This is a genomic window from Gemmatimonadota bacterium, assembly GCA_021295815.1.
Lineage (GTDB): Bacteria > Gemmatimonadota > Gemmatimonadetes > Longimicrobiales > Gaopeijiaceae > JAGWBQ01.
On the sequence record JAGWBQ010000013.1, the window covers coordinates 1 to 54,436 of the forward strand.

Annotated in this window: 66 protein-coding genes (1 of these 66 cut by a window edge); 63 read left to right on the forward strand and 3 right to left on the reverse strand. The window is 65.4% G+C overall.

Annotation, left to right across the window (positions count from 1 at the left end; all coding sequences use genetic code 11):
* The 33 genes from J4G12_06685 to rpmB all read left to right on the forward strand — a co-directional run.
* The coding region (locus tag J4G12_06685; GenBank protein ID MCE2455493.1) for a hypothetical protein at window positions 1-78 on the forward strand (78 nt) is incomplete at its 5' end.
* 13 nt (window positions 79-91) lie between these two features.
* Window positions 92-406, forward strand: coding sequence for a 30S ribosomal protein S10 (rpsJ, locus tag J4G12_06690; protein ID MCE2455494.1), 315 nt, complete (start codon window positions 92-94; stop codon window positions 404-406).
* A 9-nt stretch (window positions 407-415) separates the two neighbouring features.
* Window positions 416-1,036, forward strand: a complete 621-nt coding sequence (gene rplC, locus J4G12_06695; protein ID MCE2455495.1) for a 50S ribosomal protein L3 — start codon at window positions 416-418, stop codon at window positions 1,034-1,036.
* Window position 1,037: 1 nt separating this feature from the next.
* Window positions 1,038-1,718 (forward strand): 50S ribosomal protein L4, encoded by a 681-nt coding sequence (rplD, locus tag J4G12_06700; protein MCE2455496.1) that lies wholly within the window; start codon window positions 1,038-1,040, stop codon window positions 1,716-1,718.
* On the forward strand, window positions 1,711-2,022 hold the full coding sequence (rplW, locus tag J4G12_06705; GenBank protein ID MCE2455497.1) for a 50S ribosomal protein L23: 312 nt from the start codon (window positions 1,711-1,713) through the stop codon (window positions 2,020-2,022). The genes rplD and rplW overlap by 8 nt, the downstream gene beginning before the upstream one ends.
* Before the next feature lie 3 nt (window positions 2,023-2,025).
* Entirely contained in the window at window positions 2,026-2,865 is an 840-nt protein-coding gene (gene rplB, locus J4G12_06710; protein MCE2455498.1) for a 50S ribosomal protein L2, read from the forward strand.
* 17 nt (window positions 2,866-2,882) lie between these two features.
* Window positions 2,883-3,164, forward strand: coding sequence for a 30S ribosomal protein S19 (gene rpsS / locus J4G12_06715; protein ID MCE2455499.1), 282 nt, complete (start codon window positions 2,883-2,885; stop codon window positions 3,162-3,164).
* Window positions 3,165-3,168: 4 nt separating this feature from the next.
* The gene (gene rplV / locus J4G12_06720; GenBank protein ID MCE2455500.1) at window positions 3,169-3,525 is read left to right on the forward strand and encodes a 50S ribosomal protein L22; all 357 of its coding nucleotides are present in this window, start codon (window positions 3,169-3,171) and stop codon (window positions 3,523-3,525) included.
* The gene (gene rpsC / locus J4G12_06725) at window positions 3,525-4,184 is read left to right on the forward strand and encodes a 30S ribosomal protein S3 (protein ID MCE2455501.1); all 660 of its coding nucleotides are present in this window, start codon (window positions 3,525-3,527) and stop codon (window positions 4,182-4,184) included. Before rplV ends, rpsC begins: the two co-directional genes overlap by 1 nt.
* Before the next feature lie 12 nt (window positions 4,185-4,196).
* The gene (rplP, locus tag J4G12_06730; protein MCE2455502.1) at window positions 4,197-4,613 is read left to right on the forward strand and encodes a 50S ribosomal protein L16; all 417 of its coding nucleotides are present in this window, start codon (window positions 4,197-4,199) and stop codon (window positions 4,611-4,613) included.
* A 19-nt stretch (window positions 4,614-4,632) separates the two neighbouring features.
* Entirely contained in the window at window positions 4,633-4,845 is a 213-nt protein-coding gene (rpmC, locus tag J4G12_06735) for a 50S ribosomal protein L29 (GenBank protein MCE2455503.1), read from the forward strand.
* Between the two features lie 14 nt (window positions 4,846-4,859).
* Complete coding sequence (gene rpsQ / locus J4G12_06740; GenBank protein MCE2455504.1) at window positions 4,860-5,120, forward strand: 30S ribosomal protein S17; 261 nt, start codon at window positions 4,860-4,862, stop codon at window positions 5,118-5,120.
* Window positions 5,121-5,154: 34 nt separating this feature from the next.
* A complete protein-coding gene (gene rplN / locus J4G12_06745) occupies window positions 5,155-5,523 on the forward strand; it encodes a 50S ribosomal protein L14 (protein MCE2455505.1) in 369 nt (122 codons plus the stop codon).
* Window positions 5,523-5,855, forward strand: a complete 333-nt coding sequence (gene rplX / locus J4G12_06750) for a 50S ribosomal protein L24 (GenBank protein ID MCE2455506.1) — start codon at window positions 5,523-5,525, stop codon at window positions 5,853-5,855. Before rplN ends, rplX begins: the two co-directional genes overlap by 1 nt.
* A 10-nt stretch (window positions 5,856-5,865) precedes the next feature.
* The gene (gene rplE, locus J4G12_06755; GenBank protein ID MCE2455507.1) at window positions 5,866-6,438 is read left to right on the forward strand and encodes a 50S ribosomal protein L5; all 573 of its coding nucleotides are present in this window, start codon (window positions 5,866-5,868) and stop codon (window positions 6,436-6,438) included.
* Between the two features lie 9 nt (window positions 6,439-6,447).
* Window positions 6,448-6,633 carry a type Z 30S ribosomal protein S14 gene (locus J4G12_06760; protein MCE2455508.1) on the forward strand — a complete coding sequence of 62 codons (186 nt, stop codon included), beginning with the start codon at window positions 6,448-6,450 and terminating at the stop codon, window positions 6,631-6,633.
* Window positions 6,634-6,649: 16 nt separating this feature from the next.
* Window positions 6,650-7,042: a 30S ribosomal protein S8 gene (rpsH, locus tag J4G12_06765; GenBank protein MCE2455509.1), complete on the forward strand. Its 393-nt coding sequence runs from the start codon at window positions 6,650-6,652 to the stop codon at window positions 7,040-7,042.
* An 11-nt stretch (window positions 7,043-7,053) separates the two neighbouring features.
* Window positions 7,054-7,596: a 50S ribosomal protein L6 gene (gene rplF, locus J4G12_06770; protein MCE2455510.1), complete on the forward strand. Its 543-nt coding sequence runs from the start codon at window positions 7,054-7,056 to the stop codon at window positions 7,594-7,596.
* An 8-nt stretch (window positions 7,597-7,604) separates the two neighbouring features.
* A complete protein-coding gene (gene rplR, locus J4G12_06775; GenBank protein ID MCE2455511.1) occupies window positions 7,605-7,991 on the forward strand; it encodes a 50S ribosomal protein L18 in 387 nt (128 codons plus the stop codon).
* Window positions 7,991-8,515, forward strand: coding sequence for a 30S ribosomal protein S5 (rpsE, locus tag J4G12_06780; GenBank protein ID MCE2455512.1), 525 nt, complete (start codon window positions 7,991-7,993; stop codon window positions 8,513-8,515). Before rplR ends, rpsE begins: the two co-directional genes overlap by 1 nt.
* A gap of 16 nt (window positions 8,516-8,531) precedes the next feature.
* Window positions 8,532-8,744 carry a 50S ribosomal protein L30 gene (rpmD, locus tag J4G12_06785; GenBank protein ID MCE2455513.1) on the forward strand — a complete coding sequence of 71 codons (213 nt, stop codon included), beginning with the start codon at window positions 8,532-8,534 and terminating at the stop codon, window positions 8,742-8,744.
* A gap of 3 nt (window positions 8,745-8,747) precedes the next feature.
* Window positions 8,748-9,215, forward strand: coding sequence for a 50S ribosomal protein L15 (gene rplO / locus J4G12_06790; GenBank protein MCE2455514.1), 468 nt, complete (start codon window positions 8,748-8,750; stop codon window positions 9,213-9,215).
* A gap of 3 nt (window positions 9,216-9,218) precedes the next feature.
* The gene (gene secY / locus J4G12_06795; GenBank protein ID MCE2455515.1) at window positions 9,219-10,535 is read left to right on the forward strand and encodes a preprotein translocase subunit SecY; all 1,317 of its coding nucleotides are present in this window, start codon (window positions 9,219-9,221) and stop codon (window positions 10,533-10,535) included.
* Complete coding sequence (locus J4G12_06800; GenBank protein MCE2455516.1) at window positions 10,535-11,221, forward strand: adenylate kinase; 687 nt, start codon at window positions 10,535-10,537, stop codon at window positions 11,219-11,221. The genes secY and J4G12_06800 overlap by 1 nt, the downstream gene beginning before the upstream one ends.
* Window positions 11,222-11,250: 29 nt before the next feature.
* Window positions 11,251-12,066: a type I methionyl aminopeptidase gene (map, locus tag J4G12_06805; GenBank protein ID MCE2455517.1), complete on the forward strand. Its 816-nt coding sequence runs from the start codon at window positions 11,251-11,253 to the stop codon at window positions 12,064-12,066.
* A complete protein-coding gene (rpmJ, locus tag J4G12_06810) occupies window positions 12,063-12,179 on the forward strand; it encodes a 50S ribosomal protein L36 (protein MCE2455518.1) in 117 nt (38 codons plus the stop codon). The genes map and rpmJ overlap by 4 nt, the downstream gene beginning before the upstream one ends.
* A gap of 6 nt (window positions 12,180-12,185) precedes the next feature.
* On the forward strand, window positions 12,186-12,563 hold the full coding sequence (gene rpsM / locus J4G12_06815; GenBank protein ID MCE2455519.1) for a 30S ribosomal protein S13: 378 nt from the start codon (window positions 12,186-12,188) through the stop codon (window positions 12,561-12,563).
* 115 nt (window positions 12,564-12,678) lie between these two features.
* Window positions 12,679-13,068, forward strand: a complete 390-nt coding sequence (gene rpsK, locus J4G12_06820) for a 30S ribosomal protein S11 (protein MCE2455520.1) — start codon at window positions 12,679-12,681, stop codon at window positions 13,066-13,068.
* Between the two features lie 3 nt (window positions 13,069-13,071).
* A complete protein-coding gene (gene rpsD / locus J4G12_06825) occupies window positions 13,072-13,707 on the forward strand; it encodes a 30S ribosomal protein S4 (GenBank protein MCE2455521.1) in 636 nt (211 codons plus the stop codon).
* 12 nt (window positions 13,708-13,719) lie between these two features.
* On the forward strand, window positions 13,720-14,817 hold the full coding sequence (locus tag J4G12_06830; GenBank protein ID MCE2455522.1) for a DNA-directed RNA polymerase subunit alpha: 1,098 nt from the start codon (window positions 13,720-13,722) through the stop codon (window positions 14,815-14,817).
* Window positions 14,818-14,820: 3 nt separating this feature from the next.
* A complete protein-coding gene (gene rplQ / locus J4G12_06835) occupies window positions 14,821-15,171 on the forward strand; it encodes a 50S ribosomal protein L17 (protein MCE2455523.1) in 351 nt (116 codons plus the stop codon).
* A gap of 143 nt (window positions 15,172-15,314) precedes the next feature.
* Window positions 15,315-15,911 (forward strand): hypothetical protein, encoded by a 597-nt coding sequence (locus tag J4G12_06840; GenBank protein ID MCE2455524.1) that lies wholly within the window; start codon window positions 15,315-15,317, stop codon window positions 15,909-15,911.
* An 8-nt stretch (window positions 15,912-15,919) separates the two neighbouring features.
* Window positions 15,920-16,117, forward strand: coding sequence for a 50S ribosomal protein L28 (rpmB, locus tag J4G12_06845; protein MCE2455525.1), 198 nt, complete (start codon window positions 15,920-15,922; stop codon window positions 16,115-16,117).
* 174 nt (window positions 16,118-16,291) lie between these two features.
* Here the strand turns inward: rpmB and J4G12_06850 are convergent, their stop codons facing one another.
* Both J4G12_06850 and secA read right to left on the reverse strand, forming a co-directional pair.
* On the reverse strand, window positions 16,292-18,526 hold the full coding sequence (locus J4G12_06850) for a bifunctional (p)ppGpp synthetase/guanosine-3',5'-bis(diphosphate) 3'-pyrophosphohydrolase (GenBank protein MCE2455526.1): 2,235 nt from the start codon (window positions 18,524-18,526) through the stop codon (window positions 16,292-16,294).
* 39 nt (window positions 18,527-18,565) lie between these two features.
* Complete coding sequence (gene secA, locus J4G12_06855; GenBank protein ID MCE2455527.1) at window positions 18,566-21,943, reverse strand: preprotein translocase subunit SecA; 3,378 nt, start codon at window positions 21,941-21,943, stop codon at window positions 18,566-18,568.
* Between the two features lie 272 nt (window positions 21,944-22,215).
* Between secA and J4G12_06860 the strand changes: the two genes are divergently transcribed.
* From J4G12_06860 to J4G12_06975, 24 genes are all read left to right on the forward strand, one after another.
* Window positions 22,216-22,518, forward strand: a complete 303-nt coding sequence (locus J4G12_06860; protein MCE2455528.1) for a DNA cytosine methyltransferase — start codon at window positions 22,216-22,218, stop codon at window positions 22,516-22,518.
* Window positions 22,427-24,517: an excinuclease ABC subunit UvrB gene (gene uvrB, locus J4G12_06865; GenBank protein MCE2455529.1), complete on the forward strand. Its 2,091-nt coding sequence runs from the start codon at window positions 22,427-22,429 to the stop codon at window positions 24,515-24,517. Before J4G12_06860 ends, uvrB begins: the two co-directional genes overlap by 92 nt.
* Window positions 24,514-25,842, forward strand: coding sequence for a UDP-glucose/GDP-mannose dehydrogenase family protein (locus J4G12_06870; GenBank protein MCE2455530.1), 1,329 nt, complete (start codon window positions 24,514-24,516; stop codon window positions 25,840-25,842). Before uvrB ends, J4G12_06870 begins: the two co-directional genes overlap by 4 nt.
* A 1-nt stretch (window position 25,843) precedes the next feature.
* Window positions 25,844-26,848, forward strand: a complete 1,005-nt coding sequence (locus J4G12_06875; protein ID MCE2455531.1) for an SDR family oxidoreductase — start codon at window positions 25,844-25,846, stop codon at window positions 26,846-26,848.
* Window positions 26,845-27,219 carry a cupin domain-containing protein gene (locus tag J4G12_06880; GenBank protein ID MCE2455532.1) on the forward strand — a complete coding sequence of 125 codons (375 nt, stop codon included), beginning with the start codon at window positions 26,845-26,847 and terminating at the stop codon, window positions 27,217-27,219. Before J4G12_06875 ends, J4G12_06880 begins: the two co-directional genes overlap by 4 nt.
* Entirely contained in the window at window positions 27,219-28,226 is a 1,008-nt protein-coding gene (locus J4G12_06885; GenBank protein MCE2455533.1) for a tetratricopeptide repeat protein, read from the forward strand. The genes J4G12_06880 and J4G12_06885 overlap by 1 nt, the downstream gene beginning before the upstream one ends.
* A 241-nt stretch (window positions 28,227-28,467) precedes the next feature.
* Window positions 28,468-29,229, forward strand: coding sequence for an outer membrane protein assembly factor BamD (bamD, locus tag J4G12_06890; protein MCE2455534.1), 762 nt, complete (start codon window positions 28,468-28,470; stop codon window positions 29,227-29,229).
* Between the two features lie 193 nt (window positions 29,230-29,422).
* A complete protein-coding gene (gene nadD / locus J4G12_06895) occupies window positions 29,423-30,481 on the forward strand; it encodes a nicotinate-nucleotide adenylyltransferase (protein ID MCE2455535.1) in 1,059 nt (352 codons plus the stop codon).
* Window positions 30,482-30,486: 5 nt separating this feature from the next.
* Complete coding sequence (tsaB, locus tag J4G12_06900; protein ID MCE2455536.1) at window positions 30,487-31,227, forward strand: tRNA (adenosine(37)-N6)-threonylcarbamoyltransferase complex dimerization subunit type 1 TsaB; 741 nt, start codon at window positions 30,487-30,489, stop codon at window positions 31,225-31,227.
* A 134-nt stretch (window positions 31,228-31,361) separates the two neighbouring features.
* Window positions 31,362-32,057, forward strand: a complete 696-nt coding sequence (radC, locus tag J4G12_06905) for a DNA repair protein RadC (GenBank protein ID MCE2455537.1) — start codon at window positions 31,362-31,364, stop codon at window positions 32,055-32,057.
* On the forward strand, window positions 32,054-33,070 hold the full coding sequence (locus tag J4G12_06910; protein ID MCE2455538.1) for an NAD-dependent epimerase/dehydratase family protein: 1,017 nt from the start codon (window positions 32,054-32,056) through the stop codon (window positions 33,068-33,070). Before radC ends, J4G12_06910 begins: the two co-directional genes overlap by 4 nt.
* Complete coding sequence (locus J4G12_06915) at window positions 33,067-33,777, forward strand: MotA/TolQ/ExbB proton channel family protein (GenBank protein ID MCE2455539.1); 711 nt, start codon at window positions 33,067-33,069, stop codon at window positions 33,775-33,777. Before J4G12_06910 ends, J4G12_06915 begins: the two co-directional genes overlap by 4 nt.
* A gap of 13 nt (window positions 33,778-33,790) precedes the next feature.
* Window positions 33,791-34,204: a biopolymer transporter ExbD gene (locus J4G12_06920; protein MCE2455540.1), complete on the forward strand. Its 414-nt coding sequence runs from the start codon at window positions 33,791-33,793 to the stop codon at window positions 34,202-34,204.
* Between the two features lie 3 nt (window positions 34,205-34,207).
* Window positions 34,208-35,053: a TonB C-terminal domain-containing protein gene (locus J4G12_06925; GenBank protein ID MCE2455541.1), complete on the forward strand. Its 846-nt coding sequence runs from the start codon at window positions 34,208-34,210 to the stop codon at window positions 35,051-35,053.
* Between the two features lie 31 nt (window positions 35,054-35,084).
* Window positions 35,085-36,455 (forward strand): PD40 domain-containing protein, encoded by a 1,371-nt coding sequence (locus J4G12_06930; protein MCE2455542.1) that lies wholly within the window; start codon window positions 35,085-35,087, stop codon window positions 36,453-36,455.
* A gap of 211 nt (window positions 36,456-36,666) precedes the next feature.
* Window positions 36,667-37,269, forward strand: a complete 603-nt coding sequence (locus J4G12_06935) for an OmpA family protein (protein ID MCE2455543.1) — start codon at window positions 36,667-36,669, stop codon at window positions 37,267-37,269.
* 143 nt (window positions 37,270-37,412) lie between these two features.
* Window positions 37,413-38,237, forward strand: a complete 825-nt coding sequence (locus J4G12_06940; protein ID MCE2455544.1) for a tetratricopeptide repeat protein — start codon at window positions 37,413-37,415, stop codon at window positions 38,235-38,237.
* Between the two features lie 14 nt (window positions 38,238-38,251).
* Complete coding sequence (gene nrdR, locus J4G12_06945) at window positions 38,252-38,791, forward strand: transcriptional regulator NrdR (protein MCE2455545.1); 540 nt, start codon at window positions 38,252-38,254, stop codon at window positions 38,789-38,791.
* A gap of 46 nt (window positions 38,792-38,837) precedes the next feature.
* Entirely contained in the window at window positions 38,838-39,647 is an 810-nt protein-coding gene (gene tatC / locus J4G12_06950; protein MCE2455546.1) for a twin-arginine translocase subunit TatC, read from the forward strand.
* 5 nt (window positions 39,648-39,652) lie between these two features.
* Window positions 39,653-42,694: an LPS-assembly protein LptD gene (locus J4G12_06955; protein ID MCE2455547.1), complete on the forward strand. Its 3,042-nt coding sequence runs from the start codon at window positions 39,653-39,655 to the stop codon at window positions 42,692-42,694.
* A 186-nt stretch (window positions 42,695-42,880) separates the two neighbouring features.
* Window positions 42,881-43,999 carry a hypothetical protein gene (locus tag J4G12_06960; GenBank protein MCE2455548.1) on the forward strand — a complete coding sequence of 373 codons (1,119 nt, stop codon included), beginning with the start codon at window positions 42,881-42,883 and terminating at the stop codon, window positions 43,997-43,999.
* Between the two features lie 5 nt (window positions 44,000-44,004).
* A complete protein-coding gene (locus J4G12_06965; GenBank protein MCE2455549.1) occupies window positions 44,005-45,027 on the forward strand; it encodes a glutamate formiminotransferase in 1,023 nt (340 codons plus the stop codon).
* Window positions 44,969-45,193 (forward strand): DUF4321 domain-containing protein, encoded by a 225-nt coding sequence (locus J4G12_06970; GenBank protein MCE2455550.1) that lies wholly within the window; start codon window positions 44,969-44,971, stop codon window positions 45,191-45,193. The genes J4G12_06965 and J4G12_06970 overlap by 59 nt, the downstream gene beginning before the upstream one ends.
* A gap of 33 nt (window positions 45,194-45,226) precedes the next feature.
* Window positions 45,227-45,505, forward strand: a complete 279-nt coding sequence (locus tag J4G12_06975) for a twin-arginine translocase TatA/TatE family subunit (protein MCE2455551.1) — start codon at window positions 45,227-45,229, stop codon at window positions 45,503-45,505.
* Between the two features lie 5 nt (window positions 45,506-45,510).
* Here J4G12_06975 and J4G12_06980 read toward each other — a convergent pair whose 3' ends face one another.
* Window positions 45,511-47,355, reverse strand: coding sequence for a peptidylprolyl isomerase (locus J4G12_06980; GenBank protein MCE2455552.1), 1,845 nt, complete (start codon window positions 47,353-47,355; stop codon window positions 45,511-45,513).
* A 466-nt stretch (window positions 47,356-47,821) separates the two neighbouring features.
* On the opposite strand from J4G12_06980, the gene aroQ reads away from it, so the two are divergent.
* From aroQ to J4G12_07010, 6 genes are all read left to right on the forward strand, one after another.
* Window positions 47,822-48,913: a type II 3-dehydroquinate dehydratase gene (aroQ, locus tag J4G12_06985; GenBank protein MCE2455553.1), complete on the forward strand. Its 1,092-nt coding sequence runs from the start codon at window positions 47,822-47,824 to the stop codon at window positions 48,911-48,913.
* A 3-nt stretch (window positions 48,914-48,916) separates the two neighbouring features.
* Entirely contained in the window at window positions 48,917-49,483 is a 567-nt protein-coding gene (gene efp, locus J4G12_06990; GenBank protein ID MCE2455554.1) for an elongation factor P, read from the forward strand.
* A gap of 4 nt (window positions 49,484-49,487) precedes the next feature.
* Window positions 49,488-49,967, forward strand: a complete 480-nt coding sequence (accB, locus tag J4G12_06995) for an acetyl-CoA carboxylase biotin carboxyl carrier protein (GenBank protein ID MCE2455555.1) — start codon at window positions 49,488-49,490, stop codon at window positions 49,965-49,967.
* An 11-nt stretch (window positions 49,968-49,978) separates the two neighbouring features.
* Window positions 49,979-51,325, forward strand: a complete 1,347-nt coding sequence (accC, locus tag J4G12_07000; GenBank protein MCE2455556.1) for an acetyl-CoA carboxylase biotin carboxylase subunit — start codon at window positions 49,979-49,981, stop codon at window positions 51,323-51,325.
* A 103-nt stretch (window positions 51,326-51,428) separates the two neighbouring features.
* Window positions 51,429-53,828 carry a DNA translocase FtsK gene (locus J4G12_07005; GenBank protein ID MCE2455557.1) on the forward strand — a complete coding sequence of 800 codons (2,400 nt, stop codon included), beginning with the start codon at window positions 51,429-51,431 and terminating at the stop codon, window positions 53,826-53,828.
* Window positions 53,829-53,833: 5 nt separating this feature from the next.
* Window positions 53,834-54,436: the 5' portion of an outer membrane lipoprotein carrier protein LolA gene (locus tag J4G12_07010; protein MCE2455558.1), read on the forward strand. 123 nt of this gene lie beyond the right edge of the window; 603 of the gene's 726 nt are visible here — the first part of the coding sequence; its start codon is at window positions 53,834-53,836; its stop codon lies off the right edge, out of view.

Genomic DNA, 54,436 nt, shown 5'->3' on the forward strand with positions numbered 1-54,436 from the left:
GATCCGGAGCTGCGCTTCGCGATCCGAGAGGGCGGACGCACCGTCGGTGCGGGCGTCGTCACCGAGATCCTCGAGTAGGGCCGGGGTTACCATGGCGACTGGCAGCAGAATCAGAATCAGGCTCAAGGCCTTCGATCACTGGCTGGTGGATCAGACCACCTCCGACATCGTGCGCACCGCTCAGATGACCGGCGCCAGGGTTCGTGGACCGATCCCGCTGCCTACTCGCCGGCAACGTTGGACCGTGTTGCGTTCTCCGCACATCGACAAGAAGAGCCGCGAGCAGTTCGAGCTCCTCACTCACAAGCGGCTAATAGACATCGTCGACAGCGGGCAGCGAACGATCGACGCTCTCACCAAGCTCGACATTCCTGCCGGAGTCGACGTGAATATCAAGGTTGACTAGGGGGTGCCCATGCCGGGATTGATCGGACGCAAGGTAGGCATGACCAGGCTCTTCAACGACCAGGGGCACCAGGTGCCCGTGACGGTCATCGAGGCCGGACCCTGTCCGGTGGTATCGGTGCGCACCGGCGACGAGGACGGCTACAGCGCGATTCAGCTCGGATTCGGCGCGAAGCGGGAGAAAAGGAGCAGCAGAGCCGAGCTCGGTCACGCCGCCGCCGCCGGTCTCGACGCCGCGCCGGTCCTGTTGCGCGAATTCCGCACCGGAGACGACGGAGGCTACGAGGTCGGGCAGGAGCTCACCGTCGGGCTCTTCACCGAAGGCGACAGGGTGAAGGTAACGGGCCGCTCCAAGGGGCGCGGCTTCCAGGGAGTCGTCAAGCGCCACGGCTTCGCCGGCAGGCCTGCGTCTCACGGACATCCCATGTCGAGGAATCCCGGTTCGCTGGGACCTGGCACCGACCCCTCCCGGGTCATCAAGGGTCGCAAGCTCCCCGGGCGAATGGGTGGAACCAGGACCACCGTCAGCAATCTCCAGGTGGTTCGCATAGACGGCGAACGCAACCTCATCTTCATTAAGGGTGGAGTGCCGGGCGCTCGCGGCGGCCACCTTCTGATCACCAAGTACTAGCATGTTCAGCGCACCCTACTTCAAAGCCGACGGCACCCGCGACGGGTCCCGGGAACTCCCGATCGAGCTCTTCGACGGCGCCTGCAACGAGTTCGCCGTGCACGCTGCGGTGAAGACGCATCTGAACAACCTGCGCCGAGGCACCGGATCCGCTAAGAACAGGAGCGCGGTGGCGGGCGGCTCCCGCAAGCCCTGGAGGCAGAAGGGCACCGGACGTGCCCGACAAGGAACGACGAGAGCCGCGCAGTGGCGCGGCGGCGGCGTCGCCTTTCCGCCGATTCCGCACTCGTGGAGGCAGCGCCTCCCGAAGAGAATACGGAGCCTGGCGCGTCGTTCGGCCCTTAACGACAGGGCAGAGCACGGCCGAGTGTTCGTGGGCGAGCTGCCTTCTCTCGAGGCGCCCCGCACCCGCGCGCTCGTCTCTTATCTGGGCATGATCGAAACTTGGGGCAAGGTCCTCGTCCTGACCGACTCGGTCAACCGGAGCGTCTACCTCTCCTGCCGCAACCTGCCGGGCGTGCTCGTGCGTCCCTTCGGCCACGAATCGGTCTACGATCTCGTCTGGGCGGGCACGGTTTTCATCGAGGCTGACGCGTTGGATCTCTCCACCGCGGCGGCCGATTCCAAGACGTCCGACTCCGAAACGTCCGACCCTCCAGTCGCCGAGGTGAACGATGCGTGATCCGCACGACCTGATCCTGCGGCCCGTCGTCACCGAAAAGACGGCGGCGCAGATGGAGGAAGGGCCGGTCTACACCTTCATCGTCGCCGGTGACGCCAACAAGTTGGAGATCGGCAAGGCCGTCACGGCGATCTTCGACGTGCAGGTCGCCCACGTGCGCACCATGCGCTATCCCGGCAAGCCGCGGCGCTCGATCATGGCGAGGCTCGCGCGCAACTATGCGAGGGGACGGAGAGCGGCCTTCAAGAAAGCCGTGGTCCGGTTGGCGGACGGCGAAAGCATCGAGCTTTACGAGGCGGGTTGAGACATGGCGATCAAGAAATTCAGACCGGTTACCGCAGGGCAGCGCACCCGCTCCGTGCTCTCCCGCGCCACCCACACCCGCAAGGGGCCCGAGCGTTCGCTGACCGAGCCGCTCAAGTCCAAGGGCGGGCGCAACCATCACGGACGCATCACCACACGCCGTCGGGGCGGCGGCCACAAGCGCCGTTACCGAATCATCGACTTCCGTCGCGACAAGATCGGCGTCTCGGGCGTGGTCGCACACATCGAGTACGACCCGAACCGCTCGGCCAACATCGCCCTGATCCACTACGAAGACGGCGAGAAGCGCTACATCATTCATCCGACGGGTCTCGACGTGGGCGACCGTATCGTTTCCGGCGAGGACGCGGATGTGAAGGTGGGCTGCGCAATGCCCTTGGGGCTGATCCCGCTGGGTACTGCGGTTCACAACGTCGAGCTCAAACCCGGGAAGGGCGGTCAAATGGTGCGATCGGCGGGGAGTTCGGCCCAGGTGATGGCCAAGGAGGGCGATTACGTGACCCTCCGTCTGCCTTCGACCGAGATGAGGCGGGTTCACCGGCGCTGCGTGGCCACCATCGGCACGATAGGCAACTCCGATCACGAACTGACAGTGGTGGGCAAGGCGGGCGCGAACCGCTGGCGGGGACGCAGACCGAAGGTCAGGGGTGTCGCCATGAATCCTGTCGATCACCCGCTGGGCGGAGGCGAAGGCAAGGCTTCGGGCGGGCGTCCTCCGGTGACCCCGTGGGGCAAGCCGGAAGGGAAGAAGACGCGGAAGGCGAAGAAGCCGTCCAGCAAGTATATCGTGCGCGGTCGCAGGCGCGGCCGGGCGACGAAGTAGGCATGGAGAGTTGATATATGGCTCGTAGCATAAAGAAGGGACCGTTTGTCGACGAGAAGCTTCTCAGGCGCGTCCGCAGAATGAACTCCCGCAACGAGCGTCGAGTCATCCAGACATTCTCGCGCGCCTCGATGATCACGCCCGAGTTCGTGGGCCACACGCTCGCGGTCCACAACGGGAAGAGCTTCATCCCCTGCTTCATCACCGAGAACATGGTCGGCCACAAGCTGGGCGAGTTCTCTCCCACCAGAACCTTCAGGGGTCACGGCGGCAAGCTCGCCGACCGCAGGGCGAGGTAGCGCGATGGTAGCCAGAGCAGTGGCCCGCGACGTCGGGATGAGCGCCCGCAAGGTGAGACTCGTGGTCGATCAGATTCGAGGTCGGTCCGTGGGCGGCGCCTACGCGCTCCTCTCCTTTTCCAAAAAGGCCGCGGCCGTTCCCGTCAAGAAGACGTTGCAGTCGGCGGTGGCCAACGCTAGAGAGCGATCCATCGAAGACCAAGATCCGTTGGACGTAGACGACCTGTTCGTGCAGGAAGCGTTCGTGGACGAGGGTCGGACGCTCCGCCGCTGGCGGGCGAGAGCCCAAGGCCGCGCCGCGCCGATTCGCAAGCGTTCCAGTCACATCACCGTCGTCGTCGGCACGAGGGAGGTCGAATAATGGGCCAGAAGACCCACCCTACCGGCTTCAGACTCGGAATCGTAGGCGAGTGGCAGTCGCGCTGGTACGCCGAGAAGGACTTCCCCAAGATGCTCCGCGAAGACGAGACCATCCGCGGATACCTTCGGCGCCGGCTCGCGCACGCTGCGCTCTCCAAGGTCGAGATCGAGCGCAAACCCTCCCGGATCGCCATCTCGCTCCACACCGCCCGCCCCGGAGTCGTCATTGGTAAGCGCGGATCCGAGGTGGACAAGCTCCGAGACGAGCTCGCCCTCCTTACCGACTCTTCGATCTCGGTCAACGTGGAAGAGATCAAGCAGCCCGAGATCGACGCCTACCTGGTGGCGGAGAACGTCGCTCATCAGCTGAGCCAGCGCATCGCCTACCGCCGCGCGATGAAGCGCGCCGTGCAGTCGGCGGTGCGCGCGGGCGCCGGCGGCATCCGCATCCAGTGCTCCGGCCGACTCGGCGGGGCTGAGATCGCCCGGCGCGAGGGCTACAACGAAGGACGGGTGCCTCTGCACACCCTGCGGGCCGACATCGATTACGCCAGGGTGCCGGCTTTCACCACCTACGGAGTCGTCGGCGTCAAGTGCTGGGTGTTTCGGGGCGAGGTGGTCGAAGAGCGCAGAGGCCGTACCTACTCCACCGGAAACTGAGGGAGGCTGACCATGCTGGCACCGAAGCGAGTCAAACGGCGCAAGACCCACAAGGGACGCATGCGCGGCAAGGCCTACCGGGGCAACCGGGTATCCTTCGGAGAGTACGGGCTCATGGCCCTCGAGCCGACCTGGATCAGCAATCGGCAGATCGAGGCCGCCCGTGTCGCCATGACGCGCCATATCAAGCGAGGTGGGAAGGTCTGGATCCGCATCTTCCCCGACAAGCCCATCACCCAGAAACCGGCTGAGACCCGCATGGGCAAGGGCAAGGGCAACCCCGAAAAGTGGGTCGCCGTCGTCAAGCCCGGCAGGGTCATGTTCGAACTGGAAGGCGTACCCGAGCCTCTCGCGCGACGCGCCATGGAGCTCGCCGCCGCCAAACTTCCCATCCAATGCCGTTTCGTCGTGCGCGAACGGCAACTGTAGCACCCGGAGCGACCTCCTTATGACCCCCGAAGAGATCAGAGACTGGCCCGATTCCGAGATCGAGGTTCGGATTCGCGAGCTTACCGAAGAGCGTTTCAAGCTTCGCTTCCAGGAAGCGATGATGGAGCTCGACGATCCCAGCCTCCCCAGGAAGGTCAGGCGCGATCTGGCCAGGCTGCACACGGTCAGGCGCGAGCGTCAGCTGGCCGCGGCCGAGAGCGCGGGCTCGTGAGCGAGCAGGGTGGCGTGCAGGCCGCGCGCAACCGTCGCAAGGTCCGCGTGGGCGTGGTTACCAGCGACCGCTCGGACAAGACGGTGACGGTCGTGGTCGAGAGGCGGTTCGCGCATCCGCTCTACGGCAAGGGAGTCGGACGCACCAAGAAGTACCACGCGCACGACGAAAACAACGAATATCGCACCGGGGACACCGTTCGTATCGTGGAAACCCGGCCCGTCTCGCGCACCAAGCGCTGGCGGGTCGCGGAGCTCATCGAACGCCCGGCGTAGATACCCACCCACGGGAACCTGAGGAAAACGACCCATGATCCAGCAGGAATCGCTCTTCCGGATTGCGGACAACACCGGGGCCAAGTCGGCCCTGTGCATCCGCGTGCTGGGCGGCTCGGGTCGCCGCTATGCCGGGGTAGGTGATGAGGTCGTGGCCACCGTCAAGGACGCCATTCCCAACGCCGCCATCAGGAAGGGAGAGGTGATCAGAGCGGTGATCGTCCGCACGGCCAAGGAGACCCGACGCCGCGATGGCAGCTATATCCGCTTCGACGACAACGCGGCGGTCGTCATCGGCCAAGGAGGCGAGCCCCGCGGCACCCGCATCTTCGGCCCCGTCGGCAGAGAGCTCAGGGAGAAGAAGTACATGAAGATCGTTTCGCTCGCGCCGGAGGTGCTGTGATGAAGAGGAACAAGCTTCGCATCGTCAAGGGCGACCGGGTGAGGATCATCCGGGGCAACGACCGCGACCGCGAAGGCGTGGTGCTCGATGTCGATCCCGGGAGGTCCCGTGTGCGTGTCGAGGGAGTGAACGTGCGCAAGCGTCACACCGCTCCCAGCCAGCGAGACCCGGACGGCGGCATCATCAGCATCGAACTCCCCGTCCACATCTCGAACGTGATGTTGATCGATTCGGCGGGAGACGCCTCCCGCACCCGGTTGCGCATCTCCGAAGACGGCACCAAGCAGCGCATTTCGGTAAGAAACGGTCAGCCCATCCCCAGACCGCGCTAGGGAGGCAGGAATGATCCCCAGACTCAAAGAGCACTACCACACGCGGGTACGATCCCAGCTCCAAAAGGAGTTCGGGTTCGCCAACCCCCACCAGATCCCCAAGGTCTCGAAGGTGGTCATCAACGTCGGCGTGGGCGAAGGCTCGAAGGATGCGAAGCTCATCGAGAGCGTGACCAGGGAGCTCGGCGCCATCGCGGGTCAGAAGGCGGTCGTCAACCGAGCCCGGCGCTCCATCGCCAACTTCCAGTTGCGCGAAGGGATGCCGGTCGGCGCGTCGGTGACGCTGCGCTCGGACCGCATGTGGTTTTTTCTCGATCGGCTTGTCAACACCGCGATCCCCCGCGTGCGGGATTTCCGCGGACTTAAGCCGCGCTCGTTCGACGGACGCGGCAACTATTCGATGGGCGTGCGCGAGCAGATCATCTTCCCGGAAATCAACTACGACGATGTCCGCAAGATCCACGGCATGGACATCACCATCGTCACCACCACGAACCGCGACGACGAAGCGCTGGCTCTGCTCCGCGCGCTCGGATTCCCCTTTCGGGGTTCCGTGCCGGTCACCATCGCCGCTTCGGCTTAGAGACACCACATGGCAAGAAAAGGACTCATCTCCAAGGCCGAAAAAGGCCCCAAGTTCGAGGTCAGGCGGAGGAACCGTTGTCAGCGTTGCGGACGCCCCCGCGCGTACCTGCGCAAGTTCGGACTCTGCCGAATCTGCTTCAGGGACCTGGCATTGGAGGGACTCATTCCCGGCGTGCGCAAGTCGAGCTGGTAAGGAGAGCGTGTAACTCATGATGACCGATCCTATCGCCGACATGCTCACCCGCATCCGCAACGCGGGGCAGGCAAAGCATCGGTGGGCCGACATTCCGGTTTCGAAGACGAAGGTCGAGGTGGCGAAGATCCTCAAGGAAAGCCACTTCGTGCACTCCTACAAGGTGCTGAACGACGGGCGCTTCGGGGTGCTGCGCGTTTACCTGAAGTACCACGACGGAGGACACGTCATTCGCCACCTGGAGCGCGTGTCCCGCCCGGGACGCCGCCACTATGTGAAGAAGGACGAGATCCCCCGGGTCCGCTACGGACTCGGCATGGCGATCCTGTCCACCTCCGCCGGACTGCTCCCCGACCGCGAGGCCCGCAAGGCAGGCGTGGGCGGCGAGCTGATGGCCCTCGTGTGGTAAGGGAGCGAACCATGTCTCGAATTGGAAAGCAGCCGGTAGAACTCCCGGAGGGTGTGACGGTGCGGGTGGAGGGTAGGACGTGCTCGATCAAAGGTCCCAAGGGATCCCTTTCGCTCGAAGTTCACCCGGAAATAGTCGTCGAGCCGGAGGAAAATCGCATCCTGGTCAGGAGATCGACCGACCAGAAGCGGCTGCGGGCTCTGCACGGCCTCACTCGCGCTCTGCTCCAGAACTCGGTCACCGGTGTCTCCACCGGATTCGCCAAGACTCTCAACATCGTTGGAGTAGGCTACCGGGCCAAGGTCGAAGGAGGAGCGCTGAAGATGAATCTCGGTTTCAGCCATCCGATCGACTACCGACCGCCGGACGGAGTGGAGGTCGCCTGTCCCAACACCACCACGGTCGTGGTTTCAGGGATGGACAGGCAAAAGGTCGGACAGGCCGCGGCCGATATTCGATCTTTCCGGCCGCCCGAACCTTACAAGGGCAAGGGCATCCGTTATCAAGATGAACAAGTGCGCCGAAAGGCGGGCAAGACCGCCGCTCGCGCTTAGGGGGAGCGATGATCAGACAGAGCCAGCTCAAGAAGAACCGGGCGCTGCGTCGCCGCCGGCGTCACATCCGCAGTCGCAACCGGCTGCGGGGTACGGCGACCCGACCGCGATTCGTGGTGTTCCGGTCCCTAAAGAACATCGAGGGCCAGATCGTGGACGACGACCTCGGTCGGACTCTCATCGGACTCTCCACGCTCGCGCCGGAGCTGCGCGACTTCAAGACCGAGGGCGCGAATCCCCTGGTTAGTCATGCGTTCGAGGCAGGTCGCCGGCTCGGCGAGCGGGCGTGCGAGCTCGGAATCGCCGAGGTCGTCTTTGACCGCGGAGGCTACCGCTATCACGGAAGGGTTCGGGCGTTCGCCGACGGAGCTCGCAAGGGAGGCCTGGTCTTCTGATGGCGAGAGACAAGAGACGCAAGGACCGACGCCGCGAGTCCGACCTCACGGAAAACGTGATATTCATCAATCGCGTGGCCAAGGTCGTGAAGGGCGGGCGGCGCTTCTCCTTCTCGGCCCTCGTATCCGTGGGCGACGGCAAGGGGAAGGTCGGCATCGCCCACGAAAAAGCCAACGAAGTCGCCGAGGCCATTCGCAAGGCCTTCGAGAGGGCCCGTACCGACATGGTGGAGGTGCCCGTTCGCAACGGCACCCTTCCGCACGAGATCATCGGCCGCGCGGACGCGGGCCGGGTTCTGCTCCGCCCTGCGTCGCCCGGAACCGGGGTGATCGCCGGCGGGCCGGTGCGCGCCGTGCTCGAAGCCGCCGGCGTCAAGGACGTTCTCACGAAGAGCCTGGGCACCAATAATCCCATAAACGTCGTTCGCGCCACGATGGACGGTCTGACCAATCTGGTGACCCCGGAGCAAGCCGCCCGCGAACGCGACATCACACTGCAACAGCTTGGGGTGTACCGTGACTGAATCTCAAGGCGGATTCATCCGCATCACCCAGGTCAGGAGCGGCATCGGTCGCCAGGCCAAGCATCGCCGCACCCTGCGCGCCCTGGGCATACGCCGCCATCAACAGAGCGTGGTCCAGCGCGACACCGCCGCTATCCGCGGCATGGTCAGGCAGATCTCGTTCATGGTCAGCGTCGTCCCCGTTCCCGAGGGAGAGGTGGACGGCGAGGCCGGGATTCAGGACAGATAGATGATCGAACTTCACGACCTGCGGCCGGCCGGAGGTCCTCGACGGCCGCGAAAACGCGTCGGCAGAGGCCCGGGCAGCGGTCTGGGCAAGACTTCGGGCCGCGGACAGAAGGGGCAGAAATCCCGCTCGGGTCCGGGCATTCGCCCCGGTTTCGAGGGCGGGCAGATGCCGCTCTCGAGGCGTATACCGAAGCGCGGATTCAAGAACAGGGGACGGGTCGAGTATCAGGTGGTCAACCTGCGCGATCTGGGGCGTGTCGAAGGCGAAGCGACCCCGGAGAGCATGAAGGCGGCCGGACTCATTTCGACTCTGCGCAGGCCGGTAAAGGTGCTCGGGACAGGTGAAGTGAGCGGGGCCGTCCAGGTGACGGCGCACCGCTTCAGCGCCTCCGCGCGCTCCAAGATCGAAGCTGCGGGCGGAACGACGCTCGTGCTCGCCGCCGACGGGAACGCGGAAGCCCGGGGAGGCTAGTCCATGGCCGACAATCCGCTGCAAAACCTGATTCGGGCGCCGGAGCTGAGGAACAAGATCCTCTTCACGCTCTTCATACTGCTCGTCTATCGGCTGGGCTCGCACATAACGGTTCCGGGGCTGGATCTCGTCGCCCTGCGCGCCACTTTCGCCTCGCTGGAAGGCACCCTCTTCGGCATCTACGACATGTTCGTGGGTGGAGGGCTTTCCCGGGCGACTGTTCTGGCGCTGGGCATCATGCCCTATATCTCGGCGAGCATCATGTTCCAACTGCTCTCGACCGTCTTCCCCACCATTCAGAAGCTGCAGAAGGAGGGGGAACAGGGGCGCAAGAAGCTGACGCAGTGGACCCGCTACACCACGATCGGTCTGGCGGCGGCGCAAGCCTACGGGTACGCTCAGTACCTGATGGCCCAGGGTGTCGTGCCCGACCCCGGCATGGGTTTCGTCTTCGTCACCATGTTCACCCTCACGGGCGGCGCCATCTTCGTCATGTGGCTGGGTGAGCAGATCACGGAACACGGCATCGGCAACGGCATGTCGCTCCTGATCTTCTTCTCGATCATCCAGAGCTTCCCGACCGCGGTGGCGCGCACGGTCGAAGCCTGGAGCACCGACCAGATCGGGCTACCCAAGCTCGCGCTGCTCGTGGCGGTCGTGGTCGGAGTGACGGCGGGGGTGGTGGCCATGACCATGGCTTCACGTCGCATCCCGGTGCAGATACCGCGCAAGGTGCTCAGTCGGGGGAGAGTGCGTGAAGGTCAGAAGAGCTTCATCCCGCTGCGCATCAACTCGGCGGGGGTCATGCCGATCATCTTCGCGCAGTCCTTCATCGTAGTTCCGGGAACGCTGGGCACCTTCTTCCCCAACGTGCCGGGTCTGGACGTTCTCGCCGAGTTCTTCCAGCCCAACACCGTGCTCTACTACCTGACCTACGGCGCGCTCATCATCTTCTTCACCTACTTCTACACGGCGATCATCTTCAATCCGGTCGACCTCTCGGAAAATCTGAAGAAGCAGGGCGGCTTCATCCCGGGGGTGAAACCGGGAGCGCGAACCGCCGAGTACATCGATCGCGTACTGACCAGAGTCACACTGCCGGGTTCGATCTATCTGGCTCTTATCGCGCTCGTGCCATTCTGGATCCTCGACATCTTCACGATAAACACCTTCTTCTTTGGCGGCACCTCCCTGCTGATCGTGGTCGGCGTCGGTCTCGACACCGTGCAGCAGGCGCAGCAATTGCTTCTGCTCCGACGCTACGACGGCTTCATGAAGCAGGGACGCGTCAAGATGCGAGGGCGTCAGCGCTACATGTGATGGCGCAAGCTATCGTTCTCCTCGGGCCACCCGGGGTAGGGAAGGGCACCCAGGCAGCCCGGCTGAAGGAGACCGTGGCGGGCGAGCATCTCTCCACAGGCGACCTCCTTCGCGAGGCCGTGCGCTCCGGTTCCGATCTGGGCAGGCAGGCGGCCGGCTACATGCAGGCCGGCGAACTGGTGCCCGACGAGGTGATCATCGGGCTCATGCAGGCCTATCTGGAGGCCGGCGATCCCGGACGCGGCGTGATCTTCGACGGTTTTCCGCGTACCGTGGAGCAGGCGGACGGGCTGGAGGATGCGCTTAGCTCGGCGGCGCGCGAGCTCGATCTCGTGATCCTGCTCGATGCCGACGGCGACCTCATCGCCGAGCGGCTGGCCGGCCGGAGGAGCTGCCCGGGTTGTGGGACGGTTTTCCACGTGACGGCCAACCCGCCGGCGCGGGAGGGGGTATGTGACGACTGCGGCTCGGTGCTGGTGCGGCGGCCCGACGACGAGCCCGGGACCGTCCGCAATCGACTCGCGGTGTACTCTCGCCAGACCGAGCCGCTTATCCGCTACTACGAACGCCATCCGGCGGGCGTGGTCCGCATCGACGCCTCCAAAGGGGTGGACGAGGTGACCGACGCCCTCCGTTCGCTGGTCGAGACGGCCGGCGTCCGAGTGGGTGCGGAGGTCGCGCGGTGACCGGCCGCTCCCGGGATCGCCGCCACGGGATCGCCATCCGCGACCGTCGCCAGATCGAAGCGATCGCCGAGGCCGGATCCATAATCGGTTCGCTCATCCCACGGCTGAAGGAGATGGTCGGACCGGGGGTCAGTACGCTCGATATCGATCGCTTCTGCGAAGATTTCATCACCTCCTTCGACGGCGCCGTCCCGGCCTTCAGGGGGCTGTACGGCTTCCCGGGGAGCGTCTGCACTTCGGTGAACGAAGAGATCGTACACGGAATCCCCAGCTCGCGGCGGATCCTTCGCGAGGGCGACATAGTTTCGGTCGATGTGGGAGTGAAGCTCGAGGGCTGGTGCGCCGATTCCGCCTGGACCTTCACGGTGGGCGAGGTCGCCGCGCCGGTGCGCCGGCTGCTTGCCACCACCAGGGACGCCCTCGATGCCGCCATTCGCGGCGCACGGGCCGGAAACCACGTCGGCGACATCGGTGCGGCGGTGATGAGGACGGTGCGGGGCACTTCCTTCAAGATCGCCGAAAACCTCGTGGGTCACGGCATCGGCCGGGAGGTCCACGAAGATCCTCAGGTTCCGAACACGGGCCGACCCGGTCACGGTCCCCGTCTGCGTTCGGGCATGGTCGTCGCGATCGAGCCCATGATCGCTCAGACCACCTCCAGGATCCGCACCCTTGACGACGACTGGACCGTCGTGTCGGCGGACGGCGGCATCTCCGCCCACTACGAACACACGGTGGCCGTGACGCCCAGCGGCCCCAGAATCCTCACACGTCTTGAGGAACCCATGGAAGAGAGTTATCTTTCACAGCTATGCAACGAACGCCCAGCGGGGGTGGCGACATGAAGGTCAGAAGCAGCGTTAAACCCATCTGCGAACACTGCAGAGTAATTCGCCGGAAGGGGATCGTGCGGGTGATCTGCTCTCGCGATCCGAAACACAAGCAGAGGCAGGGCTGAGGCCACATGGCACGAATCGCTGGAGTCGACCTCCCGAGATCCAAGCGCGTCGAGGTCGCGATCACCTACATCTACGGCATCGGTTCAACAAGGGCTCGCAAGATCGTCAGCGCGTGCGGGATCGAACGGGGCAGGCGCACCCACGATCTCGGCGACGAGGAGGTCGCTTGTCTCAGGCGTGAGATCGAGCGCTTCAAGGTCGAGGGACCTCTGCGCACCGAGGTCTCCATGAACGTTAAGCGACTGATGGACATCGGGTGCTACCGCGGCCTCCGTCACCGCCGGGGCCTGCCCGTTCGAGGCCAGCGCACGCACACGAACGCCAGGTCCCACAAGGGCAGGAAGAGGGCGATCGCGGGCAAGAAGAAGGCCCCACGCAAGTAGCCGCCAGACATAGTCACGAAGCAGATCACGCGCAGCAACCGAGTAACGATACCCGCCCTGCGGACGGCGGACAGCCAGTACGGGCCCGAGCCCGGCGCCTCATCGAGGAAGCAGAGTGCCGAAACCAAAATCGAAGCAGAAGCGCACAAAGAAGGTCGTCGAGGCCTCGTGCGTAGCGCACATACGCGCCACGTTCAACAACACCATCATCACCATCACCGACCAGACGGGGAACACGGTCGTGTGGGCGTCCGCCGGCCGGGCGGGATTCAAGGGGTCGAAGAAATCCACGCCCTTCGCGGCGACCGTCGCGGCTGAACAAGTGGGCAAGGAGGCGGTGCAAATGGGCGTCAAGCGGGTCAAGGTGCTCGTGCGCGGCCCCGGCTCCGGTCGCGAGTCCGCCATCCAGGCTCTTGCGAGCGCGGGTCTGACGGTCACCTCGATTCACGATGTGACGCCGCTGCCGCACAACGGTTGCCGTCCTCCCAAGATGAGGCGCGTCTAACCGATGAGCAGGTATACCGGACCAGTATGCCGGCTATGTCGGCGCGAGGGTCAGAAGCTCTTCCTCAAGGGCCAGAAGTGCTACACCGAGGCGTGCCCGGTCGAGCGTCGCGGGTACCCGCCCGGGCAGCACGGCGCTGGTCAGGTGCGTCGGCGCAAGCAGTCCGACTACGCGCTCCAGCTTCGAGAGAAGCAGAAGGTCAAGCGGACCTACGGACTCAACGAGAAGCAGTTCCGCAACCTCTTCGACAAGGCCTCGCATCTCTCCGGGCGGACCGGCGACAACCTTATCGTCGCGCTTGAGACCCGGCTCGACAACATCGTTTTCCGCCTCGGACTGACAGTGTCCCGCAATCAGGCCAGACAGCTCGTTCGCCATCGTCACGTCCAGGTCAACGGCCGAGTGGTGGACATCCCCAGCTTCCAAGTGAGCGCCGGCGACGAGATCGCCATGCGCGACAAGTCGCGCAAGCTCGTGACCGTCGAAATGGCCTTGGCGGCCAGAACCAGACCTCAGCTTCCCGAGTGGTTGGCTCTCGACGAAAATGCCCTCAAAGGCAGGTTGGTGCGCACTCCGACGCGCCAGGACATCCCCCTCTCCGCGCAGGAGCAGCTCATCGTCGAGCTGTACTCGAAGTAGGAGGCGAACTTCTTGAGCAAGGACATCGACCTTACCGATCTGGTACTCCCGGAGCGGCTGGAACCCGAGGTCCAGCTCGGCGAGACCGAGCTGGATCGACGCAGCGGTACCTTCGTCATCGACCCGATGGAACGCGGTTTCGGCCATACCATGGGCAACGCGGTCCGACGTGTGCTGCTTTCGTCGCTCAGGGGAGCGGCCGTCTGGGCGTTCCGCGCCACCGGGGTAATGCATGAGCACCAGTCCATCGATGGCGTACGCGAAGACGTTCATCAGATCATCCAGAGTCTCAAGTCGCTCGGTGTGGCGCTGAGCCCCGATCTCGAAGACGCCAGACTCGTGCTCCAGGCCGACCGGCCCGGACCGATCACCGCCGGCCAGATCTCGCCGAAGGCGGGCGTAACCGTCCTCGACCCCGATCACTACATCTGCGAGTACAGGGGCAAGGAGTTGATCGAGATCGATCTGTACGTGAACAAGGGAAGAGGATTCGTGCTCGCCGACCAGCACCAGAAGCCCGACGGCATGCCGGTCGACCTGGTCTGCATCGACTCGATCTACAACCCCGTCAAGAAGGCCAACTTCAAGGTGGAGGAGACCCGGGTCGGGCAGCGCACCGACTTCGATCGACTCACCGTGGACGTGGAGACCGACGGCTCGATGACCCCGACCGACGCCCTCGCGTACGCCGCCGATCTGCTGCGCTGCCACCTGGAGTACATGCTGTACTTCAAGAGCGGTCGCATGCCGAAGTACTCGCCGGCGGTGGCGACACCGGTGACCGAGGTCATGCGGGAGCGGCTCATGTCCGAGCTAGACGACTTCCCCCAGATTCCGGTACGCGCGCGCAACAGCTTGCGAGTGGCTGGAATCACCAGGATGCGGGATCTCGTCGCCATGAGCGAGAAGCGGGTCCTTGAGGTCGACAAGCTGGGCAAGAAGCTGCTCTCGGAGATGAACGACGCCCTGAACCAGCTCGGCTTCACCTTCGACATGCATTTCGAGGAGAGGGTGGACGGTCGCCTTTACCTGCTGAGCTCCTCCCCCGACCAAGGTCGCAACGATTCGGGCCGGGCGCCGGCGCGCAGCCCAGCCGGCAGGAGCCGCTGAGCCGTGCGCCACCGCAAGAAGGGGAGACAGCTCTCCAGAACCGCGAGCCACCGGAAGGCCACCCTGCGCAACCTCGCGACGGCTCTCTTTCGGCACGGTCGCATCCGCACGACCACGGCGAAAGCCAAAGAGCTGCGCGGGTATGCCGAGAGACTGATCACGCTCGCCCGTCGCGGAGACCTGCACTCGCGCCGTCTCGTCGCCCGCAAGATTCAGGATCGGGATGTCGCGGGGCGGCTCTTCGACGAGATCGCGCCGCGCTACCTGGAGCGCCCCGGAGGCTATACACGCATCATCAAGCTCGGTCACCGAAAAGGCGATGCCGCCGAGATGTCGATCATCGAGCTCGTGTAGCGGTCCGTGGACACGGCGGCGGCTTGCGAATCGGCGTGCGCAACGGGCCACCGAGCGTTACCTTATCCGCCTTGGCGCGCGGCGGGCCCTGCGCCGCCTGCGCCTCACTTCAGCACACGAACGACAGCCGAGGGAAGCAAGTGATGAGCGACAACAGGCGTGGAGCCGTGAATCTGTCCACCATCCTCATGGTCATCGCGATTCTGGTCGTGGGTGGCTTCTTCTACTGGCTCTGGGACCAGGCTCAGATCGAGGCCGCACGCCAGGCCGAAGTTGCGGCCGCCGCCAGGGAAGCCGAAGAGGATGAGCCCGACATCTCCGAAGCGGTCATCGTGGATGTCGTCGCCCTGGGTCGGGACATGGAGGGCTTCGCGGGTCAGCTCGTGCAAATCGAGGGTGTCACCCACGGTGGGAACTTCGCCCGGCAGGGCTTCTATGCCGGCACCCAGACGCCGTTCCTGATCTCGGCGCCCGCCTTGGTCGCCGACACCGTTAACCCGGTCGCTGAACGCGGGGCGCTGACCCTCGTTGGCACCGTCGCCGAAGGAGGTACGGCGGTCTTCGAGTCCTGGCTCGCGGCCGGCACGATCAACGAGAGCGACATGATGATGGCCGACTTCGTCAACTACTACCTCGACCTGTTCGCCATCGTGGAAGCGGACGGGACCGTGGTGGAGATCGCCACGGCCGAGGAAGGCGATGACGAGGACGAAGAAAACGACTCCGGTTCGAGGAACTGACGCGACTCATGGCAAGGGTATGTGAAGTTTGCGGGAAGAGACCGCAGACAGGCAACAACGTCAGCCACGCGCACAACAAGACCAGACGGCGTTGGCTTCCGAATCTCCAAACTTTCCGCTACGAGGACTCCGCAGGGACGAGACGTCGGGCGCGGGTTTGCACGCAATGCATCCGCTCGGGGCGAATCACTCGCAAACCCTCCTGATTCGAACCTGCAAGCTCGCACCTCCCTTCCTGGCTCTTGGGAGCCGCTTGAAGCCGTACCATTCCCTATACTGACCTAGGCACGTCAGTTCACGAACACGGTGAGGTTCGGCAAAGGAACGATCCACTCGACCACCTGGGGAACTCTCCCGGCCGCGGGGGACGGCGTGAGGTTCTACGCCCAACCCAAATCGTCGTTCTCGAAGTGTTCTCGCCGCTGGACCTCGAAGACGCCGTTCACCCGTCGGATGGCCCTTCTAACCTTGGCCAGATGGGAAAGATCACGCACCTCGACGACGAACTCGCCGTGCATTCCGTCTTCCTTCGCACGCATGTCCGCGTGCTTGATATCGGTGCCGGTCTTGGTGATCGCCTTGGCCACGTCCGATAGCAGGCCCCTCCGGTCGCCGCCCCGCATGTAGAGTCTGACCAGGAAGCGGTCCTGCTGTTCGGCGGACCACTCGATCTCGATGCGGCGATCCTCGTCACCGGCGAGCACGAGCACGTTGGGGCAGTCGGTTCGGTGGATGGAGACGCCGCGTCCGCGCGTGATATAGCCGAGAACGTCGTCGCCGGGCACCGGCTGACAGCAGCGGGAGTACCGCACCAGCATGTTTTCCATCCCCTGGATGCTCACCCCCTTGCTCGAGACTCGCAGCTTGGATGCCAGGCGCTCCAACGGATTGCGTCTTGGCTGGTCGACCTTGGCCAGATCGCGGTCGGGATAGAGCTGACGCATCACCGCCGTGGGGCCGACATCGCCTCTGCCCAGCGCCGCCAGCACCATTTCGAAGGACTCCTGGTCGAGCTCACTTGCCACCTCGGCCCGCTTCTTCTTGTCCTTGGTGAGGAGGAGGCGGGCCTTCCGCATCTCCCTTTCGAGCAGGTCTCGGCCCAGCCTCACCGCTGAATCGTGCTCTTCGCGTTTGATCCAATGGCGGATGCGTCCCCGTGCGCGGGCGCTCCTCACGACCCTCAGCCACCCTCGGCTGGGACGCTGGCGCGGATCGGTTCGGATCTCGACCGTATCGCCGTTCTTGAGCACGTGGGAAATCTGGACGATGCGGCCGTTCACCTTGGCGCCCGCGCAATGATGCCCCACGTCGGTGTGGACCGAGTAGGCGAAGTCTATGGGGGTGGCGCCGAGCGGGAGAGCCTTGACGTTGCCCTTGGGAGTGAAGACGAAGATCTCGTTGGCGAAGAGCTCCATGTGCATGAGATCGATGAACTCTTCGGGCTCGGACGCGTCCTTTTGCCAATCCATGATCTGCCTGAACCAGGTAAGAGCGTCGTCGGCTTCCCTGTTCTTCTTCTTCTGGCTGTTGTTCTGCTCCTTGTAGCGCCAGTGGGCCGCGATCCCGAACTCGGCCGTCCGATGCATCTGCCTGGTCCGAATCTGGATCTCGTAGCGCTTGCCTCCAGGCCCGAACACCGTGGTATGGAGCGACTGGTACTTGTTCGATTTGGGTGTCGCGATATAGTCGTGGAAACGCTCCGAGATGGGTGTCCACAGGGAGTGGACGATTCCGAGAGCCCCATAGCAATCCGCAACCGTCTCGGTCAGCACCCTCATGGCCATGACGTCGTAGATCTCTTCGAATGGCAGCTTGCGCGCCGTCATCTTGCGATGAATCGACCAGAGATGCTTCGGTCTGCCGCTCACAGTCGCCCGAACTCCGGCATCTTCCAAGGCTTCCGAGAGCGGAAGGCGCAGTCTGTCGATCTCTCGTTCCCGGTCCTGTCGTCGCTGACGGACCTGTCTGGTCAGCGACTCGTACGCATCCCGTTCCAGGAATTTGAAAGCGAGGTCCTCCAGCTCCCAGCGAACCGCCCCCATTCCGAGGCGGTGTGCCATGGGAGCGTAGACTTCGCGGGTCTCAAGGGCGATCCGTCGCCTCTTGATGCCGGTCAGGTGCTCGAGGGTCCGCATGTTGTGGAGGCGGTCGCCGAGCTTTACCAGAATGACACGGACGTCTTCGGTGATCGAGAGCAGCATCTTGCGGTAGTTGCGCGCCTGCTGCTCGGTCGCCGATTCGAAGGGTACCTGTCCGATCTTGGTCACCCCGTTCACGATGGTCGCGACCGCCTCACCGAAGCGCTCGCTCACATCGTCGAGGCTCAGCTCGGTGTCTTCGACCACGTCGTGGAGCAACGCGGCGACGATCGTGTCGGTGTCGAGGTAGATGGCGGCCATGATTCTGGCCACTTCCGCGACGTGGGTCACGTAGCTCTCGCCCGAAGCCCGCTTCTGCCCGGCGTGCGCGCTCTTGGCCACTTCGTAGGCTCGAGCGATCCGGCCGACGTCGAGCCTGTCGACATTCGTCCGAATCACCTCGGCGAGGTTGCGAGGCAGGGTGCCGACCGGATCGTCGGGAGCTCCCTCGCGCTCGTCAGCAACCGGTTTCGTCACAGTCGCCATCTGCGGTTCTGAACCGGCGCTACCGGCCGGTCACCTCCCGCAGCACTTCTTGTACTTCTTTCCACTCCCGCATTCGCATGGGGAGTTGCGACCGGGCCGGCGCTCCGCGACCACCGGACGTCGCGCCGTTCCTGCCCGGTTCGTCGACAGCGTCGCAGGATCGGGGCCCGCCTCGCTGGCCGTGAGTCCGGGAATGGCGGCCAGGCCCCGGCCCGGGGTGCCGACGGCTCCCAACCCGGCGCCCGGTCCGCCGACGTTGCCCGCCCCCGCCGCAGCGGCCACGCCGGCCCTGGGGACCGCAGCGGCCCGTCGGGGTTGGCCGGGTCTGCCGGCGGCGGTCCTCCTGCCGCCGGAGGACGTGACTCTCCTTCCGACCCCGGTTCCCTGGGTCACCGTCCGTCCGCTCGCGGCGCCCGCCCGCCCGGCCTGGGTCGGTGCGGGCGCGAGCTGCGCCCGGAAGAAGACGCTCGCCACCGATTTGCGCAGGTCCGCCATCAGGTCGACGAAGGTCGAGTAGGCTTCCTTCTTGTACTCGACGAGAGGATCCTTCTGACCCCAACCTCGAAATCCGATAGATGACCGGAGGTGATCGAGGTCGTAGAGGTGCTCCTTCCATTTCTCGTCGATCACCGAAAGCATGATGAAGCTCGCCACCTTCTCCCGGTGCTCGCCCAACGACTCCAGCTTGCGGTCGAAGGCCTCGTGAAGGTGACCTACCACGGCCTCCTCCAATTCGTCGCGGCCGAGCTCCGGAAACTCGTCGTCCCTGCTCGCGGGGAGCATGGGAACGAGGGTCATGTAGTCGAGAACGAGCTTCTGGCGCAGGCCGAACAGCTCCCAGTCCTCGGCACCGGCGGACGCGGGCGCGTACTCTTCGATCGTCGTCCTCGTGGAGTGCTCTATCATGTCGAGCATCTCGCCCTTGAGGTCCTCGCCACCTTCCAAGGCGAAGAGGCGGAGATCGTAAATGACCTCGCGCTGCTGATTCATGACGTCGTCGTAATCGAGCAGTCGCTTGCGAGCCTCGAAGTTGTTGACCTCGACCTTCTTCTGCGCCCGTTCGATCGCCTTGGTGACCAGACCGGCGGTAATGACCTCTCCCTCCTGGACGCCGAAACGGTCCATCACTCCCGCGACGCGATCTGAGGCGAAGAGACGCATGAGGTTGTCTTCCAGGGAGAGATAGAACTGCGACGCTCCCGGATCTCCCTGGCGTCCTGCTCGACCCCGAAGCTGCCGGTCGATGCGGCGCGAGTCGTGGCGTTCGGACCCGACGATGTGCAGGCCGCCGAATTCGACCACGTCGTCGTCGTTGTGGGCGTTGATCTTCGAAGCCTTCACCGGATCGATCGGGAGGGCGTCCTCGAGCGAGACGCCCCGCTCCTTCAGCCACCCCAGGGTGCGTGCCTCGCGCACGCCCTCGCCCAGTTTGATGTCGGTTCCGCGTCCGGCCATGTTGGTGGCGATGGTGACGGCCCCAGGAAGCCCGGCGTTGGCCACGATCTCGGACTCGCTCTTGTGGTGCTTGGCGTTGAGCACCTGATGACGGATGCCGCGCCGCTTGAGCATGCGCGAGAAGGTCTCCGAGATATCGACGTTCGTCGTTCCGATGAGGACCGGCAGCTCCATGCGGTTGAGCCGCTCGATCTCGTCCATGATCGCGTTGTACTTCTCCCGCTTGGTGCGGAAGATGAGGTCGTCGCAGTCGTCGCGGACTATGGGGCGGTTGGTAGGGATAACGAAGACGTCGAGACCGTAGATCTCGTGGAACTCGTTTTCCTCGGTCTCGGCGGTCCCGGTCATTCCGGCCAGCTTGCCGTACATCCGGAAGTAGTTCTGGATAGTGATCGTGGCGAGAGTCTGGGTCTCCCCGCGGATCTCGACGCCCTCCTTGGCCTCAACCGCCTGGTGCAGCCCGTCCGACCATCGCCTTCCCGGCATCTGTCTGCCGGTGAACTCGTCGACGATCACGACCTCGCCGTTCTCGCCGATGATGTACTTCTCGTCGCGGTGGTAGAGGGTGTGGGCCTTGAGCAGTTGATGGATGACGTGGATGCGTTCGCTCTTGGCTGCGTACTCGGCCTCGACCTCGGTCAGCCGCTCGCGCTTCTCCTCGACCGAAAGTCCGTGGTCGCGCTCCATCTCGCCGAGTTCGGCCGAGAGGTCGGGAGCGGTGAAGGCGTCCGGATCGTCGGGCGAGAGCTCGTCCAGACCACGATCCGAGAGGTGGACCGAATGCCCTTTCTCGTCCATGGCGAAGTAGAGGAGCTCGTCGATCTCGTGGAGTCGCTTGTCGCGAATGAAATCCGACTCGACCTTGGAGACCATGACCTGAACGGAGGGATCCTCCGCGAACATCTTCATGAGCTTGCGGTGGCGCGGCGTGCCGCGCTTGACGGCGAGCAGCTTTTCGCCGGCCTCGCGTTCCTCCCCGCTCTCGAGCTGCGCCTGGGCTTCGGCCACCATCTGATTCGCGACCCGGAGCTGCTTGCGGTACAGCGAAGCGACGATCGGGTTGTACTGCTTGAAGGGAGTCGAGGTGTCGCGGCCCACCGGTCCCGAGATGATCAGTGGCGTGCGCGCCTCGTCGATCAGGATCGAGTCCACCTCGTCGATAATCGCGTAGGCATGCTCGCCCTGCACTCTCTGCTCGAGAGCGTGCACCATGTTGTCGCGCAGATAGTCGAACCCGAATTCGTTGTTGGTGCCGTAGGTGATGTCCGCCCGGTAGGCCGCGCGACGTTCCGGAGAGCCCGGTCGGTGCAGGTCGATGACGTCGACCGACACGCCCAGGAAACCGAATACGGCACCCATCCATTCGGCGTCGCGCTGAGCGAGATACGAGTTCACGGTGACCAGGTGCACGCCCCGGCCGGTTAGGGCGTTCAGGTAGAGCGGCATGGTGGCGACCAAGGTCTTGCCTTCTCCGGTGGCCATCTCCGCCACTTTGCCCCGGTGGAGGGCGATGGCGCCCACGAGCTGAACGTCGTAGGGAATCATGTCCCACACGAGCTTCTGGCCGGTGACGACGAACTCCCTACCCATGAGGCGTCGGCAGGCATCCTTCACCACGGCGAAGGCCTCGGGAAGGATCTCCTCGAGAACCCGCTCGATCGCCTTGTTCAGTTCCGACTCCAGATCGGAGATGCTCATGGAGAGCGACTCCCGTTCCGATCCGTCCTTGGAGACTCGCTTGCGCTCGCGCAGTTCGGCGATCTCGGTGCGCAGGTCTTCGACCCGGGAGCTTATGACCTCCCGGAAATAGTCGGTCCTGCTCTTCAGCTCGTCGTCCGAAAGCCCTGTCAGCTCATCGGCCAGCTCGTTTATCCGCCCGACGAGAGGCTCGAGCTTCTTGGCTTCCCGCTTATGTCTGGAGCCCAGAAGGGCTTTGGCTGCTGCTCTGATCATGGAACCGGCATACCCCCGGGCGGGATGGGCGGTCCGGCTCGGGGCTCGTCGGGGCGGTCGTGCAGGCGAACCGTGCCGGCCATCGGACCTCCCAACGGACCCTCCGGTGAACCCCGAAGGGAACCTTGACCGCCAGCCGAAGACCTGTTTCCTTTCCGTGACGGAACGGAGGCAGCCGAAGACCTGTTTCCTCTCCATAAGGGACGGAGGCAGCCGATGACCACCAGCGAGATGACCGGGACGGGTGCCGAGCTGGGCGAGCGCTCACTGACATCGAAAACGCCGATCTGGTGCCGGACCACGACGTCCTCTTCGCCGGTCTGCCGTTCCAGCCGTTCAGCGTCGTCGGTGGGCGGAAGGGCATGGCCGACCCTGGAAGCCGTTCTGGAAGACGATCCGCCACTCGAAGCGTTCTGTGTCTGCGTCTGACCTGCCCCGTCCGAAGGGCATGTGCCCGACACCAGGGGAGTCGGCGGGCCGTTCATGCAACTGTTTCCGGCAAACTCCCCGCCGACCGCCAGAACGCTTCCAGACCAATGGATACCGCTAGGACACCCCTCACAAGCGTTGACTGACTTCCGGCTGGTATCCGACTTTGAACCGGCGGGCGACCAGCCCGAGGCCATCCGGGCTCTCGGGGACGGACTTGTTCGCGGCGCCCGCGACCAGGTTCTCCTCGGCGCGACCGGCACCGGCAAGACCTTTACCATCGCCAACGTGATCGCGCAGTACGGGCGCCCCACGCTCGTGATGTCGCACAACAAGACTCTCGCGGCTCAGCTCTACGGCGAACTCAAGGCCCTCTTCCCGCACAACGCCGTCGAGTACTTCATCTCCTACTACGACTACTACCAGCCCGAGGCCTACCTCCCCTCCACAGACACCTACATAGAGAAGGACGCTTCGATAAACGAGGACATCGAGCGCCTCCGTCTGCGTGCCACATCGTCTCTGGTGGAGCGGGAGGACGTGATCGTGGTAGCGTCGGTCTCGTGCATCTACGGACTCGGCAACCCGGTCGACTACCGCAAGCTGATGCTCCATCTCTCGACCGGGCAACGGAAGCGGAGGCGCGACATCCTCCAGGGACTCGTCGACATCCAGTATCGGCGCAACGACTACCTGTTCGAACGAGGCAATTTCAGGGTGCGTGGCGACACCGTCGAGATCTTCCCTTCCTACGAGGAGCAGGGGGTACGCGTCGAGCTTTGGGGCGACGAAGTGGACCGCATCACTCGTTTCGATCCGCTTACCGGCGATACCGTCGCGGAACTCGAGCGCACCGCCATCTACCCGGCCAGCCACTACGTGACGGAGCGCAGCACGCTCGAAGAGATGGCGCCTCCGATCCGCAGGGAGCTTGAGGACCAGCTCGAACACTTCCGCAGCCACAACCTCCTGCTCGAGGCCCAGCGACTCGAGCAGCGCACGAATTTCGACCTCGAGATGATGCTCGAGATCGGTACCTGCCCGGGGATCGAGAACTATTCGCTCTACACCAGCCGTCGCCGGCCGGGGGAACGGCCGGCCTGTCTGATCGACTACTTTCCGGCGGATCACCTTACCGTGGTCGACGAGTCCCACGTCAGCCTGCCCCAGATACACGGAATGTATCGCGGCGACCGTTCGCGCAAGCGCACCCTTGTTGAACACGGCTTTCGACTTCCCTCGGCTCTCGACAACCGCCCGCTTAAATTCGAGGAATGGGAGGCGCTCGTGCCTAAGGTAATCTACGTTTCGGCCACGCCCGGCGACTGGGAGCTGGCAAGGGCCGGGGGGGCGGTCGAGCAGATCATCCGTCCTACGGGACTCGTGGATCCGGAGGTCGAAGTGAGGCCGGTGCAGGGACAGGTGGACGACCTGCTTGCCGAGATCCGCGAGCGGGAACGAAGATCGGAGCGGGTCCTGGTCACCACCCTGACCAAGCGGATGGCGGAAGATCTTTCCGAGTATCTGCAATCGGTCGGAGTGAAGGTGCGCTACATGCACTCGGAGGTGAAGACCATCGAGCGCACCGGGATTCTGCGCAAATTGCGGCTGGGCCACATCGACGTGCTCGTCGGCATCAATCTGCTGCGGGAAGGGCTCGATCTTCCCGAGGTCTCGCTGGTTGCCATACTCGACGCCGACAAGGAAGGATTCCTGCGCGACGCCCGCTCGCTCATCCAGACCATCGGCAGAGCGGCCCGCAACGCCGATTCCAGGGCGATACTCTACGCGGATACCGTCACCGAATCGATGAAGCGGTGTATCACGGAAACCAATCGCCGGCGACGCATCCAGCGCGCCCACAATCTGGAACACGGCATCGTCCCGGTGACCGTACGCAAGTCGATGGAGGAGATCGAGTTTTCGACGCGCGTCGCGGATGCCGCAACCGCTCCTATGGCGTTAGCGGACTCGGAGGAGGGCTGGGACGGAGCCGACATCGGAGAGCTGATAGCGACCATGAAGCAGGAGATGGCCGACGCCGCCGGCGAACTCGATTTCGAGCGTGCGGCCAGGATTCGTGACCGCATCCTCGAGATCGAGGCCTCGGACGCGAGGAAAGCCAATGCGCAAGCGGTCCGATGAAGGTCTCGGTGATCGGGAGCGGATATGTGGGACTGGTGGTGGGCGCTTGCCTTTCGGATTCGGGCCACTCCGTCATCTGCGCCGACGTGGACGCCGCAAAGGTCAGACGACTGAACCAGGGCGAGATTCCCATCTGGGAGCCCGGGCTGGAGGCGATCGTGCGCACCAATCTCGCCGCCGGCAGATTGAGCTTCACCACCGACGTACCCGACGCGGTGCGCCGTTCCCGAGTGATATTCATAGCCGTGTCGACGCCCCCCGGAGGGGGGGGAGAGGCCGATCTGGGCAACGTCCTCGACGTGGCGCGGGTCATCGGCGCTTCGATGGACGGCGAGAGGATCGTTGTCACCAAGAGCACGGTTCCGGTGGGAACGTCCGAACTTGTGCGCACCGAGATCGAGGGCCGCTCCGAGTGGCCGGTGCACATCTGCTCGAATCCGGAGTTCCTCAAGGAGGGCACGGCCGTCAACGACTTCGTACGTCCCGACCGGGTCGTGATCGGAGCCGATTCCGAGGTCGCGGTCGAGGCTCTGCGCAGGCTTTACCAGCCCTTCATACGCACCGGCGCCCCCATTTTGGTCATGAGCGTCGCCTCGGCCGAGATCGCGAAGTACGCCGCCAACGCCATGCTCGCCACCCGCATCTCGTTCATGAACTCCGTCGCCACTCTCTGCGATGCGGTGGGTGCGGATGTCGCGGAGGTACGGGCGGCCGTGGGAACCGACAGGCGTATCGGCCCGTCCTTCCTTTTCCCGGGGGTCGGCTACGGCGGGTCGTGCTTCCCGAAGGACGTCGAGGCGCTCTCCCGCACCTTGGAGGAGAAGGGCATAGACGACTCCATCCTGCGCGGAGTCACCCAGGTGAACGAGCGCCAGAAGAGGCTTCCGCTCAGGCGGCTCCGCGCCCGCTACGGAGAATTGGAGGGCAGACGGATCGCCGTGTGGGGACTCTCCTTCAAGCCCGAGACCGACGACATGCGCGAGGCTCCCAGCCTGGTCACCCTCAGGGGGCTGGTCGAAGCGGGAGCCCGGACAAGCGCCCACGACCCCGTCGCGATGAACGAGGCCCGACGCATCTTCGGCGAGAGGCCCGAGCTTTCCTTCATGGAGGACCAGTATCAGGTTCTGGATGATGCCGAGGCCCTGCTGATCCACACGGAGTGGCTGCCGTATCGCAGCCCGGACTTCAGACGCATGAAGGAGCTCATGGCCAAGCCTTTCGTGATCGACGGTCGCAACCTTTACGACCCTGGGTCGATGGCGAAGAGGGGCTTCGACTACTCCTGCGTCGGCAGGCTGCGGGTCGCTCCCGAGGTCCGGCACTGATATGCGAGTTCTGGTAACCGGCGCCGCAGGCTTTCTGGGCTCGCATCTGGCTGAGCGATTTCTTGTTGACGGTCACTCCGTGATCGGGCTCGACTCGATCGTCACCGGAGCGGTCGAGAACGTGAGTCTTCTGGAAGGCTATCCCGGCTTCACGTTCGTCTCCGGAGACGTGCGCTCGGAGGTCGAGGTCGACGGCCAGCTCGACGGCGTCCTGCACTTCGCTTCGCGCGCTTCCCCTCGTGACTATCTCGACGCCCCGGTCGAGACGCTGGAGACGGGAAGCGTCGGCACCGGAAATGCGCTTGCGCTCGCCGACCGCAAGGGCGCCCGCTTCCTCCTGGCTTCCACCTCCGAGGTCTACGGAGATCCGACGGTCCATCCGCAGCCCGAAGGCTACTGGGGCTCTGTGAATCCGATCGGTGTGCGAGGCTGCTACGACGAGGCCAAGCGCTTCGCCGAGGCGCTCACCATGGCCTGGCGGCGCAGCGAGGGGCTCGACACCCGCATCGCCCGCATCTTCAACATGTACGGTCCCCGCCTGCGTCCTCACGACGGGCGCGTGGTATCGAACTTCATCTTCCAAGCGCTCTCGGGCCAGCCGCTCACCATTTTCGGCGACGGCTCCCAGACGCGTTCGCTCTGCTACGTGAGCGACGGCGTCGAGGGCATCTACCGGCTCTTCCGTTCCGATTACGCGGGACCGGTGAACATCGGAAACCCGGCGGAGATGACGGTGCGCGAGATCGCGACCGCCGTGGCCGAGCTGGTGGGCTCGACGGCCGGGGTCACCGCCCTGCCGCTCCCCGACGACGACCCCAAGGTGCGCTGCCCCGACATTTCGCTCGCCAGAAGGGTCCTCGGATGGGAGCCGAAGGTCGATCTCCGGAAGGGGCTGGGCAGAACCATCTCCCACTTCCGCGCGCAGATCGCCGCCGGCTACGAGGGCGGGGCTCGCACGGGAGCATCCACGGGAGGGCTCGCCGGGTGGGAACCGGAACGACGATGAAGTCCGGGACGGGAGTGCGCAGGGTGGACAAGCCCTGGGGTTACGAGCTGATCTGGGCCGAAACTTCCGACTACGTGGGCAAGCATCTGCACGTACGAGCCGGGCAGGCGCTCTCTCTGCAGTATCACGAGACGAAGGACGAAACCATTTTCGTACACTCGGGCGTCGTGACCGTGACCTTCGGCGAGTCGATGGAAGACCTCCGGACCAGAACCATGCGACCAGGTGAGGCCATCCGATTGCCTCCGGGGACGATCCACCGGATGGTCGCCGAGACCGACGTCGATCTCTTCGAAGCCTCCACACCCCAGCTCGACGACCTCGTGCGGCTTGACGACAGCTACGGACGCACGGGAACGAGCGAGCCGTGATGACGCTCGGCGGGCTGTCCCGGACGCTTCCCCCGTCGAGCGTCGCGCCGCGCCGTTCTCGGCGCTCGTGCGGGATCGTCCACGGCTTGCTGGCGGGCCTCCTGGCGTTCGCGGCTTGTGTCCCGCCGGACGCGGAGATCGACTCGACCGTGCGCGGGGATCTCGCGTTCGCAAAGGGCGATTTCGAGGAAGCTCTGGCCGAGTACCGTCTTGCCCTTACCCAGGCGGGCGGGTCCGACATCGACCTCATGCTCCGACTCGCCCACACCTACGCCGCCTCCGGGAGGGCGGACCAGGCGGCGCGCGAGTACGAGCGACTCGTCGAATTGCGGCCCTCCCTAAGCGATCAGGCCGTCGCGGATCTCATGCGAATCGCCACCGAAGCCATGGAGAGCGCCGACACCTACGCCATGGCGCGAGCGGTCGACGCCGCGTTGAAGATCCGTCCCGGGTTGGGGATCGGCCCGCCGCCTCTCGACCTGGCCCGCCACTACTATGCCAGCGGCGAGTACGGGATGGCGCTCCCGTTCTACCACATGGCGATCGCGGGCTCGACCGACTCGGTTCCCGAGATCGTCTTCGAGGTGGGCAGGGCGCACGAGGAGATCGGCGATTGCCGCAACGCTCTTGCCTACTTCGAGCAATTCAGAGAGATGGTGGGAAGCAGGGAACGCGACGAGGTCGACTGGTTCATCGGCAACTGCGCCTTCGCACGGGCGCAGGAGATAGCTGCGGAGGAAGGCTCCGACAGCGATCTGGAGGAGGCGCTCAGGTTGCTCGACAGGGTCACCGAGGTCGGGGAGCCGCGCAACCGGCTGGCGGAGGTGTGGTTCGAAAAGGGAAATCTGCTCTCGGAGCTCAGGCGGTGCGACGCGGCCATGGCGGCGTTCGCGATGGTGATGGAACTGGACCCCGGCGGCTCATTGGGTTCGCGAGCGCGGGCCGCATACGACCGGGTCCGCTTCGGTGGCGCCGGGATCGCCGATCTGATCGGCAGGTGCCACTGAGGCCCGAGTCCCGGAACAGGCCTCCCCGCAGTCCATGACGGCCCGTGGACCAAGCCTCCTACGGCAGCGCGACGCTGCATCCGCGCTGGGCGGCGCGTTCGGTGCTCGTGCAGGTTCGGTCACGGGCGGCCGAGCTGCCGGACACGCACCGATCCCGATGATTCGCGCCTGTCGAGCACGGGCTTTCGGGGGTGTGCGAGTTCGGACCTGGAGAACGGGAATGAGTGTATCACGAAGTCCCATGTCCATTTCCCGCAGACCTCCCGCCCTCCTTTCGGGCCTCGTCCTGATCGCGGCGTGTTCAAGCGCCCCGGATCCCTACATCGGACTCCCCGTGGAGGACCTCTTCGCCACCGCCGAGGCCGAGTACGCTGCCGGGGAGTTCGACAACGCGATCCGTGCGCTCGATCGTCTCGTCCTCACCTACGGCGACTGGGACCAACTGCCCCGGGCCAGACTGCTGCTCGCGGACGCCCACTTCGGAGCCCGCGAGTTCCTGACCGCGAGGGCCGAATACGTCCGCTTCCTCGACCGCCACTCCGGGCACCCCGACGCCGCCAAAGCCGCTCTCGGGGTCTGCCGTTCGTTGAGTTCGCTCTCGCCCGAGGTACCCAGGGACCAGAGCTACACGCAGGACGCGATCCTGACCTGCCGCAACTCGGTGCTCGACTACCCCGGCACGCCGGAGGCGGCCGAAGCGGCGCAGCTCGCCAACAACATGCGGCTGCGACTGGCCGAAAAGGAGTACGCCACCGCCGACTTCTACTTCCGACGCGGGCTCTGGGACTCGGCGATCCTCTACTACGAGTCGACGCTGCGACTCTTCTCCGACACGGACTTCGCCCCCCTTGCCCTCGCGGGCATCTACCGTTCCAATATTGAGATCGGGTACGAGGAGGAAGCGGAAGAGGCGCTGGCCCGCCTGCTGCGGGACTATCCGGAGTCCGAGTCCGCGAAGGAGCTCCGGGGGAACGGCGGACGCATTCGGTCGGACGTGCCCTGACAGTCCGTGGCCAAGCCTCCCAGGGCAGCGCGCCGCTGCATTCGCTCCGGACGCTGCGCTCGGTGTTGCTCCTCGGGCGAATAGCGGTGCTATCCGTCCCTCATCGCGCCTTGCCCGCGCGGCGCTTCGCCGCTCTCGGCGCTCGTGCGAGTTTCGTCGCGGGCTGCTGAGGCTTCCCGGCGGTCTAAGCGAAGTGAGCAGAGTCGGTGTCTTCGGCGGCACCTTCGATCCTCCGCACCTTGGTCACCTGGCCGCCGCCCGCGCCTGCGTCCGCTCATTGGAACTCGACAAGGTCATCTGGATCCCGAACGGGACGCCGCCGCACAAGTCGGTGGAGGTGGTGAGCCCGGCCGAGGTTCGGCTGGAGATGACCAGGGCAGCAGTTGCCGGCGAAGAGCGCTTCACCGTGAGCGATGTCGAGATGGTCCGAGCCGGACCTTCGTACACGGTCGACACTCTCCGGCAGTTGCGCGCAAGCATGTCCGTCGAAGAGATGTTCCTGATTCTGGGCTACGATCAGCTCGACGCCCTCCACACGTGGCGGGGAGCGGAGGAGATCGCGGTTCTCGCCGACATCGCCGCCGTGCCGAGGAACTCGCGCCTCACGCGGCTGAGATCGGCCACCGGCCCGGGTTCGCGGTTCGGCGAACTCCACGTGCGGTCCGTGCACGTACCGTTCCAACCCATCGATCTGTCTTCGCGATCGGTCCGGGCGGCACGTGCGGCCTCGGGGGATCTTGGCGGTGTGGTACCGGGCGTAGCCGGGATAATCGAGCGGCTGGGCCTCTATCGATCGTGCTTGCCTTCCGACCCGTTGGGTCAGGACGAGCTGGAGGCCTGGGGACGAGAACTCGGGTACCTTGTCGAGCCGCCTCACTTCATCGCTCTCCAGGGTCGGATCGGCGCCGGGAAGAGCGTGCTCGCCCGGGCGCTGGGCACAGGGCTGGGAGTGAGCGCCAAGATGCCGTCCCCGACCTTCAGTATCGTGCACCGCTACCCGACCGCGGAGGGCGCCGAGCTCGTCCACCTGGATCTCTACCGGGTCGAGTCGCCCGACGATCTGTGGGAGCTGGGATGGGAGGAGCTGGGGCGCGACCACGAGATCGTTCTTCTGGAGTGGCCCGAAGGAGCCGCCGGCCTGATGCCTGCGGACCACTGGAGCATCGAGCTCATCTCGGTCGGCGACGCGGAAGGAGCCCGGAGGGTGACGGTCGAGCGGACCGGAAGCCCGCCGGAGCTCGCCGGTCTCTAGAAGCCGTGGACAAAACCTCCTGCGGCGGTGCGACGCTGCCCGGCAGTCGAGCGATCCTCTTCGACATCTCAGGCCCGGTCGGGGCCGTCGGTGTCGCGCTCGACGGCAGGATGGCGGGCCGCGCGGAGCTGGAAGCGAGGAGCCATGGCTCGCGCCTCCTGCCGACGATGGCCCGCGTGCTCGCGGAGGCCGGAATCGAAATGCCGGAGGTCACCGACATAGTGGTGGGCGAAGGGCCGGGGTCCTTCACGGGGCTGCGGGTTGCCGCCGCGACCGCCAAGGGGTTGGCGCGAGCGCTGGATGCCCGACTCTGGCCCGTTTCAAGCCTGGCCGCGGCGGCGCTCGGCTGCACCGGCGCCCGGGCCGCCCGCTACGTCCTCTTCGACGCCAGGAAGGACCGGGTCTTCGGAGGATGCTTCTCGGAAATCGAGCGACGTTGGCTGATTCCGCCCCACGCCGGTACCGTGAGAGAAGCGCTACGGAGGCCCCCACCTCGGGAGGCCCGCTTCTGCGGCGACGGGGCCCTCAGGCACGCCGACCTTGTCGCCGAGGCCGGCTTCGAGGTGCTCCCGCCGCCGGCGGGAGTTCCCTCGGTCGACGGTCTTCTGCGCTTCCTCGAGCTCGACGGGGGCGGGACGACCGGGACCTCCCCCCACGCCCCGCTCGAGCCCGTGCCGCCGGCTTCCTGGGAGCCGCGCTATCTGCGCCCGTGGCGAGCGCAGCGCCCCAGGACACCGGACTCGTGAAGGTCCGTCGCGCGCTGCGGTTCGGAGCGGGCGGTTCCTCTCTTGTCGGAGTGTCCCGTTTCACCATCCCCAAATCGGGGAGCGTTCGCGACCTTGGGTGTTTCACCCGGACTGGAACATCCACACGAGCGAACATGAACCGCGAACAGCCGAGAGACAGACTTGCAGAGCTGGGACCGCGCGCCCTGGGCCTTTCCGAACTAATCGCCATCCTAATCGGCAGCGGCTCCGGCGGCTCATCGGCCATCGACATCGGCAGAAATCTGAGCAAGACCGTCTCGGGTTCCGCTCGCAGACTCGCCGCGCTCGACCTCGCCGACCTGAAGAGACTGCCCGGCCTCGGGGAAGCGAATTCGTCCAGAATCCTCGCCGCGACCGAGCTCGGCAGACGAGCGGTTTCGGAACCAGGCGCCGCCGCCGAGTACATCCGCAGCGGCGCCGACGTCTACCGACGCTTCGGCGTCCGCCTGGGGGACTCCCTGCAAGAGGAGTTCCACGCCCTGCTCCTCAACGCCCGCAACCGTGCTCTCAGCGACCACCTCATCACCCGAGGCACGCTCGACGCCTCGCTCGTCCATCCGCGCGAGGTCTTCAGGCCCGCGATCGTCGCGGGCGCCGCGGCCGTCATCCTCGTGCACAACCATCCCTCCGGCGATCCGCAGCCTTCCGACGAAGACAGGCTCGTGACCGAACGTCTGGTCGAGGCGGGTCGCCTGATCGGCATTCCCGTCATGGATCACATCGTCATCGGTTGCGCCGCCTGGCGGTCGGTGATGATCGAACCGGCCCACTTCGTCGCCGAGGGATCCGACGAGGGGTATCGAAGATGAAGGCCGGTTCCGGGGCGGAAGACACGACGAGGCCCGCCCCGGGTCGCGTGCTCGTCACCGGGGGCGCGGGATTCATAGGCAGCCATCTGGCGGACGCCTATCTGGCCGAAGGCTGGGAGGTCTGGGTCGCCGACGATCTCAGCTCCGGCCGCGCGGAAAACGTGCCCTCCGAGGCTCGACTGGTAGAGATCGACGTGGGCGATCGCGAAGCCGTAGCCGAGCTGATGAGGGAGGGGCGCTTCCGAGTCGTAAGCCACCACGCCGCGCAAGCGGACATCCGTGTCTCGGTTCTCGATCCCGCCTCCGACGCCCGGACCAACGTGCTCGGGGTCATCAACGTCGGCGAGCAGGCCGCCGCCACCGGGGTCGAGCGCCTTATCTTCGCGAGCTCGGGCGGCGCGATCTACGGAGAAGCGTCTCGGCCCGCTTTAGAGAACGACCCAAGGAATCCCAAGGCTCCGTACGGCATAGCCAAGCTGGCCGGTGAGCTCTACCTGGAACACTTCGCGCGCACCGCCGCTCTCGAGGTGATCTCGCTCCGCTACGCCAACGTCTACGGCGAGCGTCAGGACCCCCGCGGCGAGGCAGGTGTAATCGCAATCTTCTGCGGGTGCCTGGCCCAGGGACGGAGTCTGACGATCATCGGAGACGGCTGTCAAGAACGGGATTTCGTCCACGTTAGCGATGTCGTGGAGGCCAATCTCCTTCTCTCACGAGGCGCGCTGCCGCTTGAACGCGGAACGCCGCCACGGTTACGGAATCCTCGGTCTCATGCGCCCGAACCCACGTCGCGGGCCTATAACGTGGGCACTGGAGCTGCCACGAGCGTGAACGGGCTGGCCGACGCCATCGAACGGGTCGCCGGCAAACGGGTGACCCGCGTCTACGCGCCCGAACGCCCGGGCGAACTGCGCCGGAGCGTTCTCGACGCCGGGCGACTCAGGGAGTTGGGCTGGAGCCCCGGAACCAGGCTCGAAGACGGGCTCGCCAGGACCTGGGACTCGCTGAGATGACGACACCGCTCCTCCTCCAGACCCGCGCTCCGACCAACGTCATCGGGATGATCACGTCGGGCACTCTGCCGACGAGGATCGTTCTGGGCGTTCTGGCCGTCGCCTCGCTCTGCTCGCTCTACCTCATAATCAGCCGGTGGCGCAGGTTCGCCAAGGTGCGCCACCAGGCCGACGCCTTCATCGAGAGGATCGAAAAGGCAACGAATCTCGACGAGGCCTATCGGATGATACGCGCGATTCGGAGTTCTCCCTACGCGCGGGTGTTCAAACAGGGCATGGAGTTCCTCAAGGATCTTCACGTTGCCGACGGATTCGGGAACGGTCGCGGCGGCATCTCTCTCGTCCAACTGGAGGCGTTGCGGCTCATCCTGGAAAAGGCAGAAGGCGAAGAGCTTGACGAACTCGGTAACGGGCTGCACTGGCTCGCGATAGTGGGATCGGTCTCGCCGCTTCTCGGCCTCATGGGTACGGTGATCGGCATCACGAACGTCTTTCTCGGGATCGCGGGAGCCGGCGGCAGCAACATCATGGCGGTCGCACCCGGGGTCGGCGAGGCCCTGATAACCACCGTGGCTGGGCTGGCCGTGGCCATTCCCGCCGTCATCGCCTACAACTACTTCGCCGCGCAGCTGGCGCTCGTGCGGGCAGAGCTCGAAGGGTTCTCGAGCGAGTTCGTGGGAACGCTGGCCCGCGAAGAGAACGTCTGAGGGGGACTGCCAGGTGCCGAGGCGGGTTCGCGAACAACCGATCTCGGTCAGGGCCGAGATCAACGTCACCAGTCTGGTCGACGTCGCCTTCACGCTGCTCATCATCTTCATCATAACCGCGCCGATCCTTCAGGGCGGAATCGAGGTCTCGGTGCCGCGCGCGGAGGTGCGGCCGCTCACGGCGGGCGAGGACCCCCTCTATATCACGATAGCCGCCGACGGCACGGTCTATCTGGAGGAAACGGCGGTCGATCTCGACGAGCTCGGCTCCGGCCTCGCGCAGATAGTCGAGGTCTCGGGCGTGGAGCGCGTCTACATCCGCGGCGATTCGCTCGCGGACTTCGGCCCCGTGGTGCGCGTCATGGCGGCGGTGGCCAACAGCGGCATCTCCTGGTCGGTGGTCGCCGAACCTCATAGCGAAAACTGAAGCATGAGCGAGGCGAAGAGGATCGACCGCTTCAGCCTGGCCTTCTCGGCCGGTGTTCATCTCGTCGTCCTGGTCGCGGCCTGGCTCTCCGCCAAGACGACCCGTCCGCAGGTCGAGTTCGTGATTCCCGATGTCGAACTGGTCTCGCCCGCGCCTATGGAGCTGGCCGAGGTCGAACAGGATGCCGCGGAAGAGATCGTCACGGAGACCCCTGCCGCCGAGCCGGCGGAAGCCCTGGAACCCGAACCGGAGCCGGTGGTGGAACCTGAGCCGGAGCCGGTGGTGGAACCTGAACCGGAACCGATGGTGGAGGACGAGCCCGAACCGGACGAGCCCGATCCCGTGGATGAAGCCGAAGCGCCGGAACCGGAGGTGCCGGAACGCGAACCGGAGCTGACGGCGGACGTGTCGGAGCCCGTCGAGGTGGCCGACGAGACGACGGAAGCGACCACCACGGAAGAAGCTGATGCCGAAGAAACCGGCGAGGACATCAACGCGCGTCTGGAAGGAGTGCGTCGCGAATATCCCGAGTACTACGAGAACATCATCCGGCAGATCAACCGCTGCTTCCGTCGTCCGGCGGAGGGGCGGTGGGAGACCACGGTGGCGTTCGCGATTCTCAAGGACGGATCGGTCACCGACGCCAGGTTCCTCGCGAGATCCGGGAACACCGACTTCGACTTCCAGGCGCTGCGCGCCGTGGTCGATTGCGCCGGTAAGGGCAGGTTCGGCCCCCTCCCGGAAGGACTTCCCTACGAGCGGCTGCCGGTGGCCTTCGACTTCCGGCCCTCGGGGGATGCCCGGACCCAGGGCCCGACCGCCGATCCCATCCTGTCCGTGTTTCCATAGCGGACCGCGCCCCGACTACAGGAGTGAACCGATGACAGCCGCCTCCCGAAATGTCGCCCTTGCCGCCGCAGCCGCCTGGTGCGCTCTCGCTCCGTCCCCCGCGAGCGCTCAGGATCAGCAGATTCCCGGCGTCCGCCTAGGACTGGTGTACGAGAACGAGCCTAGGCCGGCTCTCGGCATCCAGCCCTTCACGGGCACGTTCGGCGGAGTTGCGGTCGCGTGGGAGATCGAGGAGATAATCGCCAACGATCTGGTGAACTCCGACCGTTTCGAGGTGCTGGATTCACTTCCGGCGGCATTGGTGGGAGGCACCGTCGACTTCGCGCTCTGGGACCGGATCGGCGCATCCTGGCTGGTGACCGGCACCGTGGAGGGGGCGGGCGACGGATTCGTCCTCGCGGTGGCCCTTCACGACGTCCTCTACGGCGTGACCGAGCAGACCGGGCGGTTCCGTGTGCCGGACACCGAGTCGGACGGCTTTCGCATGGCGGTCCATCGGGCCGCCGACGAGATCGTGCGTTGGGCGACTGGCTCGCCTGGGATGGCCGCCAGCTGCATCGCGTTCACCATGACCGACAATCGGTACCACAAGGACATCTACGTGATCGATTCCGACGGACACGGACTCACGCAGCTCACCGCTCATCGGAGCATCGTCCTTTCTCCGACGTGGTCGCCGGATTTGAGCCGATTGGCGTACACCTCCTACCGGACCGGCCTGCCCCGCCTCTACCTCATGGATCTCGAGAGCCGGGCCGAACGCATGCTCGAACCCGTAGTGGGAGAGGGCGACTACATCACTCCCTCCTTCCATCCCAACGGGCGCGAGCTCGTGTTCGCAGTGACCGGGAGCGCGCGCAGCGGCATCTTCGGGTACGATATCGAGCGCGACTGCTGCCTGGCCGGCCTCACCGGCGGAGCGCATTACGACCTCTCCCCCACCTTTTCCTCCGACGGGTCGCAACTGGCGTTCAACACCAATCGCTTCGGCGATGCCGTTCCTCAGATCATGGTGATGCCCGGCGGAGGCGGTGGCGCCCAGACGCTGTCGCCCTACGAGTACGGCAATGCCGGCCACTACGCGGCACCCGACTGGTCGCCGCTCGACGACCTCGTCACCTTCCATGGTCGGGTACGGACCGGCAGATACCAGATTCTCGTGGCGGATCTCGCCAACGGGGGACGCAGGCTCCGGCAGCTCACCTCCGAGGGCAACAACGAGGACCCGAGCTGGGCACCCGACGGGAGGCACATAGTCTTTGTCGGAGAGAGGTCCTGGGGTTACGGCCTTTTCGTCGTGGACGTCGCGTCAGGGCGTCTGCGTCTGCTGGTCGGCGGCAGGCAGGTGGGGCTGCCGGCGTGGTCCGGCTCCCTTCCACCCGGTAAGGTGACGTGTCGTTAGGAACCTGGCCGCGGGGGACCGCGCGACAACCCGTGGAGGCGGACGATTCGACTTGACACTCATGCCCTCCGTCTGCACATTGACACCTGTGGGCCGTAGGCAGTTTCCCCAGCAAAGGCTCCCCAAGACCGGCCTACCGACCGTCCCCAGCCCGATGCGCCCGCGCGGCGCGGGATCGGGTCCGAATCCACCATGCATTCGAGTGAACCAGATGACCTTCCGCTCCCTCACCCTGGCCGCCTTCGCCGTAACCGTCGTCCTGGCCGCCTGTGGTGGAAACCAAGTCGAGACCGTTCCCGCACCCGTAGGCCCCGACCCTGATTCGGCCGCCCGAGCCGAGGCGCTCGCCCGAGCCCGCGCGGATTCCATCGCCCGGGCGCAGGCCGAAGCCGATGCACGCCGCGCCGATGAAGCGGCGCGCGACAGGGCGATCGAGTCGGCGCTCTCCACCCTCGAGATGCAGGTTTACTTCGACTACGACGCTTCGGAGATACGTGCCGACCAACGAGCCCTCATGCGTGAGAAGGCCGAGATCCTCGATGCGAGCCCTCAGGTTCAGATTCGTCTGGAGGGCCACGCCGACGAGCGTGGCTCCACCGAGTACAACATCGCGCTGGGCAATCGTCGCGCAGTGGCGATCAGGGACTTCCTGACCGGATTCGGGCTGGCCGAGGCGCGCTTCTCTCTCGTTTCGTTCGGCGAGGAACAGCCGGCAGACCGAGGATCCGGCGAGGCGGCCTGGGCCCGTAACCGGCGGGTCGAGTTCCGTATAACCGCGGGTGCGAACTCCATCAATCCGCCGAATCGGCAATAGGACTTAGACGCATCTCCACGCCACGGCCGGCGTGGAGAGCACCGCCGGGGCGACCCGCAGCGCCGGGACGGTGTACGAAGCGACAGCGGCCGGCCAACACGGTGGACCGGTCGCCGGGTGCAGGTGAGCACGAGGAGAGCAAGGTGGCGGAGTCAACGGTGAAACGGGCGGCGATTGGCAGGCTGGCGGCAGGCATGCTCGTCTTGGCCGCAGGAGCATGCGCAAGTAGCGGCGACCTGGAGGAAATGCATCTAGACATGCGCAGGATCGCGGTCCGCCAGGATTCCGTCCTCGCCGAGCAGAATCGACTCATCCGGGAGATCCTGCGCGAAACCGGCAGCACGCAGGGAAGGCTGAACGACCAGTCGAATGAGATCTTCGACCTGCGCGGCGGGCTCTTTGGCGAACTGCGCGAGATCAGAGACGCCTTCGTCCGGCTCGAGAGCGTGGTCGGCGAGAACCAGAGAGGCATCGCCGCCTTGCGAGCCACGTTCGACGACGCTCTCGCGCAACTCGCCGTTCGAGGAGCCCGGGAGGCGGAGACCACGGTAGCGGACGGCGCGACGCTCCAGCGCGAAGAGGGCAGCCCGGATCCGTCCGAGCTCTTCGAGACCGGCTTGAGCTTCATGCAGGACGGCTCGCTCGGTACGGCCCGCATGGCCCTGGAGGAGTTACTGACGACCTTTCCCAATCACGATCTCGCCCCCGAAGCCGCGTTCCATCTCGCGCAGATTTCCCATCTGGAAGGCGACCCGGACACGGCTCTCGCCGGCTTCCGCGAACTTCGCTCCCGCTTTCCCACCGCCGCGCGCGCCCCCCACGCCCTCTACCAGATGGCCCTGATCCAGCTCGAGACCGGCAACCGCGTCGAAGGGATCGCCAACTTGGAGCTGATCGTGAACACCTATGCGGGGACCGACATAGCCGAAGTCGCCGCCGACAAGCTCGCCGAAGTCGGCGGCGGATAGTCGCCGGAGGCGGGATGCGCTGTCCAAGCTGCAATGGCACCGGCCGCAACCGTGTGGTCGACAGCCGGGAGAGCCGGGAGGGCAGGGCCGTGAGGCGTCGTCGGGAGTGCGCCGACTGCGAAACTCGCTTCACCACCTACGAGTACGTCGCCGAACGCACGCCTCAGGTCTCCAAGAGGTCGGGATCCGCCGAGGACTTCAGCCGCGACAAGCTAATCAAGGGCATGCGGGCCGCGTGCGCCAAACGACCGGTCTCGCCCGTCCAGCTCGAGAGCATCGCCGACGCCGTGGAGGACCGGGTTTCCGGCACCATGGGAAACGAGATTTCGAGCGGCGAGATCGGCGAGCTCGTCATGGACCGGCTGCGGGCTCTCGATCACGTGGCCTACGTGCGCTTCGCCTCCGTTTACAGGAACTTTCAGGACGCCGAAGAGTTTGAAAGGATCGCAGAGGAGATGATCCGGGTTCGTCGGCGCGAGGCCATGACCCGCAACCAATCGGAATTAACGCTGACCCCGCTCGGGTCCGTGGATCCATCCCCGGACGAAGGCTGATTTTGGCCAATGGGAGTGCGCGGGGCCGTCACCTGAGGAGTCATTCTTGAGTCGGCGTTCGAATCCCCGCGGCGAGATGCCCTTCCTCGACCACCTGGAAGAACTGCGCTGGGTGGTTCTCTGGTCGCTTCTCGCGATCATGGTGGGCATGGGCATCGGTTTCGCCGTCGTCTATCTCTTCGATGTCCTGGAACTGCTCATCGCGCCTGTGCGCGAGGTCGCGAACGATCCCGACCTCATGCTCCAGTACCTCTCGCCCGCCGACCCGTTCTTCGTAACCCTGAAGCTCGCGCTCTATCTGGGGCTGGTGCTGGCGTCGCCCATCGTCGTCTCGCAGGTATGGAGGTTCCTCTCGCCGGCGCTGGAGACCCGCGAACGCCGGGCGATCGTGCCCGCCCTTTACTTCACCGTCTTGCTTTTCCTGGCCGGGATGAGCCTCGCCTATTTCGTCGCGCTCCCGGTCACGCTCGAGTTCTTCAACTCGTTTCAGGAAGGCTCACTCACGGCCGACCTCGAGATCAACCGCACTCTGGGCTTCATCGTCAAGATCCTTATCGCCTTCGGGGTAGTCTTCGAGCTGCCCATCGTCGTACTCGTCCTCTCAATGATCGGGATCGTGACCCCGCAGTGGCTTCGTGCCAAGCGCCGTCATGCCATCGTCGCCATCGCGGCGGGGGCCAGCGTCATCACTCCCGGCGACGTCATCTCCCTGACGATCCTGATGATGGTGCCGCTGGTCCTCCTCTACGAGGTGGGCATTTGGCTCTCGGTCCTGGTCTATCGCAGGAAGAAGCAGGCCGCCGAGGAACTCGACGCAGACCTCGATCCTCCCCCCGACTCGGTAGCGGCAGGATAATCCGAATGGCGCTCCCGCTCAAACTGCGGCGCTCCCGCGCACTCCCGCTCCTTGCCGTCCTCTCTCTCTCGGCCGCAGTCCCGGAGATCGTCGCCGGGCAGACGGCCGGCGCCGAGGAGCCGGACTCGCTGCGGCTGAGGCTCCTCGAACGACTCGAACGACTCGCGAGGCCCACTGGGGCCGACAGCGCTCTCTTCGTGGCGGACTCGATACGGGAAGAGGAGCTGCGAACAGGAAACGCAAACCTCGATCGGTCGGATTCGGTCGCCGCCGTTCTCCTCGCGCTTCCCGGATTCTCTGTCACGACTTACGAGGCCGAACTTGCCAGTTTCGATGCCATCTCGCGCCGCTTTCTGCTGGAGAGAGGCGAGGGTTCGAGCGGCGTGCGGCTGACCCGAGGCGACATCAACGTCCAGGCCGACACCACCATCGAGTACGACGAGGGCCAGAGCCTGGTGAGCGCGCGCGGCAACCCGTCGCTGACCAATTCGCAGGGAGAACCTCTGGAGGCGGACGCCTTGGTCTACCACGTGGGCGACGCCTACGGGTCGGCTCGGGGCGCCAGCACCGAATACCGAGAAGGCGGCACGACCTGGGCCGTCCAGGGCGACATGCCCTTCGCCACGGCGGACTCGCTCTTCCTCACTGCGGGCCACTTCACCTCGTGCGAGCTCGACAAACCTCACTATCACTTCGCCATGGGCGACATGAAGATAGTGAACGAGTCCGTGCTGGTCGGGCGAGACGTGCGCCTCTACTTCGAGGACGTGCCGGTGATGCGGCTCCCGTTCATCGTCCAGAGCTTGGCCGAGGGTCGGCAGTCGGGCATTCTCACGCCCCGCTTCAGCGTCAACGACGTGATCCGCGGTTCGAGCGGATACAAGCGTCGCATAAGCAACCTGGGCTTCTACTGGGCCATCAACGATTATCTGGACGCCACCACGGCGGTGGACTGGTTCAGCGACAACTTCGTTTCTCTGAGCGGGTCCGCGCAGTACAACCTGGCGAAAAAGTTCCTGAGCGGCAGTCTGACCGCGCGTCGCTACTGGGGGGTCGACGGCAGCACCAAGCTCGCCTTCGACACCCGACACGACTGGGAGGTCGACGAGCGGACGCAGATCCGCATGGCGGGAAGCTTCGCCTCCGACACCGACTTCGTGCGTCAGAACTCCTTCGATCCGACCGAGGTGACCCAGTCGATCGACTCGCAGGGGGGTGTGAGCCGGCGCTTCGACTGGGGTTCGCTCGCCCTAAGCGCGAATCGTCGCCAATACCTCTCGGACGACCGCACCGAATGGACTCTGCCCACAGCCAACCTTTCGCTCTCCACCATTACGCTCTTTCCTGCTCCCGCCAACCGGGCCGGTCTCTTCAACAACATGACCTGGTCGGGCTCGGCCTCCTTCTCGCGCGCGACCACGAGCCGTCCGCAGCCGGAGATATTCGACATCCGCAGCGCTTCCAACGACCGACTCAACGCCGGAATCAGGCACTCGCTCTCGCTTGGGAATCTCTCCATCCGCCAGAACGTGGACCTCAACGAGGAGCTCACGCTCGACGTTCCCGAGGCCTACCTTCTCCTGGGCGACTCAGCCGACACGAACGAGCTGGTGGTCGGAGTCCCGGCCCGCTCGATCGCCGACGCGACGCTGAGTTGGACGACCGGGATCGACTTCCAGCAACAGCTCGTCGGCTCGACGACGATAACTCCCTCGGTTAGGTTCTCCGGCAACCTGCAACGTTCAGATACCTCGACTCTGGCGCAATCCTTCGTGGCCGCGCCGGTGCGCACTTCGTTCGGCGCCAACCTCAAGACCGACATCTACGGTTTCGGACCGGGCTTCGGCGAATTCGAGATGATCCGCCACAAGTTCTCGCCGTCGTTCGAGTACGAATGGAGTCCGGGAGCTCAACCCTCCCAACTTCAGCGAGACGTGTTCGGAGCCCGCGCGCTCCAGCCGAAGAACGTCATCTCGCTCACCGTCAACCAGACCTGGGAGGCCAAGCCGCGCGAGGTCGAATCGGATGTCGATGTCGGCCTGGCCGAGGAGGATACGACCGGCGCGACCGCCGAGGTGGAAGGTGTGCCGGGGCCGGACGACCCTGCGGCCGGCGACACCGCCGTTTCCGAGGAGCGGATGGAACCGCCCGTGCAGGAGGCGGAACCGGTATCGGATGCTCTGACCGCAGGGGCCGATAGCGACGGCCCTCGACGCATTCAGCGCACGACCCCGGTCAACCTGCTTTCGCTCCGCACCAGCGTGGTTCGCTACGATTTCGTGGTGGCGGACTCGCAAGGCGCCTTTCTCGACGGCTTCGAAACCACCCGCCTGAACAATCAGATCTCCTCGGACTTCCTGCGCGGGCTCACGGTGTCGGTCGAACACGATCTCTTCGAGGACCTGCCCACCGGGCGCCGTTTCGCGCCTCATCTCTCACAGATGAACTTCGGCTTCGGCATGGGCTCCGGGTCGTCCCTGTTCCGGTGGCTGACCCGAGCGCTGGGAGGCGGCGACGGCACGAGTGCGGACGACGAACCCGCCACCCTCTCCCCGTTCGACGACGCGACGACGAACGACGAGTCTTCGATCATCCCACAGACCGCTCCCAGGGGCTTCGCCACCGAGAACCGGGCAGGTGGACAGAACATCGGCGGTGCTGGCGGCGGCCGAGCCGCAGGTGGCGGATGGCGCGTGCAGCTGTCGTATTCTCTTCAGCGTCCCCGCGCCGGGGGGGAGGACGGTGGCGGTTTCGGTAGGAACACGGGCCAGATGGTGTCGAGCGACTTCACCATGAAGCCCACCGACATGTGGGACCTGAGCTGGCGGACCTCGTACGACGTTTCGCGGAACGCCTTCAACGACCACATCATACGTCTCACGCGCGACCTGCACCGCTGGCAGGCGCACTTCGACTTCCTCAAGACCGCAACGGGCAATTGGAGCTTCCGCTTCGAGGTCGCCCTGCTCGACAACCGGGATCTCAAGTTCGATTACGAGCAGCGGAACCCCGAAGCCGGAAGCGGGCGAACCCGCAGTTTCCGGTAGGGAGAACCCGGCGCGTCCGAAATAAAGGACACGCGACGGTCGCCGACAGTTGTTCTTTCGCCGGGTGGCAGACCATCTCCGGTCCGAGAGTGGCCTCCGGGGTGGCACGAGGTTTGCGGAACCGGGCGAACATCGACCCATACTCCGGGAAGCTCCCGGCCATCCCTGCGGAGAGCGAGGAACCACATGAAGAAACTGTCCATCACCCTGCTCCTGACCGGCATGTTGACGATCGTCACCGCGTGCGAGGATCTCCTCTGCTGCCTGGGGGGTCCCCAGCCGCCGGCGAATCTCGGTGCGAGCTACTACGCCAGGGCCGTCACCGTGGAGTGGGATTTGCCTGACCATTGGAACGGCGAGTCGTTCCTCGTCTATTCCCGGGGTCCGCGCGACGGCGACTTCATTCTGATCGCGGAGGTGTCGAACTGCAAGAGCTCGTACTGCCAGTACCTGGACATCAACATCGACGCCAACTCCACCTACGAATACTACGTCTCGACCTTCGATGTCGAGACCGGTGAGGAGGCCCCGAGCGAGGTCGTCCTGACGAACGTGCCGGATTTCGGAGCTCCACCCGCACCCACGTTCATCGAGGCGATACCGCTCGACGATGCGAACTACCTTCGATGGGACGAGTACTCACGCACTGCGGAGGACTGGCATTTCTACCGAGTCTACGTGGAATCGGACGGGGAGCTGATCCTCGTGGGCGAGACCGACTCCGAGAGCTTCCTCGACAGCCGTGCCGAGAACGGCGGAACGGTGCGCTACTCGGTGGCGGCCGTCGATCACCACGGCCACGAGGGGGTGCTGAGCGACTGGGCGGAAGCCACTCCCCGCCCGGACTTCCACGGCGAGATCATCTACGACTACCACGAGAGGCGGGAGCTCTCGGGATTCCGTTTCCAGGAGACGGAGGAAAACGATCCGATCGTGGACGGAGATTCCCGGTTGCGACACTTCCGGCTCGAGGTCGGATCAGAGGCCTGGTTCATGGTCCCGGGGCCGGGCACCGCCATTTTCCCCACCCCGTTCCGCACCACGGCGCTCCGCTGCGGTCCGGGCTCGGACGCCAACTGCGTCGATGTGCGCAGGGCTCCGACCTCGGGCTACGTGTCCGACGCGATGCCGTTGGAGACGCAGACGAGCTACGTTCTGAGGGTGACGGGAGACGACGGAGAGCGCCACTACGGCGTGATCCGCCCCGACATGCTGGGGTTCACCGAGTCGAACGAACCCGTGGTGATCTTCAACTGGGCGTTCCAGACCCAGCCGAACAACGTCGGGCTTATGGTAGCGAGGTGAGTCGCGTGCTCGGGGCCGTCCCCAACTTCTCCGAAGGGCGGGATCCCGCCTTGGTGGCGGCCTTGGTCGACGCGCTGAGCCGGCCCGGGACCGAGCTTCTCGATCACTCGTCGGACCCGGATCACCACCGCAGCGTCGCCACAGTGGTCGGAGATCCGGCCGCTGTGGAGGACGCCTGCCTCTTCGCAGCCGAACTCGCGCGCGACTCCATCGATCTGCGCGGGCACTCCGGTGCGCATCCGAGGGTCGGTTCGCTCGACGTGCTTCCGTTTCTACCCCTTCGTGAAATGGAGATGGCGGATGCGGTCGAATCGGCGCACAGGGTGGGCCGACGCATAGCCGGGCTCGGCGTGCCGGTCTACTACTACGCCCAGGCTTCCGATCCGCCCGGGCGGGGTCTCGCCGAGATCCGGCGCGGTGGCTTCGAGGCCCTCGCAGGGGGGTTCTCCTCAGGCCGTGAGCCGGACCTTCAGTCTCCGGCGGGCGGGCCTCGAAGGGCTCCGCATCCCAGTGCCGGCGTCACCTGCGTCGCTGCCCGCGCACCGCTCCTCGCGTGGAACGTCTACCTGGAGGGACTCGATCTGGCGGCGGCGCGGGAGATAGCTTCTCTCATACGGGAGACGGGCGGCGGATTCGCCGGTCTGCGCGCCCTCGGCATCGCTCTTCCGTCCACCGGGCGGATCCAGGTCTCCATGAATCTGGAAGATGCCGAGAGTCGATCCGCGGCACCGATCTACGACGAGATCGAGAAGTTGGCGACCCGGCGCGGAGGAAGGCCGGTGGAGGTCGAGGTCATCGGTATGGCGACCCGGGGCCTTGCACATCTCGCCGATTCTGGCAGATTATACGCTCCCGGTCTAGGTCCAGAACGAGTGCTGGCCGACCGGCTCTTCGAACAGGGAACAGGAGGGTCCGGACCGAATGAACAAAGCCACTTCCCATCGGGCGTGGAGAGGAGTCCTGACCTTGGTGCTAGGCTTTCTTCTGGGCGGGCTGCTGACCTTGCTCTGCGAAAGGCTGCTCGCTGACAGCGCGGCCCGCGACGCCCTCACCACCTCGGTGGAGATAACCTTCGGTCCGCTCTCCGTCGACCTGCTGGTGCTTGCTTTCACCCTGTCGTTCACTATATTTGCAAACGCGCTGACCGTGATCGGAGTGATCGTGGTCGCGCTCGTGGTCCGTTCGTGGCTTTGATCTGACCGACCTTACACCGAAAGGAGCGTAGACATGATCGGCACCCCCGGAATCGGCGAACTCGTAGTAGTATTTCTCATCGCCCTCCTACTCTTCGGTGCCAAGCGCCTTCCTGAGATCGGGTCCTCCCTGGGGAAGGGAATCAGGGAGTTCAAAGGCTCGGTGCGGGAGGTCCAGCGCGAACTGACGATTCCCAAGGAGCGCAAGAGCATCCATCGAACGGCGTCCGATCCGGCCCAGCTCGCTTCGGGTGCCGGTGAGGATGGAAGCGACTCCGGGACACGCAGCCTGACCACTTCGGACGGGAAGTAGAGGCCTTACTCGAAGATGGGCGGCATGGCCGGCTGCTGCTCGGACTGCTCCTCGAGGGCCTGAATCACTTGGGCTCGCCGGTCGACGACATCCGCAGAGGCTCGCAGGGCGTTTAGCCAGTCGCTCCAGGCGGTCTGCTGCGCCACTGTGTTCTCGATGGAGCGCTGAATCGGCAGTTGATTGAGCCAGGCGGCCGAATCCGCCGGCACGAAGCTCATCTGCTCGATCAGGTAGACGCTGGCCGGCGTGCTCACGACTTCGCTCAGTTCGCCCGGACGCAGTCCGAAGGCGGTGCCGGTCGCTTCGTTCCATCTCCCCAGCCCCGGAACGTTGTCGTCGCGGGTGAAGGGTCCCGCCTCGGCCAGTTCGATGCCTGCCTCTTCGGCGACCGATTCCAGCGCCTCGCCTTGGACGATTCGATCCAGGAGTCCGGCGGCCTCGTCTCTGGCCAGCTCCATCTGCAGCTCGAAGAGCAGGGTCGCCGAGATGGCCGCTCGGGCTTGCTCCAAGGTCAGGAAGCGTTCCGCCCGCCGCTCGACGAGCTCGAGGGCGTAAAACGCGAGATCGGTCTCGAATACCGGCGAGACGTCTCCGGGTTCGGCCTCTTCGAACGCCCAGTCGGACCCCTCCCACGCCTGGCCCACACCGGTTATGAAGCGGAAATTCTCTCGCATCGTGACTTCGGAGGCCGTGAGCCCGGTCTGAAGGGCGGCGTCGCCAAGCGAGACCTCTTCTGCAAGATCCTCCAGCGAGTCGGCCAGCTCGAGCAAGGCGAATTCGCGGTCTTCCGAAAGCTCGAAGGCAAGAAGGATGTGTCGCGCCGATACGCTGTCGGTTCCCCAGCGGTCGGTCACCTCGATCAGGTGCAGGCCGAAGTCGGAGCGTACCGGCCCCACCGTCTGCCCGACGGGTGCGGCGAAGACGGCGCTGTCGAAAGGCGCCACCATGGTACCCTGAGGGAAAGTGCCTAGATCTCCACCTGCGGCCGCGCTTCCCTCGTCCACCGACCGAGCGCCGGCGATCTCCGCGAAGTCGCCGCCCCCGAGGATCTCCCCGCGCAGGCTGTCGGCCAAGGTTTCTACGGCGGCCGAATCCGCCGCGGTCAGCGACTTGTCGATAACGACCGCGCGCAGTTCGACCTCGGCAGGAATCATGAAGTCGTCCCGTTTCTCCGCATAGTAGGCTCGGATGGCCTCCTCGGTGGGCTGCGCCTCCGCCTCGCGGTACCGGCTTCGCGGATCGAGCGCCAGGTAGCGAACGGTCACCTGCTCGTTGGCGTCCCGGTAGCTCCTCCACAGCTCGGCGTCGGGGATGAACTTGCCGACTTGGAGCTGACGATAGAGCGTTTCTCTCGGAAGGATGCTCCGGTAGAGCTCCTCGACCTGGAGCAGCTCCTGGGGCGGCGCCACGCGGAGCCAGTTCCGGTAGAGAGAGATATCGAAATTCCCGTCGGCGTCCTGGAACGCGGGCGCCGCCGCCAACTGCGGGGGCGGCGCGATCGGAGCCAGCCGGGCGATCTCTTCGTCGGTTACCGTGATACCGCGCCGCTCCAGCTCCTGTTCGATCAGTATCGTGATGACGATCTCTTCCCAGGCCTGATCCTCGAGCTCGCGATTCTGCTGCGAGTGGATGGGCTCTTCCTGCACCGCCTGCGCCTGCTGGTAGAGCGACTGGTAGGTAAGGATGTACTCGTCGTAGCTGACTTTGCGACCGTTGACCGACCCGACGTCGCCGAGTCCGCCGGCGGACTGGCCGGTGATGTCGGCTCCCCATTCGAACACCATCAGCGCGACGAACGCTATGGCGGCCACGATCATGATCGGTTTGGTGGCGTCACGCATCTGACGCATCATAGGCCTGACTCCGTAAACCGCTCGGGGGCGGAAGCGCCGCGCTGCGGGCGGCTGGCTGCGATGAGGGTGTTCGACCCCGAAATCGGAACTCGCGGACGAGCGGCGGGGGTACGTGCACAGCCTACAAGAATAACCGCAGAGCACCTCCTCGTCCACCTGCCTCAACCCGAGATCCGTCCGCCCTCCCCGGTTTCCGGCATGCGTCTCGCCCGACTCCTGCCTGGCACGAGGTCCCCGATGTCGTGGGACATCCTCTTCACCTTAGCAGATCTTCGTGGAGGCGCCGCAACCATTCCGAGCGCACGCCGCCGAGTGCTTCCCCGCCCGTTGACCGCAGGCCCGTCAATTTCTAGTTTAGGGAGAGGCCGCTCTCCTCCGCGGCTCGAATTCCGCAAGAGATCGCATGAGCAAATCGGACACGATCGACGACACTCGGAGACTGAGCGCGCGCCTCGAGGCCCTAATGCAGGTCAGCGGCTCGGCCTTCGTTTCGATCGCCGAACTCCAGAGACGCCTGGGGCGGCTGGAGGAGGCTCGGGCGACGCTGGACGAGGGATTGGCTCGAGACCCGGACCGGTGTTCGGGCCACGTGGTCAGGATTCGCGTCCTGAAGGACCTGGGGGAGAGGGAAGGTGCGTTGGCGGCGGCGGCGGCGGCCCGGGAGCTCGATCCGGACAACAGTGAGGTCGGGCGTCTGCTCGCCGAACAGAGCGTCCCGTCCGTCGGGGCGGAGGAAGCGGAAGGACCGGACCCGTCACGCGCAACCCGGTCGGCCGAGGGCGACGCGACCGACCGCGACGAGGACTCCCCGTTCTCGATCGAAACCCTCACCCTCGCGGCGCTCTACCTGCGCCAGGGGTACCGCCAAAAGGCCGAGGAGACCTATCGCAGGATCCTGGCTCGGAACCCCTTGGGCGAGATCGCACAGGAGTGCGTGGCGGCGCTCGAACATCTGGCCGGCGAAGATGCGTCCACCTCCGCGCAGCCCGTCGCCGGTCCGGCCGCTACGGAGCCCGCGCGCGCCGAGGGTTCCGCTGTGGACCGTTCGAGCGAACCGTCCGCCGCGTCCAAGCCGGGCGGTCCTGCCGATGCGCGCACGATACTCGTCGTCAACGGTCCCAACCTGGCCGCGCTCGGAAAGCGGGAACCTGAGACCTACGGGAGCCTCAGCCTGGACTCCGTGAACGGCGAGATCGCGGAGCTCGGTCGCGAGCTCGGGTTGAATGTGAAGTTCTTCCAGTCGAACTCGGAAGGGGAGCTGGTCGACGAGATCGAGGAATCCCGGGAGGACGTCGACGGCATCATCATCAACCCCGGTGGGCTGACGCACACGTCGGTGGTGCTGCGCGACGCCTTGGTCGGCTCCGGTCTCCCCTTCGTCGAGGTGCATATCTCGAATACCGCAGGGCGCGAGCCTTTCCGCCGCAAGTCGCTGGTTTCGGCCAAGGCTGTCGGCGTCGTATATGGATTCGGCGTGAGGGGCTATCTTTTAGCTCTGCGCGGACTCGACGGAGTGCTGCGCGCCGACGATCCTCCGACGCACCGAACCCGCTAACAGATGGCCACCACGGCAGACTTCCGCAACGGCATGGTGCTCGAGATCGACGGCGACCTCTGGTCCATCACCTACTTCCAGCACGTCAAGCCCGGCAAGGGCGGCGCCTTCGTGCGTACGCGGCTCAAGAACGTTCTTACCGGCGCGGTCGTCGACCGGACATACCGCGCGGGCGAAAAAGTAACCGATGTCCGGCTGGAGCGGAGGCCGGTGAACTACATGTACGGCGACGGCCAGCTCCATCACTTCATGGATGCCGAAACCTTCGACATGATCCCCATCGCCGGGGAGCTCGTTGGCGAGGATCAGCTCAAGTACCTGAAGGAGAACATGGAGTGCGCCGGACTGACCCACGAGGGCGACGTCATCAGCGTCGAGCTACCCAACTTCGTGGAGCTCGAAGTGACCCGAACCGATCCCGGTTTCAAGGGCGACACCGCCCAGGGCGCGACCAAGCCCGCCACGCTCGAGACCGGGGCCGTGGTCCAGGTGCCCCTCTTCGTGAACGAGGGCGACGTGATCAAGATCGACCGTCGCGAAGACAAGTACCTGTCCCGGGTCGGAGGTTAGCCAAATGAAGGAAAACAAGTTCGATCTGACGTACTTGGAACAGCTCGTCGTCCTGGTAGAGGCCAGCGGCGTACACGAGCTCGAGCTCGAGGTGGGGGAGACCCGGGTCCGAATCGTCAAGCCGCCTTTGCCGCAGGTGGTTCAGGCCGCCCCCGCGGCCATCGCGCCGCCACCCGCACCAGCCGGCGCAGTTGAGGAATCGGCGCCGAAGACCGAGGCCGACCCCGGCTCATCGGGCTCCGAAACCGTCGAGGTTAACGCGCCCATGGTCGGGACCTTCTACCGGGCGCCTTCGCCTAACGCGCCACCCTATACGCGTCGTGGAGAGCGGGTTTCGGTCGGAGACACTCTCTGTATAATCGAGGCGATGAAACTCATGAACGAACTCGAGGCCGAGGTGGCGGGGACCGTCGTGGAGATCTGCCTGGAGAACGGCGCACCTGTCGAGTACGGCCAGGCGCTCTTCCGCATCGATCCCGACTGACCGGACCGAACTTGTTCAACAAGGTCCTGATCGCGAACCGCGGCGAGATCGCGCTGCGCGTGATCCGCGCTTGTCGCGAACTGCGCGTCGAGAGCGTAGCGGTCTATTCGGAGAGCGACCGGGAGTCGCTGCACGTCCGCTTCGCCGACGAGGCGGTGTGCATCGGGCCGGCTCCTGCGGCCGAGAGCTACCTCAACATTCCGATGATCCTGGCGGCCGCCGAGATCACCGGGGCCGACGCCATCCATCCCGGATACGGCTTCCTCGCGGAGAACGCGGATTTCGCCGAGATATGCGCCGAGGCTGAAATCACCTTCATCGGGCCGACGGGCGACCAGATCACGGCGATGGGCGACAAGGCCAACGCCCGCAGGCAGATGGCGAACAGCGGCGTGCCCACGGTGCCCGGGTCGCCGGGGCTCGTGCGTGGAGCCGCCGACGCCCTCGAGGTCGCTCGCGAGATCGGCTTCCCGGTCATGGTGAAGGCGACCGCGGGCGGTGGCGGAAAGGGTATGCGCATCGTCGAAGGCGAAGACGACTTCGAAGCGCAGGTCACCGGCGCGCAGAACGAAGCCCGGGCGGCCTTCGGTCATCCCGGGGTCTACCTGGAGAAGTTCATCGTCGCCCCCCGCCACGTCGAATTCCAGATCTTCGGCGACCGTCACGGCAACGTGACCCATCTCTGGGAGCGGGAGTGCTCGATCCAGCGTCGCCACCAGAAGCTCCTCGAGGAGGCGCCGTCCGTCGCCCTGACTCCGGAGCTCAGGGAAGCGATGGGGGAGGCTGCGGTGCGGTCGGCGCAGGCGATCGACTACGTGGGCGCAGGCACGGTGGAGTTCCTGCTCGACGCTCGCGGCGGCTTCTACTTCATGGAGATGAACACCCGCATCCAGGTGGAACACCCGGTCACCGAAGAGACCACCGGCGTCGATCTGGTAAAGGAGCAAATCCGGGTCGCAGCGGGCGAACCGCTCTCGTTTGGTTCGACACCGCCGCCGATCACGGGACACTCCATCGAGTTCAGGGTGAACGCCGAGGACCCGGAACGCAACTTCGCGCCCTCGCCCGGACGAATCACCACTTTCCACACGCCCGGCGGGCCAGGTGTTCGTCTCGACACGCACGCTTACGCCGACTACTCCGTTCCGCCGTACTACGACTCCCTTCTGGCCAAGGTGATCGTCTCCGGGGCCGACCGGGAGCAGACCATCCGACGCGCCCGCTTCGCGCTCGACGAGTTCGTCATCGAGGGCATCCACACGACGATTCCGTTTCTACGAAGCATCCTCGACGATCCGTCCTTCATCGCGGGAGAGTTCGACACCGGATTCGTGGAGCGTTTCACGGGAGGAGCGTAGCCCGATGGCTCGCCGCAGGAAGGAGCGTAGGGGAGCGGGCCGGGCAGCGACATCGCGCCGGTCGAAGGCCCGATCGTCGAAGGGGGCGCGAACGGCCAAGGATATGAAGCGTCCGAAGAAGGCGAGACGTCCGAAAAAGCAGGTCTCGCGGAGCGGTGACGCCGCAGCCGCGCCCGCCGGGATGGGGACGAGGGTCGTTCTCGTTCTCGGGCTCTCCGGGATCGCGCTGCTCACAACTTTCAGCCTGATTCCCGTCCCCGAGGGCTCGATTCGCTTCCCCGACGGCAACCTGATAGGTCCGTTCGGGGCCTGGTTGCGGCGTGCGCTTGCGGGGGCGGCGGGCGTCTGTGCGCCCTTGGTGCCGGTGACCTTCGCGACCATGACCTGGCTTACCCTATCCCGGGGCAGCGACGGACCGCTTCGCCTGCGGCCGGCCCGCTGGCTGGCGCTCGAACTGGGACTGTTGGCTCTGGCGCCGACCGCTGCGCACCTGATCCGGGCGGGGTCCGGCGGCCGGCTGGGCGAGTTCGTCGGGGCGCCCCTGGTCGGGACGCTCGGCTGGCTGGGCGGAAGCGTGATCACGCTCGTCGGGGTCTCGGCCCTCTCGCAGATCGCGCTCGGCTGGAACCCCGTTTCCGCCGGCGTGCCCCGCCTCGCCCGAGCGGTGGCGTGGCTTGCCGTCCGAAGCTGGCGCACGGCACGGGGTGCGGTCGAAGCGCGGAAGAAGAGGCGGCTTGCCGCAGGACCGGACGAGAGTCGCGGAGGGCGTGACCGGATGGACGAGGCCTCGTCCGACGGGATTGTGGACGGTCGGGACGACCGCGGTGGCGAGTCTCCCGCCGGAACGGAGAAGGGAGAGGCCGCCGGAGCCGACGCTTCTTCCGGCACCGAAGAGATCGAACCCGCCGGCAGCGGGCCGTCCGGAGCAGGCGGCGACCGCCTCCCGGCCCGCCCGGTCACCGCCCCCGATCCGGCCGATTCGCTCACCCCGAGCATCGACCTGCTTCCCGAACCTCTTTCGCGTCCAGGCGATTCCGAGGAAGTTCTCGACGGCAGGGAGGCGAAGCTCGTCAACACCCTCAAGACCTTCAAGGTCGAGTGCCGGCCGGGCAGGCGCGAGACCGGACCCGCCGTCACCCAGTTCAGGATCATCCCCAACCGGGGCGTGAAGGTGGCCCGCATAGTCAACCTGGCGCCCGACCTCGCGCTTGCGGTCAAGGCGGAGAGCCTGCGCATCGTCGCGCCGATCCCGGGAGAGGGTGCGGTGGGCATCGAGGTGCCGAACTCCCGGCGCGCCATCGTAGGCATTCGGGAGATCATCGGGGACGATTCCTTCCGGTACGCGAGGAGCACTCTGCCTATGGCCTTCGGCAAGGACATCCGAGGACGTCCTTACGTGACCGGACTGGAGCGCATGCCCCACCTCCTCATCGCCGGCCAGACCGGTTCGGGCAAGTCGGTGTGTCTGAACACCATCGTCACCTCGCTCGTCTTCCGGCACTCCGCCGACAGCCTGCGCCTGCTGATGATTGACCCCAAGATGGTCGAGCTCTCGATCTACGGCCGTCTCCCTCATCTCCGCCATCCGGTGGTCACCGACCCGCGCGACGCGGCTGCGGTGTTGGAGTGGGCGGTCATCGAGATGGAGCGTCGCTATGCGCTGCTGCGGGCGAACTCGGTGCGTTCGATCGGCGAATTCAACGCCAGGGTCGAGGAAGGGGCCGAACTGGTGGACGAGGGTCCGGTCGCAGGGACCGCCGGGGAGGATGCCACTTACGAGGGAGGTGCGCTGCCCTACATAGTCCTCGTGGTAGACGAACTGGCCGATCTGATGATGACGGTCCAGTCGGACGTGGAGAAGCCGCTCACCCAGCTCGCCCAGAAGGCCCGGGCCATCGGTATCCACCTCATCGTCGCCACCCAGCGTCCTTCCGTCAATGTCATCACCGGTCTCATAAAGGCGAACTTTCCCACCCGGCTGGCGTTCCGCGTCGCCTCCAAGACCGACTCGCGCACGATCCTCGACATGAACGGCGCCGAAGCCCTGCTCGGCAACGGCGACATGCTCTTCCTGCCGCCGGGCGAAGGCGAGCCCGTGCGAATTCAGGGTGCCTTCATCTCCACCTCGGACACCGAACGACTGATGGCGTGGTACGCCGAGATGGCCGCGAGCGGCGTTGAGGGGTATAGGACGCCTGAACGGGAGAACGACATTCTGGCGGAGGTGCGCGCCAAGGCCGAGGAGGAGGCCGGCCGTTCCGAAACCGAGTCCGCTGCCGACCGCGACCCGATCTTCGGAGAGGCGGCGATGGTTTGCGTATCCAACGGCAGCGCCTCGACATCGCTTCTTCAGCGGAAGCTCAAGGTGGGATACGGCCGGGCGGCGCGCGTCATCGACCAGTTGCACGATGCCGGGATCATCGGTCCGGCGGACGGTGCGCGCGGGCGAGAGGTGCTCGTGAGCCTGGACCGACTCGATGCGATCATAAGGGGAGAAGAGTGAAGGAGATGCTAACGGAAGGAGCTCGCGCTTCGCCCAGGACGCCCTGGGGTCCCGCAACTGGGGGTGGTCCCGCAACTCGCTGCGGGCTGGCGTGGGCCGTCGTCGCTTCGGTCATCGCGGTTTCCGGCACGAGCGCGCAAACACCCACCGGGATCGAGGTTCTCGAGCTGGCGGCTTCTCGTCACGAACGGATCGATGCGCTCTGCGCCGATTTCGAGCAGCGCCTCGACATCGCGCTTCTGGGCGAAGAGCATGCAGGGAAGGGCCGCCTCTGCCACCGACGCCCGTCCTACTTCGGCATGCGTTTCACCGAACCCGCAGGCGACCTCGTGATCGCCGACGGCACCTGGGTCTGGCTCTACAATCCCAGCATGGAGGAGGGGCAGGCCATAAGGTACCCGGCCGCGAGCTCGGGCGGCTCGCACAACATCTTCCACGACTTCCTCGACGATCCCGCGGCACGCTACACCGCCAGCTACCTCGGTGAAGAGGAGTTCGAAGGAGCGGGAGCGGCCCACCGGGTCAGGGTGAAGCCTCGGGAGACGGCCGGATTCGCGGCGGCCGAGCTCTGGATCGACCTCGACGAGCACATCCTCCGCAAGATCAGG

What these genes read in the sequence shown, in the direction of transcription:
- rpsJ (MCE2455494.1), top strand. Translation starts at nt 92, where the DNA reads ATGGCGACTGGCAGCAGAATCAGAATCAGGCTCAAGGCCTTCGATCAC.
- rplC (MCE2455495.1), top strand. Translation starts at nt 416, where the DNA reads ATGCCGGGATTGATCGGACGCAAGGTAGGCATGACCAGGCTCTTCAAC.
- rplD (MCE2455496.1), top strand. Translation starts at nt 1,038, where the DNA reads ATGTTCAGCGCACCCTACTTCAAAGCCGACGGCACCCGCGACGGGTCC.
- rplW (MCE2455497.1), top strand. Translation starts at nt 1,711, where the DNA reads ATGCGTGATCCGCACGACCTGATCCTGCGGCCCGTCGTCACCGAAAAG.
- rplB (MCE2455498.1), top strand. Translation starts at nt 2,026, where the DNA reads ATGGCGATCAAGAAATTCAGACCGGTTACCGCAGGGCAGCGCACCCGC.
- rpsS (MCE2455499.1), top strand. Translation starts at nt 2,883, where the DNA reads ATGGCTCGTAGCATAAAGAAGGGACCGTTTGTCGACGAGAAGCTTCTC.
- rplV (MCE2455500.1), top strand. Translation starts at nt 3,169, where the DNA reads ATGGTAGCCAGAGCAGTGGCCCGCGACGTCGGGATGAGCGCCCGCAAG.
- rpsC (MCE2455501.1), top strand. Translation starts at nt 3,525, where the DNA reads ATGGGCCAGAAGACCCACCCTACCGGCTTCAGACTCGGAATCGTAGGC.
- rplP (MCE2455502.1), top strand. Translation starts at nt 4,197, where the DNA reads ATGCTGGCACCGAAGCGAGTCAAACGGCGCAAGACCCACAAGGGACGC.
- rpmC (MCE2455503.1), top strand. Translation starts at nt 4,633, where the DNA reads ATGACCCCCGAAGAGATCAGAGACTGGCCCGATTCCGAGATCGAGGTT.
- rplN (MCE2455505.1), top strand. Translation starts at nt 5,155, where the DNA reads ATGATCCAGCAGGAATCGCTCTTCCGGATTGCGGACAACACCGGGGCC.
- rplX (MCE2455506.1), top strand. Translation starts at nt 5,523, where the DNA reads ATGAAGAGGAACAAGCTTCGCATCGTCAAGGGCGACCGGGTGAGGATC.
- rplE (MCE2455507.1), top strand. Translation starts at nt 5,866, where the DNA reads ATGATCCCCAGACTCAAAGAGCACTACCACACGCGGGTACGATCCCAG.
- J4G12_06760 (MCE2455508.1), top strand. Translation starts at nt 6,448, where the DNA reads ATGGCAAGAAAAGGACTCATCTCCAAGGCCGAAAAAGGCCCCAAGTTC.
- rpsH (MCE2455509.1), top strand. Translation starts at nt 6,650, where the DNA reads ATGATGACCGATCCTATCGCCGACATGCTCACCCGCATCCGCAACGCG.
- rplF (MCE2455510.1), top strand. Translation starts at nt 7,054, where the DNA reads ATGTCTCGAATTGGAAAGCAGCCGGTAGAACTCCCGGAGGGTGTGACG.
- rplR (MCE2455511.1), top strand. Translation starts at nt 7,605, where the DNA reads ATGATCAGACAGAGCCAGCTCAAGAAGAACCGGGCGCTGCGTCGCCGC.
- rpsE (MCE2455512.1), top strand. Translation starts at nt 7,991, where the DNA reads ATGGCGAGAGACAAGAGACGCAAGGACCGACGCCGCGAGTCCGACCTC.
- secY (MCE2455515.1), top strand. Translation starts at nt 9,219, where the DNA reads ATGGCCGACAATCCGCTGCAAAACCTGATTCGGGCGCCGGAGCTGAGG.
- J4G12_06800 (MCE2455516.1), top strand. Translation starts at nt 10,535, where the DNA reads ATGGCGCAAGCTATCGTTCTCCTCGGGCCACCCGGGGTAGGGAAGGGC.
- rpmJ (MCE2455518.1), top strand. Translation starts at nt 12,063, where the DNA reads ATGAAGGTCAGAAGCAGCGTTAAACCCATCTGCGAACACTGCAGAGTA.
- rpsM (MCE2455519.1), top strand. Translation starts at nt 12,186, where the DNA reads ATGGCACGAATCGCTGGAGTCGACCTCCCGAGATCCAAGCGCGTCGAG.
- rpsD (MCE2455521.1), top strand. Translation starts at nt 13,072, where the DNA reads ATGAGCAGGTATACCGGACCAGTATGCCGGCTATGTCGGCGCGAGGGT.
- J4G12_06840 (MCE2455524.1), top strand. Translation starts at nt 15,315, where the DNA reads ATGAGCGACAACAGGCGTGGAGCCGTGAATCTGTCCACCATCCTCATG.
- rpmB (MCE2455525.1), top strand. Translation starts at nt 15,920, where the DNA reads ATGGCAAGGGTATGTGAAGTTTGCGGGAAGAGACCGCAGACAGGCAAC.
- secA (MCE2455527.1), bottom strand. Translation starts at nt 21,943, where the DNA reads ATGATCAGAGCAGCAGCCAAAGCCCTTCTGGGCTCCAGACATAAGCGG.
- uvrB (MCE2455529.1), top strand. Translation starts at nt 22,427, where the DNA reads ATGCAACTGTTTCCGGCAAACTCCCCGCCGACCGCCAGAACGCTTCCA.
- J4G12_06870 (MCE2455530.1), top strand. Translation starts at nt 24,514, where the DNA reads ATGAAGGTCTCGGTGATCGGGAGCGGATATGTGGGACTGGTGGTGGGC.
- J4G12_06875 (MCE2455531.1), top strand. Translation starts at nt 25,844, where the DNA reads ATGCGAGTTCTGGTAACCGGCGCCGCAGGCTTTCTGGGCTCGCATCTG.
- J4G12_06880 (MCE2455532.1), top strand. Translation starts at nt 26,845, where the DNA reads ATGAAGTCCGGGACGGGAGTGCGCAGGGTGGACAAGCCCTGGGGTTAC.
- J4G12_06885 (MCE2455533.1), top strand. Translation starts at nt 27,219, where the DNA reads ATGACGCTCGGCGGGCTGTCCCGGACGCTTCCCCCGTCGAGCGTCGCG.
- bamD (MCE2455534.1), top strand. Translation starts at nt 28,468, where the DNA reads ATGTCCATTTCCCGCAGACCTCCCGCCCTCCTTTCGGGCCTCGTCCTG.
- radC (MCE2455537.1), top strand. Translation starts at nt 31,362, where the DNA reads ATGAACCGCGAACAGCCGAGAGACAGACTTGCAGAGCTGGGACCGCGC.
- J4G12_06910 (MCE2455538.1), top strand. Translation starts at nt 32,054, where the DNA reads ATGAAGGCCGGTTCCGGGGCGGAAGACACGACGAGGCCCGCCCCGGGT.
- J4G12_06915 (MCE2455539.1), top strand. Translation starts at nt 33,067, where the DNA reads ATGACGACACCGCTCCTCCTCCAGACCCGCGCTCCGACCAACGTCATC.
- J4G12_06925 (MCE2455541.1), top strand. Translation starts at nt 34,208, where the DNA reads ATGAGCGAGGCGAAGAGGATCGACCGCTTCAGCCTGGCCTTCTCGGCC.
- J4G12_06930 (MCE2455542.1), top strand. Translation starts at nt 35,085, where the DNA reads ATGACAGCCGCCTCCCGAAATGTCGCCCTTGCCGCCGCAGCCGCCTGG.
- J4G12_06935 (MCE2455543.1), top strand. Translation starts at nt 36,667, where the DNA reads ATGACCTTCCGCTCCCTCACCCTGGCCGCCTTCGCCGTAACCGTCGTC.
- nrdR (MCE2455545.1), top strand. Translation starts at nt 38,252, where the DNA reads ATGCGCTGTCCAAGCTGCAATGGCACCGGCCGCAACCGTGTGGTCGAC.
- J4G12_06955 (MCE2455547.1), top strand. Translation starts at nt 39,653, where the DNA reads ATGGCGCTCCCGCTCAAACTGCGGCGCTCCCGCGCACTCCCGCTCCTT.
- J4G12_06960 (MCE2455548.1), top strand. Translation starts at nt 42,881, where the DNA reads ATGAAGAAACTGTCCATCACCCTGCTCCTGACCGGCATGTTGACGATC.
- J4G12_06975 (MCE2455551.1), top strand. Translation starts at nt 45,227, where the DNA reads ATGATCGGCACCCCCGGAATCGGCGAACTCGTAGTAGTATTTCTCATC.
- J4G12_06980 (MCE2455552.1), bottom strand. Translation starts at nt 47,355, where the DNA reads ATGCGTCAGATGCGTGACGCCACCAAACCGATCATGATCGTGGCCGCC.
- aroQ (MCE2455553.1), top strand. Translation starts at nt 47,822, where the DNA reads ATGCAGGTCAGCGGCTCGGCCTTCGTTTCGATCGCCGAACTCCAGAGA.
- efp (MCE2455554.1), top strand. Translation starts at nt 48,917, where the DNA reads ATGGCCACCACGGCAGACTTCCGCAACGGCATGGTGCTCGAGATCGAC.
- accB (MCE2455555.1), top strand. Translation starts at nt 49,488, where the DNA reads ATGAAGGAAAACAAGTTCGATCTGACGTACTTGGAACAGCTCGTCGTC.
- J4G12_07005 (MCE2455557.1), top strand. Translation starts at nt 51,429, where the DNA reads ATGAAGCGTCCGAAGAAGGCGAGACGTCCGAAAAAGCAGGTCTCGCGG.